Source organism: Bradyrhizobium ontarionense (assembly GCF_021088345.1).
In the GTDB taxonomy this organism is placed as follows: Bacteria; Pseudomonadota; Alphaproteobacteria; order Rhizobiales; family Xanthobacteraceae; genus Bradyrhizobium; species Bradyrhizobium ontarionense.
Genome location: NZ_CP088156.1, coordinates 4,167,440 through 4,225,110, shown reverse-complemented (window position 1 = coordinate 4,225,110; position 57,671 = coordinate 4,167,440). Strand labels below are relative to the sequence as shown.

General features: G+C 64.9%; 32 protein-coding genes, 1 tRNA gene and 1 pseudogene (2 of these 34 running past the window's edge). 20 read left to right on the top strand and 14 right to left on the bottom strand.

What is annotated here, in order from left to right:
• Positions 1-614, bottom strand: the 5' portion of a protein-coding gene (locus LQG66_RS18710; RefSeq protein WP_231317166.1) for an NAD(P)/FAD-dependent oxidoreductase. 490 nt of this gene lie to the left of the window's left edge; the window shows 614 of its 1,104 coding nt (coding positions 1-614); its start codon is at positions 612-614; its stop codon lies off the left edge, out of view.
• Positions 615-823: 209 nt separating this feature from the next.
• On the opposite strand from LQG66_RS18710, the gene LQG66_RS18705 reads away from it, so the two are divergent.
• The 5 genes from LQG66_RS18705 (at position 824) to LQG66_RS18685 (ending at position 8,172) form a co-directional block, all read left to right on the top strand.
• Positions 824-3,538: a sensor domain-containing protein gene (locus LQG66_RS18705; RefSeq protein ID WP_231317165.1), complete on the top strand. Its 2,715-nt coding sequence runs from the start codon at positions 824-826 to the stop codon at positions 3,536-3,538.
• A 126-nt stretch (positions 3,539-3,664) separates the two neighbouring features.
• Entirely contained in the window at positions 3,665-5,215 is a 1,551-nt protein-coding gene (locus LQG66_RS18700) for a glycerol-3-phosphate dehydrogenase (RefSeq protein WP_231317164.1), read from the top strand.
• Positions 5,216-5,264: 49 nt separating this feature from the next.
• On the top strand, positions 5,265-6,446 hold the full coding sequence (locus LQG66_RS18695) for an ABC transporter ATP-binding protein (RefSeq protein ID WP_231317163.1): 1,182 nt from the start codon (positions 5,265-5,267) through the stop codon (positions 6,444-6,446).
• A complete protein-coding gene (locus LQG66_RS18690) occupies positions 6,443-7,357 on the top strand; it encodes an ABC transporter permease (RefSeq protein ID WP_231327637.1) in 915 nt (304 codons plus the stop codon). The genes LQG66_RS18695 and LQG66_RS18690 overlap by 4 nt, the downstream gene beginning before the upstream one ends.
• Positions 7,357-8,172, top strand: a complete 816-nt coding sequence (locus LQG66_RS18685; RefSeq protein ID WP_231327636.1) for an ABC transporter permease — start codon at positions 7,357-7,359, stop codon at positions 8,170-8,172. The genes LQG66_RS18690 and LQG66_RS18685 overlap by 1 nt, the downstream gene beginning before the upstream one ends.
• Positions 8,173-8,272: 100 nt before the next feature.
• Here LQG66_RS18685 and LQG66_RS18680 read toward each other — a convergent pair whose 3' ends face one another.
• The 5 genes from LQG66_RS18680 to LQG66_RS18660 all read right to left on the bottom strand — a co-directional run bounded on the left by LQG66_RS18680 (position 8,273) and on the right by LQG66_RS18660 (position 14,622).
• Complete coding sequence (locus LQG66_RS18680) at positions 8,273-9,262, bottom strand: alpha/beta hydrolase family protein (RefSeq protein ID WP_231327635.1); 990 nt, start codon at positions 9,260-9,262, stop codon at positions 8,273-8,275.
• 7 nt (positions 9,263-9,269) lie between these two features.
• Positions 9,270-10,121 (bottom strand): carbohydrate ABC transporter permease, encoded by an 852-nt coding sequence (locus tag LQG66_RS18675; protein ID WP_231327634.1) that lies wholly within the window; start codon positions 10,119-10,121, stop codon positions 9,270-9,272.
• Positions 10,118-10,993: a carbohydrate ABC transporter permease gene (locus LQG66_RS18670; RefSeq protein WP_231327633.1), complete on the bottom strand. Its 876-nt coding sequence runs from the start codon at positions 10,991-10,993 to the stop codon at positions 10,118-10,120. The genes LQG66_RS18675 and LQG66_RS18670 overlap by 4 nt, the downstream gene beginning before the upstream one ends.
• Positions 10,994-11,147: 154 nt before the next feature.
• Positions 11,148-12,530, bottom strand: coding sequence for an ABC transporter substrate-binding protein (locus tag LQG66_RS18665; RefSeq protein ID WP_231327632.1), 1,383 nt, complete (start codon positions 12,528-12,530; stop codon positions 11,148-11,150).
• 148 nt (positions 12,531-12,678) lie between these two features.
• Positions 12,679-14,622 carry an AsmA family protein gene (locus LQG66_RS18660; RefSeq protein ID WP_231327847.1) on the bottom strand — a complete coding sequence of 648 codons (1,944 nt, stop codon included), beginning with the start codon at positions 14,620-14,622 and terminating at the stop codon, positions 12,679-12,681.
• Between the two features lie 310 nt (positions 14,623-14,932).
• Here LQG66_RS18660 and LQG66_RS18655 point away from each other — a divergent pair, with 310 nt between their 5' ends.
• Positions 14,933-15,661, top strand: coding sequence for a CoA transferase subunit A (locus LQG66_RS18655; protein ID WP_231327631.1), 729 nt, complete (start codon positions 14,933-14,935; stop codon positions 15,659-15,661).
• Positions 15,661-16,311: a 3-oxoacid CoA-transferase subunit B gene (locus LQG66_RS18650; RefSeq protein WP_231327630.1), complete on the top strand. Its 651-nt coding sequence runs from the start codon at positions 15,661-15,663 to the stop codon at positions 16,309-16,311. The genes LQG66_RS18655 and LQG66_RS18650 overlap by 1 nt, the downstream gene beginning before the upstream one ends.
• Before the next feature lie 159 nt (positions 16,312-16,470).
• Here LQG66_RS18650 and LQG66_RS18645 read toward each other — a convergent pair whose 3' ends face one another.
• The 4 genes from LQG66_RS18645 to LQG66_RS18630 form a co-directional block, all read right to left on the bottom strand.
• A complete protein-coding gene (locus LQG66_RS18645) occupies positions 16,471-18,198 on the bottom strand; it encodes a nucleoside phosphorylase-I family protein (protein ID WP_231327629.1) in 1,728 nt (575 codons plus the stop codon).
• A gap of 151 nt (positions 18,199-18,349) precedes the next feature.
• A complete protein-coding gene (locus LQG66_RS18640; RefSeq protein ID WP_231327628.1) occupies positions 18,350-19,234 on the bottom strand; it encodes an SUMF1/EgtB/PvdO family nonheme iron enzyme in 885 nt (294 codons plus the stop codon).
• A 51-nt stretch (positions 19,235-19,285) separates the two neighbouring features.
• Entirely contained in the window at positions 19,286-20,380 is a 1,095-nt protein-coding gene (nirK, locus tag LQG66_RS18635) for a copper-containing nitrite reductase (RefSeq protein ID WP_231327627.1), read from the bottom strand.
• A gap of 302 nt (positions 20,381-20,682) precedes the next feature.
• Positions 20,683-20,892, bottom strand: a complete 210-nt coding sequence (locus LQG66_RS18630) for a hypothetical protein (protein ID WP_231327626.1) — start codon at positions 20,890-20,892, stop codon at positions 20,683-20,685.
• Between the two features lie 212 nt (positions 20,893-21,104).
• Here LQG66_RS18630 and hemN point away from each other — a divergent pair, with 212 nt between their 5' ends.
• Complete coding sequence (hemN, locus tag LQG66_RS18625) at positions 21,105-22,457, top strand: oxygen-independent coproporphyrinogen III oxidase (RefSeq protein ID WP_231327625.1); 1,353 nt, start codon at positions 21,105-21,107, stop codon at positions 22,455-22,457.
• 80 nt (positions 22,458-22,537) lie between these two features.
• Positions 22,538-22,729 (top strand): DUF1858 domain-containing protein, encoded by a 192-nt coding sequence (locus LQG66_RS18620; protein WP_231327624.1) that lies wholly within the window; start codon positions 22,538-22,540, stop codon positions 22,727-22,729.
• Here LQG66_RS18620 and LQG66_RS18615 read toward each other — a convergent pair whose 3' ends face one another.
• Positions 22,730-23,449, bottom strand: coding sequence for a Crp/Fnr family transcriptional regulator (locus tag LQG66_RS18615; RefSeq protein ID WP_231327623.1), 720 nt, complete (start codon positions 23,447-23,449; stop codon positions 22,730-22,732).
• A gap of 165 nt (positions 23,450-23,614) precedes the next feature.
• Here LQG66_RS18615 and LQG66_RS18610 point away from each other — a divergent pair, with 165 nt between their 5' ends.
• Positions 23,615-24,826, top strand: coding sequence for an NnrS family protein (locus tag LQG66_RS18610; protein WP_231327846.1), 1,212 nt, complete (start codon positions 23,615-23,617; stop codon positions 24,824-24,826).
• On the opposite strand, the gene LQG66_RS18605 is transcribed toward LQG66_RS18610, so the two are convergent.
• The gene (locus LQG66_RS18605) at positions 24,811-28,239 is read right to left on the bottom strand and encodes a PAS domain-containing sensor histidine kinase (RefSeq protein WP_231327622.1); all 3,429 of its coding nucleotides are present in this window, start codon (positions 28,237-28,239) and stop codon (positions 24,811-24,813) included. The genes LQG66_RS18610 and LQG66_RS18605 overlap by 16 nt on opposite strands.
• 341 nt (positions 28,240-28,580) lie before the next feature.
• Here LQG66_RS18605 and LQG66_RS18600 point away from each other — a divergent pair.
• The 10 genes and pseudogenes from LQG66_RS18600 to LQG66_RS18555 form a co-directional block, all read left to right on the top strand.
• A pseudogene (locus LQG66_RS18600) lies at positions 28,581-28,955 on the top strand (phasin); the annotation flags it as partial.
• Positions 28,956-29,203: 248 nt separating this feature from the next.
• Complete coding sequence (locus LQG66_RS18595) at positions 29,204-29,638, top strand: phasin (protein ID WP_231327621.1); 435 nt, start codon at positions 29,204-29,206, stop codon at positions 29,636-29,638.
• A 245-nt stretch (positions 29,639-29,883) separates the two neighbouring features.
• A tRNA-His gene (locus LQG66_RS18590) sits at positions 29,884-29,960 on the top strand.
• 1,623 nt (positions 29,961-31,583) lie between these two features.
• A complete protein-coding gene (locus LQG66_RS18585) occupies positions 31,584-31,784 on the top strand; it encodes an MbtH family protein (protein WP_231327620.1) in 201 nt (66 codons plus the stop codon).
• Between the two features lie 118 nt (positions 31,785-31,902).
• Complete coding sequence (locus LQG66_RS18580) at positions 31,903-35,916, top strand: AMP-binding protein (RefSeq protein ID WP_231327619.1); 4,014 nt, start codon at positions 31,903-31,905, stop codon at positions 35,914-35,916.
• Positions 35,917-36,002: 86 nt separating this feature from the next.
• Positions 36,003-39,353 carry a non-ribosomal peptide synthetase gene (locus tag LQG66_RS18575; RefSeq protein WP_231327618.1) on the top strand — a complete coding sequence of 1,117 codons (3,351 nt, stop codon included), beginning with the start codon at positions 36,003-36,005 and terminating at the stop codon, positions 39,351-39,353.
• A gap of 27 nt (positions 39,354-39,380) precedes the next feature.
• Complete coding sequence (locus LQG66_RS18570) at positions 39,381-43,757, top strand: non-ribosomal peptide synthetase (RefSeq protein ID WP_231327617.1); 4,377 nt, start codon at positions 39,381-39,383, stop codon at positions 43,755-43,757.
• Positions 43,754-48,502: a type I polyketide synthase gene (locus LQG66_RS18565; protein ID WP_231327616.1), complete on the top strand. Its 4,749-nt coding sequence runs from the start codon at positions 43,754-43,756 to the stop codon at positions 48,500-48,502. Before LQG66_RS18570 ends, LQG66_RS18565 begins: the two co-directional genes overlap by 4 nt.
• Positions 48,495-52,691: a non-ribosomal peptide synthetase gene (locus LQG66_RS18560; RefSeq protein ID WP_231327615.1), complete on the top strand. Its 4,197-nt coding sequence runs from the start codon at positions 48,495-48,497 to the stop codon at positions 52,689-52,691. Before LQG66_RS18565 ends, LQG66_RS18560 begins: the two co-directional genes overlap by 8 nt.
• 93 nt (positions 52,692-52,784) lie before the next feature.
• Positions 52,785-54,908, top strand: a complete 2,124-nt coding sequence (locus LQG66_RS18555) for an alkaline phosphatase family protein (protein ID WP_231327614.1) — start codon at positions 52,785-52,787, stop codon at positions 54,906-54,908.
• A 311-nt stretch (positions 54,909-55,219) separates the two neighbouring features.
• Here LQG66_RS18555 and LQG66_RS18550 read toward each other — a convergent pair whose 3' ends face one another.
• Positions 55,220-55,855 carry a nucleoside/nucleotide kinase family protein gene (locus LQG66_RS18550; RefSeq protein WP_231327613.1) on the bottom strand — a complete coding sequence of 212 codons (636 nt, stop codon included), beginning with the start codon at positions 55,853-55,855 and terminating at the stop codon, positions 55,220-55,222.
• Positions 55,856-55,913: 58 nt separating this feature from the next.
• Positions 55,914-57,671 carry the 3' portion of an asparagine synthase (glutamine-hydrolyzing) gene (gene asnB, locus LQG66_RS18545; RefSeq protein ID WP_231327612.1) on the bottom strand. Its footprint extends 108 nt past the window's final position, so 1,758 of the gene's 1,866 nt are visible here — the last part of the coding sequence; the start codon falls outside the window, past its right edge; it ends in the stop codon at positions 55,914-55,916.

Genomic DNA, 57,671 nt, shown 5'->3' with positions numbered 1-57,671 from the left:
AGGCCGGCTGCGTTGACCAGCAGCCGGCAGGCCAGCGTCATCGGTTGCTCGCCGCCGACCTCCAATTCGAACAGGCCAGCCTGCGCCTTGGCGCGCACCAGCGGCGTATGAAACGCGAAGGCGCCGCCGGCGTCCTCGATTTCGCCCCGTAGCGACAGCATGTAGGCATGGCTGTCGAGGATACCGGTGGACGCGGAGAGCAGGGCGGCCTCGCAGGCGAGCTCCGGTTCCATCAGCCGCGCCTCAGGACCGGACAACAGCTGCATGCCCTCGACGCCGTTCGCCTCGGCGTGGGCGCGGATGCCCTGCAGCTTCTCGGTCTCCGCCGGGTTTGTCGCGACGATCAGCTTGCCGCAGTTGCGGTAGGGGACGCCATGCTCGTCGCAGTAGCGGTACAAAAGGCGCTTGCCGGCTACGCAAAGCCGGGCCATCAGGCTGCCGGCCTTGTAATAGATGCCGGCGTGGATCACTTCGCTATTGCGAGATGAGGTGACGGTGCCGATGTCCTCGGCCGCCTCGAGAACGATGACCTCGCGACCCGCTTTGGCCAGACGCCGGGCGACGGCAAGACCGACCACACCGGCGCCGACGACGACGCAATCGACCTTATCCATGGGGGGTCCTGAAACGATCCGGAGAAGTCATGGTTCGTTGCAATCCCTGATGGCGGAACTGACCCAAAGCACGGCGCCCGTTAGCAAATCGTTCATCATAGAAGGCCATTGACCGAATTTGCTTCGCTTTTTTCGAAGTTTGCGGAAACCGTTTACCCGATCCCAACACGTGAAGCCAGACAATGCCCTCCGAATACCGCGGGTGATTGATGGCTGGCAAGAATTGGCAGGCGAGCGGCAGAAACGCGTTTCCTGCGCGTGTCGTTGCGGCCTCGATGGCCGTGCTGGCGGCTGCCTTGTCGACGTCTGCCTGGTCGACGCCCGCCTGGGCCGTTCCGTCCGATTTCTCAACCTCGAGCTATGTCGGGAGCGTCGAGCCTGACGTGCTCTGGATGGTGGTGATCGGCGGAATCGTGGTCTGCGCCTTCCTCGCCTCGGTCGTCATCTGGATCCATTCGGCATTGCGGCGAACCAAGGGCGCGCAGCTCCGCCGCAACGCCTTCATCAGCTCCGCCCTGAACAACCTCAGCCAGGGTCTGATGCTGACCGACGCCGCCAACCGCGTCGTGTTTTATAACCGCCGCTTTCTCGAGATCTACGGCATGACGCGGGCCGACATTCCGCCCGGCTGTACCGGGCGCGATCTGCTCGAACTGAGGCGTCAGCGCGGCCTGCTCGACCTGACGGTCGAAGACTATGCGCGCCAGGCGCGCGAGCCGGAAGGCAGCCTGACCGAGCTGCCCGGCGGGCGCGCGGTGCGCGCCAAGATCTTTCGTCTCCCGAACGGGGGATCGATCGGCATCCATGAGGACTGCACGGTGCAGCGCCGGCTCGAGGACGAGCTCGCCTCGACCAAGCAGTTCCTGGAATCGGTGGTCGATCAGGTTCCGGTCTGCGTCGCCGCCAAGAACATCGACGACGGTCGCTATATCTTCGCCAATCGGGCGTTCGAGCAGTTCTCGCGGGTGCCACGCGATCAGATCATCGGAATGCGCCCAAGCGACCTGTTCGGCGAGGAGACCGCCGCCGACATCGCGATCGCCGACCGCGAAGCAATGCTGGCGCCCGGCACCACCTACCGCAGCGAACTGGTGGTCCAGCGCGGCGACGAGAAGCGCATCCTGGAAGCTCACCGCGTTGTCGCACGCAACGACAAGAACGAACCGCAGTTTCTCATCGCGCTGTTCGACGACGCTACAGAGCGGCGGTCGCTGAGCCGCGAGCTGGAGAACACCAAGAAGTTCCTGGAGCTCGTCGTCGACAACATCCCGGTCTCGCTGATCGTCGAGAGCGTCGGCGACGGCCGCTATCTGCTCGCGAACCGCAGCGCCGAGATCATCCTCAACCGCAAGCGTGAGGACGCGACCGGCCTGACCGCCGCCGACATTTTCAATCCGCGCGAGGCTCGGCTGATCATCGCGCGCGACGAAGCCGCGATCAAGAAACGCAGCCTGCTGACCGAGGAGCACCCGATCTCGACCAAGGACGGCCTGCGCCTGTTCCTGACCCGGCGGGTGACGGTGCTCGGCGAGCAAGGCGAGCCGCAATATCTGATCAAGACCTATGAGGACGTGACCGACAGACGCCAGACCGAATCGCGGATGGCGCATATGGCCTATCATGACGGCCTGACCGATCTGCCGAACCGCGCCGCCTTCCATCAGGCGTTGAGCCAGATGATCGAGGCTTGCCAGGACACCGACGAAGAGTTCGCTGTCCTGAACGTCGACCTCAAGGGCCTGAAGGACGTCAATGACGTCTTTGGCCACGCGATCGGCGACAAGCTGTTGATCGAGGTCGCGCGCCGCGTTCATGCCGTCGCACGGGGCGGGGTGGTCGCGCGTCTGTCGGGCGACGAGTTCGGGCTGATCATCGACGGCAAGCAGCCGGAAGCGGGCAGGGCACTGGCCGAACAGCTCGCGGCCGCGATTGCGGTGGACTTCCAGATCGACGGCAAGTCGATCCGCACCGCGCTGACGACGGGCATCTCGGTATTCCCGCAGAACGGCTCGGACCCGGCTTCGCTGCTCGCCAACGCTGGCGCCGCCCTGTTTCGCGCCAAGGCCAAGTCCCGCGGCAGCATCACCTTCTACGAGCCCGAGATGGACCAGCAGATCCGCGATCGCCGCGTGCTGCATCAGGAGCTCTCGGTCGCGATCAAGCATGGCGAGTTGTCGCTGTACTTCCAGCCGCAGGCGAACTCGGGCCGCACCGTCGATGCCAGCGAGATCACCGGCTTCGAGGCGCTGGCGCGCTGGCAGCACCCCGTCCGCGGTTTCGTGCCGCCGAGCGACTTCATTCCGCTGGCGGAGGAGAGCGGGCTGATCGTCGAGATGGGCGAGTGGATCCTGCGCGAGGCGTGCCGCGAGGCGGCATCGTGGCCGAAGCCGCTGCAGGTCGCAGTCAATCTGTCTCCGGCCCAGTTCGTCCATGGCGACCTGGTCGGCCTGGTCCATTCGATCCTGCTCGAGACCGGGCTCTCGCCCGGGCGGCTCGAGCTCGAGATCACGGAAGGCGTACTGATCGAGGATTTCGATCGCGGTGTTGCGCTGCTGCGCCGGCTCAAGGCGCTCGGCGTTCGTGTCTCGATGGACGATTTCGGCAGTGGCTATTCATCGCTGAGCTATCTCCAGGCGTTCCCGTTCGACAAGATCAAGATCGACCGCGCCTTCGTCATGAATCTCGGTCGCAACCCGCAATCGGCGGCGATCATTCGTGCGGTCATCGGTCTCGGTCATGGCATGAACATGTCGATCGTGGCGGAAGGCGTCGAAACCCAGGAGCAGCTCGGCTTCCTCGCCGAGCAGGGCTGCGATTCGGTCCAGGGCTACCTGCTCGGCAAGCCGCTGCCGATCGCCAAATATGACGGCGTTGTCGGCCGTGCCCACGATGACGTCGTGGATACCGTGCGCAAGACGGGCTGATCGGATCATCGCGAGGCTGTCGCGCAACAGCACGACTTTATCCGCTGATCTCCAAGCCAAGCCGCTACGAGAATCATCGATGCAGGTCTACGATCGAGCGTCCTGACACGCTCGAAGACCTTGCGCATGGCGGACTACGATCTTGCGATCATCGGTGGAGGTCTGAACGGCGTCAGTCTGGCGCGGGATGCGGCTGGCCGTGGCCTGCGTGTGATCCTGATCGAGCAGGGCGATCTCGGCGGTGCCGCTTCGTCGGCCACGTCCCGACTGGTGCACGGTGATCTCGCGGCGCTGGAGCGTCGGAGTTTTCTGCGGGTGCGCGCGGCCCTCGCCGAGCGCGATGTCTGGCTCGGCATCGCGCCGCATCTGGTGCGTCCGATTCGTTTTGCGATTCCGGCCCATGCCAATGAGCGTCCGCCCTGGCTGCTGCGCGCCGGGCTTTGGCTCTACGACCGGCTGGCCGCGCACAATCGGCTGCCCGCGGCGACGACGCTCGACGTCACGCATCATCCGCTGGGGGCCGCCTTGAAGCGTCCGATCGGGACGGCGGTCGAATATTCCGACTGCGTGGTCGACGATTCCCGCCTGGTCGTGCTGACGGCGCTGGATGCGGCCGAGCGCGGCGCTGCGATCCGCACCGGTGCTCGCTGCGTGCGTGCGGATCGCGACCGCATCTGGCGACTGGCCATGATCGATCGCGGCCATCGCCGCATCGTCACGTCCCGCGCGCTCGCCAACGCGACGGGAGCATGGACCCTGTCGACCGCCGAGACCGTGCTGCGGCAGCCGCCGCCGCGCGTGTCGGCCAGGCAGATCAGCCAGATCGTCGTGCCGCGGCTGTTCGATGTCGACGCGGTCTATGTGTTTCAGAATCCGGATGGACGGCTGATCTTCGCCCAGCCCTATGAACGTGACTTCACCCTGATCGGTACGGTTGCCCATGGCTTCAAGGGCGATCCAGCCGCGGTCGCGATGCCGGCGGCCGACGTGGCCTATCTCTGCAAGGCGGCCAACCGCTACTTCCGCGCTGACCTCCAGCCGGCCGACGTGGTCCGGACCGTCTCCGGCGCCAACATGATGGTGCTGCGGGGCGCCGAAGGTGCGCGGATGGAAGCGGTCGTCAGCTGTCATGCGAGCCGTACGAAGGCGCCGCTTCTGACGATGTGCGGCGGCGACGTCACGACCGCCCGGCGCCGCGCCGAGCAGGCTGTCTCCCGGCTCACGCCGTTCTATCCGATGTCGGCGCGCTGGACTGCAGGAGCGCCGCTGCCCGGCGGTGACTTCGCCTGGGACCGTTTCGAGGACGTGATCGATGAGGTGCTAGAACGCTGGCGCTTCCTGACCGAAGCCGAGGCGCGACGCCTGGTCGGCGCCTACGGCACGCGCCTGGCCGAGATTCTGGGCGATGCCAAGAGCCGGGCCGACCTCGGCGAGGCTTTCGGGCCGCAGCTCACCGAGGCGGAAGTCCGCTATCTCATGGCCAGGGAATGGGCCCGGTTTCCCGAGGACGTGCTGTGGCGCCGGACCAAACTCGGCCTGACCCTCACGCAAGGCGAGCGCGATGCGCTGGCCACTTTCATGGCCACGGCGGCCGGCGGTCGGAGCACGTCCCGAGCGGCTGAAGGGAGCGGGGATAGTCCCGCCCGTGCGGTTGAGCTGCAATCGATCGGCGGCTAGCTTGGCCTCCGCCGCGCATTTTGAGCCGGCAGGGTGATTTGATCGGATCATGGCTGACGACATCGCGAATACAGAGCCTGCTGCCGAGCCGGCGCCATCGCCACCGTCGGACCCGAGACCCGATCCTCAGCCGCCGCTTCTGCGGATCGAGAACGTCGTCAAGACCTTCGGCAGCTTCCGGGCCGTCGATGGCGTCTCGCTCGACATTCGCACCGGCGAATTCCTCGCGCTGCTCGGTCCCAGCGGCTGCGGCAAGACCACGCTCTTGCGTATGCTGGCCGGGTTCGAGGCGCCGGACGAAGGCCGCATCCTGCTGTCCGGCGAGGACATCGCGCAGATGCTGCCGCATGAGCGCCCCGTCAACATGATGTTCCAGAACTACGCGCTGTTCCCGCATCTGAACGTGCGCGACAACATCGCCTTCGGGCTGAGACGCGCCGGCATGCCGCGAGCGGAGATCGCGACCCGGGTGGCCGAGATGGTCGCGCTGGTCCGACTCGAGGGCTTGGAGAAGCGCAAGCCCGATCAGCTGTCCGGCGGCCAGAAGCAGCGGGTGGCGCTGGCACGCTCGCTGGCGCGCCGGCCACAGGTGCTGCTGCTCGACGAGCCCATGGCCGCGCTCGACAAGAAGCTGCGCGAGGGCACGCAGTTCGAGCTGATGGAGCTGCAGCGCAAGCTCGGCATGACCTTCATCATCGTGACCCATGATCAGGAAGAGGCCATGACGGTGGCGAGCCGGATCGGCGTGATGAACGCCGGACGGCTCGAACAGGTCGCGGGGCCGCGCCGTCTGTATGAAGAGCCGGCGTCGCGCTGGGTGGCGCAGTTCGTCGGCGACATCAATTTGTTCGAGGGCGAGGTCATCGCGAGGGAGCCGTACCGGCTCAGGGTGACGACCTCCAGCGCCGGCGAGCTGATTGCGGCGCAGCCCGTGGCTCCGACCAGCGAGACCAAGGTCGCCGTGGCGATCCGGCCCGAGAAGATCCGCCTGGCGCGCCGCGGGCCCGCAGCCGATGCGGCGGCTGCGGCCGCGATCAATCGCGTCGAGGGCACCATCACCGACACGAGCTATCTCGGCGGCAAGACCGTGTACAAGATCAAGCTCGATGGCGGCGCTCTCATTCATGCCTCGCAGGCCAACACCGCGCGGCTCGACGCCGACGGCTATGGGCTGAACCAGCGGGTCGTGGCCTGGTTCACGCCCGACGATTGCGTGGTGCTGGAGCGATGAGCGCACGTCGCATCTTCTCGCGCCCGGCCCGCTTCGCCGCGATCGCGCCCTATGTCTGGATGGCGCTGTTCTTCCTGGTGCCGTTCGCCTTCGTCGCCAAGATCAGCCTGTCGCAGACCGCGATCGCGCAGCCGCCCTACACGCCGCTATTCTCCCCATCGGAAGGCCTATCGTCGCTCCGCGATGCCTTTGCGGCGCTGTCGCTGGACAATTTCCGCCTGCTGCTGTCGGACGATTTGTATCTCGCGTCCTATCTGCGCAGCGTCGTCGTTGCGGCAACGTCGACCGCGATCCTGCTCTTGATCGGCTATCCCATTGCCTATGGCATGGCGCGGCTGCCCAGGCATTGGCAGGGCATCGCGATGATGCTGGTCATCGTGCCGTTCTGGACCTCGTTCCTGATCCGCATCTATGCCTGGGTCAACATCCTGCAGCATGACGGCCTCTTGAACCAGATCCTGCTGGCGCTGCATCTGGTGTCCACGCCGGTGGTGTGGCTGTCGACCGACAGCGCGATGTATGTCGGCATCGTTTATTCCTATCTGCCGTTCATGATCCTGCCGCTGTTTGCGACGCTGACGAAGTTGGAGCCCGCGCTGGAGGAGGCCGCCGCCGATCTCGGCGCCTCGCCGCGCGAGATCTTCTGGCTGGTGACCTTTCCGCTGTCGCTGCCGGGCGTCGGCGCCGGTTGCCTGTTGTGCTTCATCCCGATTGTCGGGGAGTTCGTCATTCCCGATCTGCTCGCCGGGTCGAGATCGCTGATGATCGGCCAGACGCTATGGCTCGAATTCTTCACCAACAAGGACTGGCCGGTGGCCTCGAGCCTCGCTGTGGTGCTGCTGGTGGTGCTGCTGCTTCCGCTCCTGCTCTATGACCGGCTGCAGCGCCGGCAGTTGGAGGAGGGCAGGTGATGGCTGTGAAACGCTCCCGCCTGTCGCGGTTCAACGTCGCCTCGCTGGCGCTCGGGTTCGCGTTCCTCTATCTGCCGATCCTGATCCTGGTGATCTACTCGTTCAACGCCTCGCGCCTGGTGACGGTGTGGGGCGGCTGGTCGCTGCGCTGGTATCACGAGTTCTTCAATGACCGTGCGATGATCGATGCGGCCTGGATGAGCCTGCGCGTCGGCGTTACCTCGGCGACGGTCGCGACCTTGCTCGGCACGCTTGCCGCCGTGGCGCTGTCGCGTGGGCAGGGCTTTCGCGGCCGTGCGCTGTTCTCCGGCATGCTGTACGCGCCGTTGGTGATGCCCGAAGTGATCACGGGCCTGTCGCTGCTGTTGCTGTTCGTGGCACTCGATGCCGAGCGCGGCTTCTGGACCGTGACGATCGCGCATACCACGCTGACCATGTGCTTCGTCGCCGTGGTCGTGCAGTCGCGGCTGGTCTCGCTCGACCGGAGCCTGGAGGAGGCCGCGATGGATCTCGGCTGCGATCCGTTGCGCGCGTTCGCGCTGGTCACCCTGCCGCTGATCGCGCCCGCGGTGATCGCAGGCTGGATGCTAGCTTTCATCCTGTCGCTGGACGATCTCGTGATCGCGAGCTTCACCACGGGACCCGGCTCGGCGACCTTGCCGATCCGGATCTATTCCGAGGTGCGGCTCGGGGTGAAGCCGGAGATCAATGCGATCTGCACGCTGGTCATCGGCGTGATCGCCATCGTGATCGTGGTCGCGTCGCTGGCCTCGAAACTGTCGAGCGATCGCGGCGAGAGCGCCGCTCCGCTATAGCGGGTCGTCATTGCGAGCGAAGCGAAGCAATCCAGAGTCCCGTCGTTGCCCTGGATTGCTTCGCTTCGCTCGCAATGACGGTGGAGCGCGGGGGTGACGATCAACGCGAGAACAACTCTGCAGCTACGGCGATGACCTTGCGATGGATCGCGCCGCGATCGACTGTCGGTGGATCGACACAGCAGGCCGGATCACTTCGCCGGCCGAGCTCGGTGCTCTCGGGCAAGAAGACGTAGTGACCGGCTTCGTCAGCGACGAGCTCGAGCGTGCTCTGTGGCAATTGTTCATGCAGCCAGCGCGCGGCGGGCAGCAGCGCATCCGCGCCGCCGACCATGATGCGCGTGGGGACGTTGATCGAGGCGACGCTATCCTCTGAAAACCCCTGCACGGAGCGTCCCGGCGCCAGCAGCAGCGCCGCCTTGATGCGCGGGTCGTGATACGACGCCGACATTCGCGCCCAGGAGTCGCGGAAGATCGGGCTCTCCGCCATGAGGCGCGGCAGGTGATCGACGAGGTCGGGAAACTCGCGCGGGCCGCGGCCGAGATTGGCGCCGGGCTCGAACGGCGAGCGCACCATGATGGCGCCGAGCAGCGCGGTGGCGGTGACGCCGCCCAGCGAATAGCCGACGGCAAAGATTCGTTCGCCATCGATCCGGCCGGCAAACATGTCGATCGTCTCGATCCTGTCGATCAGGAACGACAGGTCGCGTGCCCGCTCCCAGGAGCAGAGGAAGCCCTCGGCGCGGTACGGCTCGGCATTGGTGTTGCCGTGGTGGTTCACGGCGACGGCGATGAAGCCGCGGCTGGCCAGATCGCGCGCGAGCCATTCGAACTGTCGGCCGTGGCCTCCGGTGCCGTGCGAGAACACGACGAGAGGATAGAGGGGGCGGGCCATGTCGAGCGGCGCGTCCGGAGCGGCAGACCCCGCCTTGAACCAACCCTGCGGCCAGGGCGTGACCGCGAGTGCGTCTCCGACGGCACCATCAGCGGCGGGATACCAGGCGGCCCAGCTCAGTGGGCGCGGCCTATCGCCATCCCAGTTTGGGCGCGACGCATCCTCGAAGCGACCCTGCTGAAATCCGACGCTCATCGATCCATCACGACTTCACCGCGCCTGCGGTAAGTCCGCCCACCATGTAGCGCTTGAAGGCATAATACACCGCGGCCGGCGGCAGCGCATAGATGAAGCCGGTGGTCATCAGCAATTCCCATGGCGAATCGTCGGCGGCCAGGAAGTTGCCGAGCGCCACGGGCAGCGTGATCTCCTTGTCGTTCGACAGCAGCAGGAAGGCGTAGAGATATTCGTTCCAGGCCAGCAACACCGCGTAGGTGCCGATGGCGACCAGGGAGGGCATCATCAACGGTACGTAGACGAGCCGGAAGATCTGCAACGGGCTCGCGCCATCCATGACGGCGGCTTCATCCAGCTCGACCGGCAGCTTGTCGGACGCCTGCTTCAGCACCCAGATCGCGTAAGGCGAGGCGATCGTCACCATCGCCAGGATCAGCGCCCAGTGATTGTTGAGGAGGCCGTATTTGCCCATGGTGCGGTACATCGGCACGGCCAGGAACGCCGCCGGAATGAAATAGGTGAACAGCGCGAGGTTCATCACCACCCGGCTGCCGGGCACGCGCAGGCGCGAGATCGCATAGGCCGCGCAGGTCGCGATCACCAGGGTCAGCGCGCCGACCGCCACCGCGATCACGACGGAATTGCCGAACTGCAGCCAGAAGTCGCGCAGGAAGTAATGCTGCTGGTGAAACACGATCGAGAAATTGTGCAAGGTCGGATGGTCCGGCCACAGCTTACCCGAGAACGCGTCCTCCTTCGGCGAGATCGCGAACAGGAACATGTGATAGATCGGGATCATCGTCCAGATGAAGACGGGAATGCCGATCAGCAGCAGGCGGGCCTCGATGCCGACTTCGCGCAGGGTTGGGAGCTTCATCGCGACAACCGCTTCATCATGAAATAGACCAGGGGGAGCACGAGCGGCATCGCGCAGACGATCGAAGCCATTGCGAGACTGAGCTGATCGAGCCTGAGATAGCGGATGCCGAGCGTGGACAGCACATGGGTGAGATCGGCCGGCCCGCCGCCGGTCAACAGGTAGACGCTGTTGAAGTCGCCGAGCGTCCAGATCATCGAGAGCAGCGTGCAGGTGATGTAGAGCGTCTGCATCGACGGCCAGGTGATGTAGCGGAACTTCTGCCACCAGGTGGCGCCGTCGACCTCGGCCGCCTCGAACAAATCGTGCGAGATCGCAAGGCGTCCGGTCATCAGGATCAGGGTCCAGAACGGCAGCGACTTCCAGATGTGCATGCCGATCGCCATCGACAGCGCGATGGTCGGGTCGTTGAGCCAGTTCGGGCCGTCATCGCCGGTGAGGTTGAAGATCAGGTGGTTGACCATGCCCCATTCGGGATTGAGCATGAAGCGCACCGACAGGATGGTCGGGATCGACGGCACCGCCCAGGGCAGGATGAAGATGACCGACAGCCATTTGATCCAGCCGCGCTGCTGCACGAAGAAGCCGGACAGGAACAGCGCGATCAGCATCTTCAGATTGATGCCAACCAGGAGGAAGATCAGCGTGTTCACGGCAGCGCGCGCGAAGATCGGATCGTGATACAGCGCGACATAGCTGGCCGGCTCGCGCGCCAGCCAGAGGCCGTAACCGACGGGGTAGACGACGAAGGCGAGGAAGACGAGCAGATAGGGCGCGAGCATGACGATGCCCCACACCTGGGACGGTGTCAGCAGGACCGGCCGCGGCGCCTCTGCGAGCGCGGAATCGGAAGCTGAGAGCGTGATCGCCATGGTCGTCTCTTCCCGCCTATAGCCAAACCGGCCGCATCCCCTGCGGCCGGCACTCGATCATGATCGCAAGAACTGTAGACCAGTACGATGGCTTTGACATTCGCTTGTGTACCGCCGCGGCGAATACCCGCAGACGAATGTCAGCGCCGCAACACTAGCCGGCGACCTCCTTCAGCCGCGCGATCAGCTCGTCGACGGCCTTTTCGACCGGCACCTTTTCGCTGACCACGCGGTTCATCGCCTTGGCCCAGACGTTCTCATTGTTGAGAATCGTGAACTTGTAGTTCTTGGTGAAGTCGAACGGCGTGGTGCCGCCGGTGAACTGGGTGTAGACGGCCTTGCGATGACGGTCGGCCTGCCAGAATGGGCTCTTCTGGCCGGCTGATGTCACCGGGAACCAGCGGCCCAGCGCGCCCTCGACGTAGGGGCCGAGGTTCTCCTCCTGCATCAGGAACTTGATGAACTCCTTGGCCTGCGCCTTGTGCGGCGCATTGGCGAAGATCAGGCCGGTCTTGACGTCGGATCGATACTTGATCGGCGTGCCGTCGGGCTTGTTGGGGAAGGAGGCGGTGATGATGTCCTCCTCATAGGCCTTCTTGCCGGCTGCGCGCTGCTCGGGCGTCAGCGCGGGGTTGGTGGAGTCCTCGAACCACTTGGCGGCGATCGAGATCGTGAAGTTGTGGGTCATCACGATCGTCTTGTTGTGGAAGGCGACGTTGTTGTCCGGGTCCTTCCAGGTCGTGGAAGAGGGCGGCGTGCAGCCCTTGATGTAGGTGTCGGTATAGTCCTTCAGCGCGTGGATCAGGCCGTCACGCACCTTGGGGTCGTCAACCAGCAGCTTGCCGTCGTCATCGACCAGCTTGACGTTGTAGGCGTCCATGAAGGTGTAGAAGGACTGGAATGAGTCGGTCGACTCGACGCCCATCGGCTGGCCCACGCCGTACATGCGCTGGCCGGTGGCCTTGCGGATCCCCGGCTGCACCTTGTCGCACCAGAACGTCCAGTAGTCCTCCCACTTGGTGGGGATGTCGCTGGCCTTGAAGCCGGCCTTGTCCAGCAGGTCGCCCCAGATCTGGACGTGCATGCTCTGCTGCTTCAGCGGGAAGCCGTAATAGGCCTTTTTCTTGGTGACGTTGTTATAGAGATTGGCGGTCTCGATCGTGTTCGGAGCAAACGCCGATTTCATCGGCTCCAGGATGTCCGTCAGATCCTCGAGCTTGCCCTCGAACGCCCACTTTCCCTGGGCCTGGACGTCGTAGGTGTCGGCATAGGCGACGTCCGGCACCGTGCCGGAATCCAGCGCTGCGACCGTCTTCGGAATCATGTCCTGGATCGCATATTGCGACAGCTCGACCTTGATGCCGGTCTTGGCCTCGAATTTCTTGACGACGTTGAGCAGCGCATCGTCCTCGGACTTGTAGAAGCCCTTGCTCCACCAGATCGTGATGGTGTCCTGAGCGATGGCTGGTGCTGCAGCGCAAAAAAGCCCGGCGGCTGCGACTGCGATTGAAAGCGCACCCATTCCCCTGGATTTCACGTGTCTCTCCCTGATCCGCCGATCTTGTTTGATCGGTTGACGTGGACACTAACCCAGCGGCCCGATGCGATCCAGAAGTAATATATCAGACATAGGTCGTGCCCGCGGCACGACGTCGCGAGCGAGCTCAGGAGCCCTGGCCGGTGCGTTATTTCGGATTGCTGCTCGCAGCAGAATCTGCCTGCGGCGGAGCCTCGTCCTGCTGGGCTGGGCGCAGTCCGCCGCCGGTGAAGCGTTCGAGCACCGAGCGCACCGCATCGCGCGTCTTGCGATCCTTGACCGCATCGAGCAGCGGCGCGGCTGCTGGCGCGCGGCGGATCAGGCTTTCCGGATCCGGGAAGATCAGCGGATCCTCCCAGGGGCCCTGTACGACGAAGGGCAGCTCGAAGCCGTTGCCTGCGCTGCCGCCCGACAGCAGGCTCGCAACGCCCTTGAAGTCGTACTCCCGGGTCGGCACCGATGCGGTGCCGGTCATGGTGATGCGCGCCGTCGGGCTTTCGACGCGGATATCCTCGGCGGTCGCGACCCCCTCGGCGAATTTCACCGCGATGGTCAGCGTGTCATAGGGCGTCGCGCCGGAGCGGAAATTGCCGCCGCGCGACAGCGGGCTGCGTTCCAGCCGCTTCAAGAGCTGCTCGACGTTGAAGCCCGAGATCGACCCTTCGCGGCCCTGCAGGGTGGCGTTGCCATCGAGCGACTGGGCGAGCCCGAACGGGCTCGAGCCGGACGCCGTCAGCGATACGTTCAGATTGCCGCGTCCCGACAGCGACGACACGCCGAACAGCTCGTTGGCGCAGGCCTGCAGATCGACGTCGGCGAATTGCAGCTCGGCCTTCACGTCGGCCACGGTGTCGGCACGGGCGATGCCGAACGAGCCGCGCACGATGCCGCCATACATCTGCGCCTCGCCCACGGACAGGGCCAGGACTCCGTTGCGCAGGTTCGCACCGAACGCGGTGCGCCCGAGCTTCGAGGAGCCGACCGTGACCTTGGCGGCCGACAGCCGCATGTCGAGATCGGTGGTGGACAACGCCTTAAGGTCGAAGAGCTGCCGGTTCCAGTCGCGCGCGCCGTTGGCGAGCAGCCGGAAGGTCGAAATGTACGGCGTGAAGTCGAGGGCGTCGGCGGCGAGCGTCGCCTGCAAGGTCTGCCGACCGTTATTGGCGTAGGTCATCACGCCTTCGGCGGTGTTGCCGTCGAGCTCGACGTTGACGTTGGTGAGCGCGATCGACGCGCCGACCACGTTGGCGCGCGCCCGCAGCGCGAAGCGGCCGAAACCGCCGGCGCCGAGCGGCGTCTGTCCAGTCCAGCGCAGGGCCTCGCGCAGCGATGGGCTGTCGACGGTCAGCGTGCCTTCCATCAGCGCGCTGGTGCGGTTGGCAACCGTGCCGTCGAAGGCCAGTTTCAACGGCGGGCTGGCCAGCCGCATCTTCAGGCCGGACCGGTCGCCCGACAGCGCGGCCAGGAAATCGCTGACGCTGATCGAACCTTCGATGCGCTGGCCGCGCCAATCGAACTGCCCGGTCGCCGCGAAGGAGCGCGAGATCGAGGGCCAGGCCAGCGACAGGTCGATGTCGTCGAGCCGCTCCGAGCTATGATGGCCGTTGTCATCGTAGACCAGGATGCCGTCCTGGATGCGGATCTCGGAGAACGACATCTGGCTGTCGGGACCCGGTCGCATCGTATGCGCGATGGTCTCGATGAAAGGCGTCCAGTTGCTGTTACCGTCGGCTTCGCGCACCACGTTGATCTGCGGCCGCAGCATCATCACGTCGGCGATCTCGAAACGTTGCAAGAGCAATGGCAGCAGCTGCAGATTGGCGGTCAGCACGTCGACGCGCAGCGCGGGGTCTTCCGTGCCGCCGCCCTTCAGGCCGACGTCGTGGAAGGAGACGTAGCTGCCGGGAAACAGGGAGACGTCGATATGTCCCTTGACGACCAGCTCCAGTCCCGTCACGGCGCGGATCTGCGCCTCGACCGCCCGTCGCAAGGCGTCGCGATTGACCAGCCAGGAGCTGACGAGCAGCCCGATAAACGCGACGCCGAGCAGCACCGCAATCGGCGTGCCGAGGCGCCTCATTCCTTGGGCCATGGTCACTGACATGTCCTGGGGTCGTCGGATCGCTGTTTACGGGGGATGGGCAGGGCGCGCCGAAAACCCTTGCCAACATCAACAACTTGATGCGTTTTCTTGACGCTTTCAAGGCCGCGCCGCGAGTGTGACCGGATTACGGCGGGGCCCGTGAATCCCGGACCCCGGAGTGTTCCGGGGGCGCAAGCCGGTTCGACAGCTAAAGCAGGACGGGCGCGTTGGGAAGGCGTCATTGACGCATTGCGAAGATTTCGCCTAATAATCCGGTCGATATCCGCGCGGTTGGCGCTTTCCATCAGGTCATTTCCGTATGAACAAGGTCTATCCGGACGCCAAATCCGCCCTTGCGGGCCTTCTCAAGGACGGCATGACCATCATGTCCGGTGGATTCGGCCTCTGCGGCATTGCAGAAACGCTGTCGGATGCCATCCGTGAGTCCGGTGTGAAGGACCTCACCGTCATCTCCAACAATGCCGGCGTCGACGGCATCGGCCTCAGCCGACTGCTGGAGACGCGGCAGATCAGGAAGATGATCTCGTCCTATGTCGGCGAGAATAAGCTGTTCGCACAGCAATATCTGGCCGGCGAGCTGGAGCTCGAATTCTGCCCGCAGGGCACGCTCGCCGAGCGGATCCGTGCCGGCGGCGCCGGCATCCCGGCCTTCTTCACCAAGACCGGCGTTGGAACGCTGGTCGCCGAAGGCAAGGAAGTGCGCGAGTTCGACGGCGAGAAATATCTGATGGAGCGTGGCCTGTTCGCCGATCTCGCGATCGTGCACGCCTGGAAGGGCGATACGGCAGGAAACCTCGTCTACCGGAAGACTGCGCGCAACTTCAACCCGATGATGGCCACGGCCGCGAAAATGACGGTTGCGGAGGTCGAGCATCTGCTGCCGGCCGGCCAGATCGATCCCGACCACATCCACACGCCGGGCATCTTCGTCAAGCGCGTCATCCAGGTCGGAACTGAGCTCAAGCGCATCGAGCAACGCACCGTGCGCAAACGTGAAGCCGCCGCTGCAGCCGGGGAGGAAGTCTGATGGCCTGGACGCGAGAGCAGATGGCGGCGCGTGCCGCCAAGGAGCTGCGTGACGGCTACTACGTCAATCTCGGCATCGGCATTCCGACGCTGGTCTCCAACTACATTCCGCCGGGCGTCGACGTGGCGCTGCAGAGCGAGAACGGCATGCTCGGCATGGGTCCCTTCCCGTATGAGGGCGAAGAGGATCCCGACCTGATCAACGCCGGCAAGCAGACCGTCACCGAGCTGCCGATCACGAGCTATTTCTCCTCGGCGGATTCGTTTGCGATGGTCCGCGGCGGCCACATCGACCTGTCGATCCTCGGCGCCATGCAGGTGGCGCAGAACGGCGATCTCGCCAACTGGATGATTCCAGGCAAGATGGTGAAGGGCATGGGCGGCGCGATGGATCTCGTCGCCGGCGTCAAGCGCGTGGTCGTTGTCATGGAGCACAGCGCCAAGGACGGTGCGAAGCTGCTCAAGGCCTGCACCCTGCCGCTGACCGGCGAGCGAGTGGTGGACATGGTCGTGACCGATCTCGCGGTGTTCACGATCGACAAGCACGGCAATGACGGCATGGCTCTGATCGAGCTCGCCGACGGCGTGACGCTCGACGAGGTCAAGGCGAAGACCGAAGCCGAATTCCGGGTCGCCCTGACGAATAGTTGAGGCGCGGAACAGTCGAGGGATGGCCAGGGAGCGGAGACGCGATGGCGCGTCCGCTCTCCATGCATCTGCTGGTCGCTTCCGGCTCGTTGCTTCGGCGCCGCTCTCGCTGGACGGTGGTGCCGGCGGCATGATGCCGCACGTTGAGCCCGCGCATGACCGCTACCAGCGCCGGCACAACGTCTCTGCGACGTTGACGGCGAGCCGGCACGCCGCATCGTACGTCGTGCCCGCGGAGGTGGGAGAACCGGCGTCGTTCCCGAGGCTCTGGATCGCGAGACACGGCACGCCTCGGCTGAGGCATATCAACGCCATCACGTAGGCCGCTCCGTCCGCGGCCAGAGCGCCTGGAAACGCCGCGACAATGTCGGCGTCCTTGCCGTCGCGATCGCGCGTGACCGTCATTCCTTCAAAAAAATGCCCGATCTTCTCATTGAGCCTGCCTTCTGCGGATTCATGCGCGAGGCGGCACAGCTCGGGATCGGACGGAATGATCATTCCCCTGCCACCGGGAAACGGCGGCTCGGCAATGCTCAGCGCATCCCGCACCTTGGTCTGGATCCGGAACGGCGCCACCGAGGTCGCGATCAGGAGATCGCCAGCGCCGGCACCAACGAAATGCGGGCCGCCCATGGTGTGCGGCATGGACGAGCCCAAGGCATGGGCGCGCCCCGGCATGATCAACCACCGCGCCCCGTGCTCCTCGATTGCCGTCGCGGTCGCGCTTGCCACCTCCGCCATCGAGCGCCCCTGGCAGACGACTGCATGGAAGCAGGAGTGCCTGATGATGGCGCGTCCGGCATTACGCTGTTCGATCAGCGTGCCCGAGCCCATCGCCCGGATGAGGCATTCGATGTCTTCAGGCGTTTCAACCACGAAGCCGATCGTATTGGCTTTCGCGTACAGGAATCGAAGTGCATCGAGCATCGCGTTCACGCTCGCCTTCTCGCGATCGTCGAACTGCGGCCAAAGCGCCTCGAGCACGTCCAGGGAGGCTTCCACACTGGCGCCGATCACACCCTGACCGAGAGGCCGGGCTGGCGTTTCGCACCGGTAGAGCTCTTCGAGCGCCTGCAGAACGGTCCGGCGATCCTTGACCGCGTAGGCGCCCTGCAGGATGCGCGCGAGAACGAGCGCACGCTTGCTCGGTTCGAGCGGCACGGCGAGCCAGGAAAAGTCGGCGAGCTCAGCGGCCTGTTCGCTCGCAGCCCGCTGGAATTCTCCGACCACCTGGCCGTAGTGCCAGCTGACCTGCCAGGGCGTCACCTGCCGGCCGCGGTATCTGCCGCGCTCGATGTGGTCGAGCGCCTGTGCCTGCAACTCGCTGCGCAGATCCGGGTCGAAACCCACCGAGCGCGCGTCGAGCAGTCGATAGGCTCGCGTCGCGATCGCCGGTCCAAACCATTCGTGTTCGGGGTCGCCGACCGAAAGCCCGCTCGGCATGCGGGTGTGAACCGTCCTGCGGAGCTGGTCCAGCTCGCGTCTTGCGACCTCTGCCGCGGTCACCGAGACCTTCTGCACCTCGCACAAGGCATCGACGACGCTGGCCCAGTCCCAGAAATCGTCGCCATAGAACGGGACGCGATGTTGGCGGCTTGCAACGATGCTGGCACAGATTTCTTCGATCGCGGGCGTGACGCGATCGAGGATGTCGAGGCGGGCCAGCGGGGCATCTGTGAGACATTGGTGGACGATACGCGCGGCGTTGGCATTCACCACGTGCCAGTCCTTGGCGGCGAACTTCGTGGCCGTGCGCAGATATTCCAGCGCATCGATGAGGCAGCGCCCGGCGAGCGCACGCGGCGAATCGTCGTCGAACCAGCCGGTGTTGCCGATGCCGTGCCTATGCAGGTCGGACATGAAGAAGACCAGCGGATGTCGAGAAACCACGCTCGCCTCCTGGTCCGCTCAACGCGTCTTTCAACCCTGATTCACTAACGGTTTCATCTTCCGCGTCGCAACCAAAAGTTGTTTTTTGGCGACTGTCATTTGTGCCAGTACCGGGCACCGAGGCGAGATCGCGCTCGAATGGTCGTCGCCGTCAGGAGTGAATGGTTCTGAGCATCAGGCCAAGCCGTTGCCTGACGATGCGGCTCCACGAAAGCTCCTCGCGGACCAGGCGGAAGCCCAGATTGGTCGGTGGCGCACCAGACGCGCAGCCGCCGGCCCGGGCATCGCGGATGAAATCCGTCACATAGGCCCGGTGCGCGCCTTCGGCGACACGGACTCCGCAATTGCTTCCGGTCCTGATGACACGTCCAGAGCCATCCTGCATCTTGCGGGTGAAGCAGGTCAACGTCCATTCCCAGACATTGCCCGCGAGATCGGCGATGCCGTGTTCGTTGACGCCGAAGCTGCCGAAGGTGCGGGCCCGGGCATCCTCCGGCTGACTGGATTCCCGCTCGTAGCGCGCGATCCAGCGGCGCGACGGATCGGTTGCGTCGACCGCAACGCCGTCGTCCCGAAAGCGGCTGCCAGCCGCGTGGGCCCATTCGGCGTCCGTCGGCAGGCGGTAGCTGTCACCCGTTGTCTGCGACATCCAGGCGGCGTAGGCCACGGCGTCGTGCCAGCTGACCTGCACAGCCGGCAGATCGGGAGCGACGGCGACGTCACGGTCGAGAGCGCGGCACGCATGGGCCGCAGCGCAGGCGTGATAGTCGGCGGCACTGACCTGGTGCGTCATGATCGTGAGCGGTCGATCGAAGCGGATCGTGGCGAGTGGTGCCTCGGCCTGGCGGTCGTTGCGAACGTGGTCGCCGGCGTCGCGATAGCTGAGCGCTCCTGGCGGGATCTCGGTCAGGGCAGGACCATCGAGGCCGGTGCTCTCGGTCCAATTGAGCCCGGTCAAGACCGGAGCCATGACGGTCGGTCCGGCCACACCGATGACGCAGGCGAGAGCGAGTTTGATCTTGAAGGCAAGCAGCATGGCAGCACGCGCGAGAGAGCGGGGGCCGGCGCACCGGCCCCCTTGAGCTGATCAGTTCGTGGAGCCGGTGGGAATGTCCGCCGGGGCCTTCACCTGCGTCATCAGGTCGTCGTTCCATTTGCCTTCGACCTTGAAATGCGCGGTCGCGCCCAGGTTGGCCGCCTCGATCAGATTGTGGGTGACGTAGGCGTAGATTCCGGGCTGCAGGAACTTGTAGAGCGCGGCGCCGGCGGAGCCGCCACGAATGAACCAAGTCTCAAGTCCGGTCTCGGGTGCGTTGGAGAACTTGCCGGTCTCCCAGACATAGTCGCCATGACCGCCGATCAGATGCGGGCGGCTGTCGCGGTTGGCTTGTGAGTGCACGATCAGGACGTTCTCACCGACATTGGCCGTCAGCGCATCCTTTCCCGTGAGCGCGCCGACCTTGCCGTTGAACACGACATGCGTCGGAATCAGCTTGCGCATGACCTCCTCGGTGTCGGTATAGGCCTCGCCGGGCGAGTCGTAGGACTTGAAGTTGCCCTTGTCGTCGCGTGGGACATAGAGATCCTGCTCACCGACGTAGTAGACGCGGTCGTAGCGCAGCGCATGGCCGTGGCCATCATTGAGACCGTCGCGCGGCAGCACCATCACGGCGCCATTCATGCCTGATACGACGTGCCAGGGGATCATCGGTCCGCCGGGGGCGCAATGATACACGAATACGCCGGTGCGCGTTGCCTTCCAACGCAGGACGACCTGCTCACCCGGATTGATCAAGGTCAATGCGCCGCCGCCGAGCGCGCCGGTCGCGGAGTGAAAATCGATGTTGTGCGGCATCGTGTTGGTGGCTGGATTGACCAGGGTCACCTCGACGTAGTCGCCCTCGTGGACAACCATCAGCGGGCCTGGCATCGAGCCGTTGAACGTCATCGCCTGGAAGGTGGTGCCCTTCTCGTCGATCACCACCTTCTTCTCCTGCACCACCAGCTTGAATTCCATGATCTTCGGACCCTGCCTGGTGGCCTGCTCGTGCACATGCACGAAAGGCGGTGGCACCAGATCAATCTTCTGGCGCGGCAGCTTGAGGTCCTCGGCCAGCGCGGGAGCCGCGAGCATCATGGCGGCAATGGCTGCGCTGAACATTGCGGTGCGGCGGGTCAACATGGATCGCTCCTTCGTTGGATCTGTTGTGGTGCCGCAATCACCATGCGCTCGGCGGGGCCAAGCTTGTTTGTGCCGCAACAATCTTCTTGAGCATTTGCGAAATCAGCCCACAGCGGCACACCGTGCCGTCGCACGCGGCCGATGCGCGAATGAGTTGCACGGGCAGGCTGACTCGAGGCGGTGAGGGATCGCCGGCTCGGCCGTACCGAATTGGGATACGCTCGCGCGCGGTCGATCCGCGGAGCGCTGAATCAGGTCGGCTGGAGAGTGAGCGATACGATCAATCGCGGTTGGCGAGCCCGTCAGCTGAGCAAGCGGACGGCCAGCAGCACGACGAAGGCCACCGCGGCCGCAATGCAAAATACCGTGGTCATGAACATGGCGATGTTGCCGAGCAAGCCGCTCGGTGCCGAGTCATCGCCAAAGGATTCGAATCCGTCGGATCGGGGAATATGGCCGCGGACATTGGCAAGGACAGCGAAGAAACGGATCATCAGGTCCAGAGCTTCCATGGCAGGTCCCTCGAATCATCCACCAGTTCATCATGAGGCGAATTAGACCGGCAACTTTGAGGAAGCGCAAAGTCTATGACGAAAGCCTGCGATTTAATGGTGGTCTAATAGGGGCATCTACCAGCAGCCCCTTGAGGAGGCTCAAGGCGGCCTATGACATTTGATGCCAAGGACGTCCAAACCCAGGTGGACAGGCAAGACACAGGCAGGACATGAGACCAGATCTCGCGGCATGCTACGGACAGGAGCGCCTCCCGCGCTATACCAGCTATCCCACGGCACCTCATTTTTCCACCGACGTTGGACCCTCGACCTATGCGGAGTGGCTTCGGGGCATTCCGTCGAATGCGACGGCATCGCTTTACCTGCATGTGCCGTTTTGTCGGTCGATGTGCTGGTATTGCGGCTGCAACACCATGGTCGCCAAGCGCGATGAGCCGATCGCGGTGTATGAATCGGCGCTACGTTGCGAGGTCGACATGGTCTCGCGCCAGATCGGCCGGCGGCTTCAGGTCGGGCACATTCATTTCGGCGGCGGCACGCCCACCATCATGGCGCCGGAGTCCTTCGTCGACCTGGTCGGATCACTGCGTCATTCCTTCTTCGTGCTGCCGTCGGCCGAGATCGCCATCGAGATCGATCCACGCACGCTGACGCCTGCGATGATCGAGGCGCTGGCGCTGAGCGGCGTCAACCGTGCAAGCCTCGGCGTGCAGAGCTTCGATTCCCGCGTCCAGTTGGCCATCAACCGGGTGCAGAGCTTCGAGCAGACCGCGGCGGCCACCACGGGGCTGCGCGAGGTCGGCATTGCCGGGATCAATTTCGATCTAATCTACGGGCTGCCACATCAGAGCGTCGCCTCCTGTCTCGAGACCGTTCGCCGTTGCGTCGAGCTGCGTCCCGACCGGCTTTCCGTGTTCGGCTATGCCCATGTCCCTTCCTTCAAGACGCACCAGCGCAAGATCCAGGATTCCTGGCTGCCGGACAGTCTGCAGCGCTATGATCAGGCGTGCGCGATCGCCAATGCGCTGAAGGAGGCAGGCTACGTCCAGATCGGGCTCGATCATTTTGCTTTGCCGACCGATCCGATGACCATCGCTTTCAGGGAAGGCCGGCTTCAGCGCAATTTCCAGGGCTATACGACTGATAGCAACGACCTGCTGATCGGCTTCGGTGCATCGGCGATCGGACATCTGCCGCAAGGCTACGTTCAAAACGCGGCCCAGGTTCGCGCCTACGAGGACAAGATTGCGTCCGGCAGCCTTGCCACCGTGAAGGGCTATGGTCTGACCGACGACGACCGCCTGCGGGCCGACATCATCGAGCGGATCATGTGCGACTATGGCGTCGATCTCGACGTCATCTGCGCCCGGCACGGCATGGAAACCGATGAGATGCTGAGATCCGCGCCGCGGCTGCAATCGTTGATTTCCGACGGGGTGGTCGAGCTCAACGGCAACGCGCTCGCCGTGACCGAGCATTCCCGGTTTCTGGTGCGCAGCGTGGCCGCCGCCTTCGATGCGCATCTCGATGCCTCGAAGCAGCTGCACAGCCGTGCCGTTTGATCGCATGCCGTGTTGCTTGTGCTGCGACAAAGACGGCTGACCTCGTGCTCGCTACCATTCGCTTCAGGATGGAGGCGCGCATGGCAATCTCATTCGATGAACTGGTCGACGACGTCATGACGCGAAGGCCGGAGACGATCCATGTCTTCCTGGCGTTCCATATGCGCTGCGTCGGCTGTCCGATCGCCTGCTTTCACAATGTCGCGGACGCCTGCCGCGAGCATGGCGTCGATCCCGACGCGTTCCTCTCGGCCCTGTCCGCCTGCACGTGATCAGGATCGAGATGGCATCGTGTCGCCCGAGCTCTGCTCTGCCAGCAACACGATCTTGTGCGGCTCGCGCAGCACGATCTTCTGGCGACCGCTTTCGACCAGGCCGAGCTGCTCCCAGGCGGAAAGGATGCGGCTCACGGTGTGCAGCGTGGTGCCGGTCATCTGCGCGATGTCCTGACGGCTGATCGGGAAGTCGATCTGGACTCCATGATCGAGCTTGCGGCCGGCCTGATTGGCGAGCCGCAGCAGCGCGTGCGCGATGCGCTGCTCGACCTGCTGGGTCGACATCTCGATCACGCGCGCATGAGTTTCCTGCAGCCGCTGGCCGACGGTCTGCAAAGTATTCGCGGCCAACGAGGGGAACTTCGCGACGAGACGCGGCCATGCGGCCGAAGGCCAGGCCAGCACGATGCTATCGTCGACGGCCGTGGCCGTCGCCGGATAGTGCTGGAGGCCGATGGCGGGCGCGACACCGAAGGTGTCGCCCGGCACCACATAGCGCACCACGATCTGGTCGCCGGTCGGCGTCGTCTTGCTGGCGCGGACGTGGCCATGCAGCAGCAGGAAGAAGGATGTGGCATCGCCGCCCTGCTCGAACACCGATCCGTTGCGGGGAACGCGAATGGAGCGGGCTTCGCGGAGCACGTCTGTCAGATCCTCGGCGGAGAGCCCGGCAAACAGTGACAGATGCGCGACCAGCGAGCGGTCGATGGAAGCCATGATGTTCTCCGCGGCAGGCGCTCCAATCGGGGAACTCAATAGCACATCTCCGCCATCGATCGGAAGTTTGTGCTGGCGCAATCCTTTGCCGCCCGTGCCCAGCTAGACGATGAGCTGGGCGTCATGATCGGCGCCGTTCCCGTCGTCAACAGGGCGAGCACGCACATGGCCATTCCGCGCGACTATCAAGGCCGGACCATTCTCGCCAACGGGTTCCGGCCGCTTTTTCTGCTCGGCGCGATTCAGGCCGCGCTGTCGATCCTGGTCTGGCTGCCGGTCTTTTACGGTGAGCTGAAGCTGAGCTCGGCCTTTGCGCCCCGCGACTGGCACGTGCACGAAATGCTCTACGGCTACCTGCCGGCCATCGTCACCGGCTTCCTGTTCACGGCCATTCCGAACTGGACCGGACGCCTGCCGATCCGCGGCCTGCCGCTGCTGACCCTCGTGGTCGTTTGGCTCGCTGGACGTATGGCCGTGACGCTGTCCGCGCTGGGCCCGTGGTGGGTCGCGCTCCTGATCGATGCGAGCTTTCTGCTGCTGGTCGTTCTGGCCGCCGCGCGCGAGATCGTTGCGGGACGGAATTGGCGCAATCTGCCCGTGGTCATGATCGTCGGCGTGTTGTGCGCCGGCAACGTCGCGTTTCATGTCGAGGCTCATCTGCGCGGGTCGGCCGATTATGCGATCCGCATAGGAGTTGCGTTGATCGTGCTGCTGTTGGCGTTGATCGGCGGCCGCATCATTCCGAGCTTCACGCGCAACTGGCTGGTGAAGCACAATCCCGGCCGGCTACCGGCGCCGTTCGGCCGCTTCGATATGGCCGTCGTGCTGTTCAGTGCGCTCTGCCTGCTCGGCTGGATCGTTGCGCCGGAAAGTGCGGCAACCGGGCTCGGGCTGGCGGCGGCAGGCGTGATGCATGCGGCGCGACTTGCGCGCTGGGCCGGCGATCGCACCGTGCGCGAACGTCTGCTGGTCATCCTGCATGTCGGCTACGCCTTCTTGCCGCTGGGTTTCCTCATCAATGCGGCGGCGAGCTTCGGATGGGTCGTGCCGAGCGCCGGGCTGCATGCCTGGATGGCCGGTGCTGCCGGCATCACGACACTCGCCGTGATGACGCGCGCCACGCTCGGCCATACCGGCCAGCCGCTGACCGCCTCGCCGGCTACCCAAGCGATCTATCTGGCGATCGTGGTTGCCGCGGTTACGCGGGTCTGCGCGGTGCTGGTGCCGGCGCATGCCGAGGCGCTGCTGCACGTCGCCGCATTCGCCTGGATCATAGCGTTCTCAGGCTTCGCGCTGGCCTTCGGTCCGTTGCTGCTCGGTCTCAAGCTTCGCGCGCTCGCGGTTCGCTCCGCCGGATCGGTTCAGCCGGTGCTCTGATTGCGCGCCACCGCCCGCGAGAAGACCACCTCGATCAACGTGCCGGACTTGGGTGCTGCCTTGATGTGGAACTGCGCACGGTTGGCTTCGACGAGGGCTTTCGTGAGCGACAGGCTGAGACCCGATCCGTCCGATATGTGCTCGGCAGCGGCTGGCGTGCGGAACGGTTCGAGCGCTGCGGCCACCTCCTGGTCGTTCAGCCCATGGCCGGTATCGCGCACGCGCAGCACGACCTCACCGAAGTCCGACATCGCGGTCGAAACGATGACCTGCCCGCCGGGATTGGCGAGCGAGATCGAGGCCGACATCAAGTTCATGGCGATCTGGCGCAGCGCACGGGCGTCGGCCACGACCGGCGGCAGCGTCTGTGACAGCGAGGTGCGGATGATGATGCGGGCGCGGTTGGCCTGCGGCTGCATGACGGCGACGCAATTCTCGACCAGCTCGTTGAGATTCTGGCTGGTGAAGGCGAGCTCGAGTTTTCCCGTCTCGATGCGCGACAGTTCGAGCAGATCGTCGATCAGGGACACCACGCGTTCGCCGGAAGTACGAATGTCGTTCATGTATTCGGCGTAGCGCGTATTGCCGAGCGTGCCGAAACGTTCGCCGATCATGACCTCGGCGAAGCCGATGATTGCGTTGAGCGGCGCGCGTACCTCGTGGCTGATCCGCGCCAGCATGTCGGCCTTGGCGTTGGCTGCCCGATCGGCGACGCGCCGCGCCTGCAGCAATTCGCTTTCGCCGCGGTGGAGCTGTGAGAGGTCGCGGAAGACGGCAAAGAAGTTCGGACCGTCGGTCCTGGTCCGGCCGATCGTCATCGACACCGGGATGACGCCGCCCTGGGCGACCTTGCCGAGCACCTCGTGACCCTGATCCAGCACGCTGGATGCGCCGGCCTGCTGCACACTGTCCAGGTAGTCCAGCACGAGGCGGGCGCTCTCCGGCGCAAACAGCTCGATCAGATTCCGACGCACCAGCGCCGCGCCATCAAAGCCGAACAGCGCCTCAGCGCTGCGATTGCAGGCGTGGATGTTGCCGCCGGCATCGAACATCAGGATGCCCTCGGCGGTGACGTCGAGGATCGCGGCGAGGTCTTCGGCGTCGGCATGACCGGCGGCAGGTGGGGCAACGACGAGCGGCGGGGGTATGGCTGGTGCCGCGGCAGCCGGCGTCGGTGTGGTTTCCGCGGCCGTGGGGATCGCCACGGCCGGGCCGGGCGCGGGCGCAAAGATCAGCGCATGTGCGGTGTCACCGTCCCAGGTAATCGTGAACAGGCGCGCTTCGGCCTTGACCTCCTCGCTGGAGGAGCCGTCGGCCGCCGAGATCGTCACGGGCGTGCCGCCCTCGGACTTGCTCGACGACGACACGCCGGGCTCGACATAGAGCGCATCGAGGCCACCGGCCTGCTCCAGCGCCGCGAGGTCGGTATAGCCCAGCTGCTTGAAGAAGGCCGGATTGCCATAGAGCAGCCGGTCGAGCCGGTAGATCAGCATGCCCGTCGGCAGCAGGTCGAGCAGGATGCGATCGCGGTGGCTGTCGCCCTGCGCGGGTGCTTCTTCAGGCCCGAGCCATTCGGTCTGCAGGCTGCCCGCGTGCTCAAAGGTCGCGTCCATGGCCTGCCGGTCTTGTTGTTGTGAGGGCGAGGGCTCGTTGAAGCGCGAACCCGGTTCGGGCGTTGCGCCGGAGGCGTCCGCCGGCGAACTGCGCATTTCGCCTTCGAGCCGGGCCGACAGCTGCCGCGCGAGTTCGTGGAACGCATTGTTCTCCACGGGCGTGAGCGCCGGATGTTTGGCTTCGCCCGGCGGCCTGAACGGCACGACGTTCCCAGCGGCCTCGACGCCGCTGCCGTCGGTCTGCGGCGCAACCGCCGCATCGGCAGCGTCGAGCGCAAACTCGGCGACGTTGTCCTGGTTGTCCTGCCGGGACGGCGCAGCTGCGTCCGGGGCATCGCCGGATTCGGCACGATGATCACTCTGTCCGCCGGCAATCGAACGATCAGTCGCGCCTGTATCGGCGGACTCGGCGCCGGGCAATCTCTCCAGCCGCTCGAGCGCCTCGAGGTCGCGGCAGACGCCGAACCCGCGATAGCCCGTATAGGTCTCGTCTTCGGCGAACACCGGCAGGCCCGACAGCTCGACGGCAAGCTGCTCGCAGCCATCGGTAGGCCAGTTGACGATGAGGCCGCTCCAGGTCTCCCGGGTCTCGATGGCCGCGCCGACCTGTCCGTTCGGATCAAGGCCCAGCGATGCCGCAAGCTCGTGCCACGGCCGGCCCTGATGCGCTGCCGTCCGCTTGCCGATCAGCCGGATGAACTCGTCGGAGCCAAGCGAGAAGCGCCCCATGACGTCCATGGTCCATGTGAACCGAAGCGGGTGGCGGCGGTCGCCGGCTGACTGCACCGCGTCCGTGACATCGGCGCTGTCCTGGGGCTCCGCGTGGCCGTGCGAGGTCTGCGCCGGAGGTTGGTCTGAGGCATTCACGTACGTCATCGTCGGCGACTCCGGCGCGAGCGGTTCGAACAGGTCGGCTTCGGCCACGTCGTCGATCAGCAGGAATTCGGCCGGCGCTTCGTTCGAGAGCGCGGGTGCTTCGTAGTTGGTGTGGCGTTCAGTCATTGCATCCATCGAAGGGGGAGGCGGAGTCTCGGTCGCGTCCTCGGGGGCAATATCCGTGGGGGCTGGTGCCGGGGCGGCATTGGCCGCGGCATCTGCGTCAGGCGTCAGCACTGAGCTCGCCGCCTCTATCTCTTCTATCTCTTCGGGCGGCGCGGGCAGCAGGACCGCGACCAGCCCGATCTGGTTGGCGGTGCCGATACGGTAAAGCGTTGCGCGCTCGGCGCCGAACTGGACCTCTGCAACACCATCGGCGAGCGCCGCGTTGCGGGCATCCGCGAACAACGGTTTGCTGAGGTCGCGCATGCCGAACAGACGACGGCCGGCCGCGCTGACGCCGGCGAATTGGCCGTCCTGCGTGAATGCGATCAGTGCGGTCGTACTATTGTCTGCCAGCCGCTTCAGACGTTCCGTCAGAGGAAAGCTGCGTCCCCCGGTGTCGGTGCTGGTGATCAGAACGGCGCGCGTGCCGTCAGGCAGATCCATCGTGGCGCAGCCGCAGGTCGCGAGCGTGCCGAGCGGCGCGCCGAAGCCGCGCAGGCGTTCGAGCCGGATGGTGCCGTTCTCGGGGAGCCGTCGCGCCAGTTGAGCAATCTGGCGGCGATGTTGATCGGCGGGGCCGAACGTCTTTTCGATCAGCGCCGAAGCACTGGCTGCACCGAACGCACGTGCACCGATCGCATTGGTCCACAGCACGCGAGTGCCATCGGCCGACCATAGCCAAGCCGACAGGCTTCCCGCGGCGTGGACGGCCAGCCGCGGGTCGCTCAGGGCCTGCAATTCGAGATCGGCGTGGTTCATGGGCGGCGACGGTGAACGGCTTTCGGTGACGTTGATCGGTGGCCGGACTGGCTGCGTTAAGAATTCGTTACTATCGCGCGTTTTGAGGGCAGAGGTCCACGGCCGGTCAGCGCGCTAGTCCTGCTAAAGCTTGGATAACCTTAATGTGTTCCCCGTGCACCCTTTGGACGCAAAATCAGGGGCGCCAAGCCGGGGTGTTGCACGTTGCAATTCCGGCGCCTGCGGTCACGATGGCAACCGCGGGCCGTCGAACGGCCCTGCGGCATGGACGGTGGCGGCATGGCCGAACCGGGGCATTTGGCAGCGACCGTGGCCGATCCGAACATCGGAAGGATGGAACCATGACTGACGACGGGCGCCGTTTCGAGATTCCGAAGGACATGCGAGCCGCGGCCGAGGCCGGCTTCGACCAGGCCCGCCAAGCCTTCGAGAAGTTCCTGGCCGGAGCGGAGGCCACGGCCGGGTCGCTCGATGAGCGCGGCGCGACCGTGCGGGCCGGGGCCAAGGATATCGGCGCGAAGGTCCTCTCCTATGCCGAGAAGAACGTGCAGTCGTCCCTGGTCTACGCCCAGTCACTGGTCCACGCCAAGGACCTGCCGGACGTGCTCCGGCTGCACAGCGAATTCGTCCAGGGGCAAATGCGATCGCTGGCCGAACAGGCGAGCGAAATGGGCCAAGCCATCAGCAAGGCGGCCGTTGAGGCGGCCAAACCGAAGGTCCTGCGCTCATGGCGAAGCGGAGAACGGGTGTGTCGAACTGTGGTTGTGCATGTCTGCGGCTGAAGCGACCGTGCGACAAAAGAGTTCCTGATTTCGGGATTTTCGTTGCATTGCACAAAATTGACACGATATAGCTCTACGTGAGGTTGTTGTTACCTCCCAGGGGCGGTTCCTCTGCGTGATCCGAAGTGAATGGTCCCGTTGCCGGGACGGTCCAATTTCAGTCTTTTAGAAGGATGCATGCCATGACCAATGCCACCGATCCGTTCTCTGCTTCCGTCATTCCGTTCGAGGTTCCCGAGCAGGTGCGCGCGTTCGCCGAGAAGGGCGTGTCGCAGGCCCGTGAGAACTATGCGAAGTTCAAGGATGCTGCGGAGACCCACAATTCGGCCGTCGAGGCCTTCTTCGCCAACGCCAGCAAGGGCACTGGCGCGTACTCGTCCAAGGTCATGGAGTTCATGAAGGCCAATACGACGGCCTCGCTGGACTTCGCCCAGGAGTTGTTCGGCATCAAGTCGCCATCCGAGGCGATGGAGCTGTGGACCGGCTTTACCCGCAAGCAGTTCGAGACGTTCACGGCTCAGGCCAAGGAGCTCAGCGAGCTCGGTCAGAAGGTGGCGGCCGAGACGGTCGAGCCGATCAAGGAGAGCGCCTCCAAGCTGTTCAAGCCGGCGGCCTGACGTTCGGCAATTCGCCGGGCGCCCGGCACGACCGGGCGCCGGCCATAGGCCAGATCTTCGTTCCGGGCCCGGGCGCGTTGCGTCCGGGCCCGGTGATTTTGGCGTGGCGCCAAAACTGAATCGACGCCAAAAAACGGCGGCATGGGGGGAGACTTTATCCGTTCTCGGCCTTGCCAAAGCCGCGCGTTGCACCTAGTTTCCGGCCCGTTCGGTTGCCCCTCCGCGGGCGCGACCCGATGGCGAATGCAGTTGTAGCTCAGTTGGTTAGAGCGCCTGTCTGTGGAACAGGAGGTCGGTGGTTCGAGCCCACCCAACTGTACCACAGCAGTGGAAAACTCCCGCCTCTCCAGTAACTTGCTGATAGACCTGACGTATTTGCGCGCCCTAAAATTCAAAAAGGGGTACAAATGGCGTTGCGGATGGTCGGACTAATTACCGCGAAGAATGGTGATCGGGTAGCTCGTAGGGGCATTCCGGAGGACGTGCGGGACGAGTACGCGGGCTGTACGGCGTTCGTTGGGAAGCGCAGCTCCGCATCTCGGCCGGGACACCCAAGGCGGTCGCCCAGACTAAGCACGGCGAAGGGTTGGCCGAGGTTGAAACTCGTAGAAGCGCGCTCACGGTCCGTGAAATCTGGCTCTCGGCATCGAGGCGTGTGTTTGAGTGGGCCAAAGAGCACAAGCGCCTCCGTCAGAACCCATTCGCCGAGATCAAGGCGGACGTGCCCCGGAAGGTCGAGACACGAGAGGAGGGAAGGTCGTTCACGGATGCCGAAGTGCGGATGGTCCTGAATGCCAGCCTGGCTACGCTAAGCCGACCACCCCGACCCATAGGGCGCGCCGGTGGGTGGCTTGGCTATGTGCCTACTCGGGGTGCGCGGCCAAGTGAGATTACGCAGCTCGGGGCCAGCGACATAGAAGCCCGAGACGGCTTGTATGTGATGCGGCTTACGCCTGAGGCGGGCACGGTGAAGACACGAAAGGCGCGCGTCGTGCCTCTTCACGAGCACCTCATCGCCCAAGACTTGCTTGCTGTGGTGAAGCAAGTTGGCGCCGGGGCGCTTTTCTACAATGACACGCCGCCGCAGGCTGCAAGTGCTGGTCCTTTCAAGCCGGCGCGTTCGGATGGGCGTGGCCCAATGGGCAGCTGGCGCCCAGGCGCGGCTAAGCATTCGAAATGGATTGGCAATTACATTCGCGGGCGCGGACACTCTCTCCGCCACGCGAATTTCCAGGCTGGCCCGCGCTTGAAAGAGTCCCTGGAGCCTGTGGGTTTAGAGTCCAAGCGCGCCGTCCTCCACCTGCCAATTCCCCAGCTCCCACCGCGTCGGATCAGCCGGCTTGTCCCACGCCGCGTGGAGCAGTGTCGTGCCGACCGGCGTCCGGCTTCGCCGCAGGCGAGGCATTCGAGCTCAGCTGTCGCAGCCGTTTAAATGTCTGATCGGTCGCGCGAGCGGCCAGCCACGGCGCCTTTCGGTGCGGGCGTCTGCCATCGAGGCTTGCCTTCGGTTGCCGCTGATCTCGCTGTCGATCGGTGTAACGACGTTTGACGCCGTCGTGCGTCGGTGCTGGGCGATCTCGGCTCTGTCTGATGAAGGCCGTCGCCGCAGCCCATGCGTGCGTCGGCCGGCGCGAACTCACCGATAGATCTTTGCATCTGTCTCGAACAATAACACGCCGATCGATCGGCAAACGAAAACCCGATCGGAGGTTTGTTGAATCCGGCGCGCTGTGTCCCGCAACGCAATGCGCCACGCGCGTCCCGGAAATGAGGAAGCATGCGGCCCCGATACGGACGGGAGGTACGCTGGCGGATCTCTGTCACTCCGGCGGACAAGACTTCAATGCGTCGGCAAAAATTACATCTTAAAGTTGACTTGATTCAAGTTTCGATAGAGACTTTAAATTATTCTCGGGGAGCGCGAATTCCGGGCGGACAAGTTGAAATGGCCAAAGCACAGTCGGATTGGCAGGACGGGCTCTTGAAAGTCGTTGTGAATGAGGAAGAGCAATACTCGATCTGGCCCGTCGAGCAGAAACCTCCGACAGGTTGGCGTGAGGCCGGCAAGTCGGGTTACCGGGACGATTGCCTTAACTACATTGCCGAAGTCTGGCGCGACATGCGTCCCCTAAGCATTGGCAGGTGACTCCGCCGCAGGGTCGCGGTCACTTTGCATCGGTGAAAGAACGCATTTCCAGCGATCGCCACGGTGGAGAAATCCGCCACGAATTTCATTGCGCCGATGGCGCGGGGGGTGTCCTCACTTGCGTGACGGGATCACCATAGTCTCGATGCTCCGGGCGGCGGCCGCCGCCAACCCGGAACGGAACGTCTGCACGTTCATCGGTGGTGGCCGTGGTGACAGACATGTTTCCTACGAGCGCCTTGACCGCGAGGCCTGCGCGATCGCCGTCCAACTGCAGCAGGCCGGAGCCGACGAAGAAATCATTGCCGATGAAGCGCATCGGCCTCGGCGGACCGCGCTCGTCGTATTTCCGGCAGGACCCGAATTTCTCGCCGGCTTTTTCGGTTGCCTCTATGCGGGCGTCGTCGCGATACCGACCCGCTATCCCAGCGCCAGGCAATCGATCGAATATCTGAAGAACATCGTCGTCGATTCCGGCGCCGCGATCGGGCTGACGACGGCCGAGCTGCAACCGCTTCTCGCGCGTGAACTCAATGCGGTGCGATGGCTGATCGCAGCGGATATCGATCTCGCGTGCGCAGACGACTGGAAAGATCCCGCCAGCGGCAGCGACGATGTCGCATACCTGCAATACACGTCGGGCTCGACGGCTGCCCCGAAAGGCGTGGTCATCTGCCACCGGCACATCATGGCGAACTCGGCCGATTTTCGTGGCCACTTCGCGGTCGAGCCGGACAGCCGGATCCTGTCATGGCTGCCGCATTTTCACGATCTCGGCCTGATCTTCGGCTGCATCCAACCGATCTACGCCGGCTGCACGGCATTCGCGATGCCGCCGGCCATGTTCGCGCAGCGGCCACTGCTTTGGCTGCAGGCGATTTCGCGGCATCGGATCACCCACAGCGCGGCGCCCAATTTCGGCTATCAGAACTGCCTGGCGATTCCGCCGGATCAGCTCGAAGGGCTGGATCTGACAAGCTGGCGGGTCGCGATCAATGGCGCCGAGCCCGTGCGAGCCGATACGATCGAGGCGTTCATTCGCCGCTTCGAGCCCTATGGCTTCTCGGCCGATGCGATGTGTCCGGGCTACGGGCTGGCCGAGGCGACGCTGGTGGCGACGGCTTGCGGTCCCGGTCGTCCCCCCGAGATTCGCGCGATCAGGACGGACCGTCTCGCGGAAGGTCTGTTCGAGGTGGCGGGCGGAGAGCAGCGCAGCAGGCTGTTCGTCGGCTCCGGTCGCGCGAATTCCAGAACGCAAATCGTGATCGCCGATCCGGCCTCGCGCGTTCGTTGCGGTCCGGGCCAGATCGGGGAGATCTGGCTTGCCGGACCGGGCGTGGCGTCGGGTTATTGGCAACGCCCCGAGGCGTCCGCGCAGAAATTCGCCGCGACCCTGGCGGGCACGCATGACGGCCCCTTCCTGCGCACCGGCGATCTCGGTGCGATGGACGACGGCGAGCTTTTCGTGCTCGGCAGGATGGATGACCTGATCGTCGTTCGCGGCGCCAACCACAGCGCAGAGGACATCGAAGCTACGATTGAGGCCAGCGATCCGGCGCTGCAGCCGGGCGGCGGCGCCGCCGTCGCGATCGACATCGGCGGCGAGACGCGGCTGGTGATCGTGCACGAAATCCAGCGGCAGGCGATGCGCGAACTCGAAAGCGATCGCGTGGTGCGGTCGATCCTGCGGGCGGTGTTCGAGGGCTATGGGATCGAAGTCGCGGCGGTGCTGCTGCTGCGGCCGCGCGGGCTGCCAAGGACGCATAGCGGCAAGAAAAAACGCAGCGCCTGCCGGCAGGCATTTCTCGATGGAACGCTGCCGAACCTGACCAAATGGACAACGACGAAGCTGCGGGAAGCCCTGACGGCTTCCGGCACGGCCGATGCCGTCACGCTCGCGGTGAACTCCATCGAGGCCTTTACGGATTCGTCTCATCAGGGGGAGCCAATGCTTGTCGTCAAAGACCGCGGCCTCCTTAAATCTGATTCCAGCGTTCGCGACGATCTCGGCCATGGGGATCGCGGCACCGACCAGGTCAGGGAATTGACCAACTGGCTGCGCAACTATGCTGACGAGCGGATCAATTCCCGTCTCATGGATGAACGCCGTTCCATCGCGCCACATGTCGTGCTGGACCTTGGCAATCACGGCGTGCTCGGCCTGCAGGTCCCCAAACGCTATGGCGGGCTGGCGCTGAACAATCGTCAGTTCGCGCTGATACTCGAGCAGCTGGCCGCGATCGATCTCACGCTTGCTTCATTCGTCGCCGTCAACAACTGCCTGGGTATCCGGCCGATCCAGCGTTACGGTAATGCCAGGCAGCGCGAAGAGCTGCTGCCCGGTCTCGCCACCGGCCGGCAGCTTGCGGCTTTCGCGATGACCGAGCCGGAGGCCGGATCGAACGTGCGCGGCATCCGCGCGCAGGGTCGGCCTGACGGCCAGGACGGCTGGCATCTCTGGGGCACCAAGATCTGGAGTGGTTCGGCCGCATGGTCCGGCGTCATCAACACCTTCGTCAGGGTCGAGGGCGGCGAGCCAGGTCGAGGCCAGGGCATCACCGGCTTCATGGTCCGGCAGGGTAGCGCCGGCCTGCGCATGGGACCCGAGGCCTTGACCATGGGCCTGCGCGGCATGGTCCAGAATGAAGTCAGGCTGGAAGGCGTGCGGGTCTCGGCCGACGACATGCTTGGCGGACTCGGCGACGGCATGATTTGCGCCATGGACACCATGGAATTCGGCAGGTTCAGCGTCGCGGCCATGAGCGTCGGCGTCATCAAGCGCTGTCTGCAGCTGATGGTACGGCACGCTGGCCGCCGCTCCATCGTCACCGGCAAGCTGAGCGCGAATCCGGTGACGATGACGCGGATCAGCGACCTGACTGCAGCCGCAACCGCGCTCGACGCGCTGATCGGCCTTGTCGCCAACAGGCTCGACGACAATCTGCCGGTGCCGGCCGAGCTGTTCTGTGCCTGCAAGGTCGCGGGACCTGAATATGCATGGCGTGCCGCCGATCATCTCGTCCAGCAGCTTGCCGGCCGCGGTTACATCGAGACCAATCTGGCGCCGCAGATCCTGCGCGATACGCGAATACTTCGGATCTTCGAGGGGCCGACCGAAGCGATGATCATGCATATCGGCTCTCGCCTGGTTCACAATCCCAGGGAGCTGCGCCAGCTGATCGGGGACGAGCTGCAGCAGCCGACGCTGGCCGCGGAGATCGAAGTCGCCGCCGGCCGGATTGTCGAGCGGTGCAAGGCACCGGGAAGCCGTTTTGCGGATCAGTCGGCGGCGATGAACTGGGCCTATCATCTGACGGGTGACGTCGGAACCCTCGGTATCCTGCTTGCCTGCGTCAGATCCCGCAGCAGGCTTGCGCCTGGTCCGCTGTTGCGTCGCGCCGAGGATTGGGCGCGTCTGCGCTTCGATCAGCGGCTTGCGCGCGCGCTCGGCACCAGTCCGGCCGAAGTGGCGCTGCTCGACGCCGCGGAGGCCGAGCGGCTGGTCGCTGGCTATGTCGAGACCATCGGCGACATCGAGCAGAGCATGCCGGGCGAGCAGTCCGACCGCGACGTCCTGATCGGGCGGCACGCCGCGCAGACGGCAGCTCACCGCATCGAGTCCGACGCATCGCGCGACGCGCCAACATCGCCTGGCCGGCGGCATGATGCAGGTGCGGATCCGCAGCCGCAGGCCGCGCACGGCATCGCTGCGGAGGGCGGCGCCAACGCCGACAGGATTCGCGAGATCAACGCATGGCTGGCCAATTGGATGGCTCAGGCCTTTGAAATTCCAGCCGCGGGGATCGCGCCCGCGGATCGCTTCGGCGATTTCGGGATGGATTCGGTCAGGGCCGTCATGCTGATCAATGCATTGGAAGAATGGCTCGGCCTGGAATTGCCGCCCACGCTGATATGGGACACCCCGAGGCTTGGCGAGATGGCGAATCATCTCGCTGGCCTGCTGTCCCGCAACGGTGATGCGCGCCCGCACATTCGCTTCGGTGATTCCCCTGCGTTGAAGATTGACGGGCGCGCGCCGATCGAGAGCGACATCGCCCTTCTGGCCCAGGTCGATCAGCTTAGCCCCGACGAACTGACTTCGCTGCTGGCCCAGTTTCCCAAAGCCGATTGACGGGCATGACCGAAATGACCTCCGAGCAAGCTGACGTTGCGCCCGAGGATGACCGAGCCCGGTTGCGACGCTTGCTGCGCGAGCGAATGGGACGCACCGGTGCCTGGCATCCGCTATCGCACGGCCAGGAGGCGCTCTGGTTCCTGTGGGAGCTCGCGCCCGAAAGCCCTGCCTACAACATCGTGTTTCCGGCCGGCATTCGCGGCGAGCTCGATGTTGAGGCGTTGCACCGTGCCCTGCAGATGTTGTCGGACCGGCATCCCTGTTTGCGGATCGAATTCAGCAATGAGGATGGCAAGCTGCAACAGCGGGCGCACGAGCATCACGCGGTCCGGTTCGAATTGCACGATGCATCGGCATGGAGCCGGTCCCGGCTGGATCAGGCGATAGGCGACCACGCACGATTGCCCTTCGATCTGAAATCCGATGCCGCGCTGCGCGTCACACTGTTCCGCCGCAGTCCGCATGACCATGTCCTGCTGCTGAGCATTCCGCACATCGTCAGCGACCTGTGGTCGCTGATCGTGCTGATGGATGAGTTGAGGGACAGCTACGCCGCCGAGACGTCCGGGCGGCGAGCCGAGCTTCCGCCGCAGCCATTGTCCTATGAGGACTACGTCCGGTGGCAGCGGGCGATGCTCGAGGGCGCCGCCGGTGACGCGCATTGGCGCTATTGGCAGGCGGAGTTGGCGGGCGACCTTCCGGTGCTCGACCTGCCCGCCGATCACGCCCGGCCGGCCATGCAGTCTTTTCGCGGCGGCACGATCAATCTGCAGATTGCCTCCGATCTCACGCAACGGCTGCAGGCACTGGCCCGCGCTGAGAACGTCACGCTCTTCATGGCGCTTCTGGCCGCGTTTCAGGCTCTGCTGCACCGATACAGCGGACAGGACGACATTGTCGTGGGCGCGCCGACATCGGGGCGGAATCGCGCGGAGTTCGCCGGCGTGGTCGGCGATTTCGTCAACATGGTGCCGCTTCGCGCTGACTTCGCCGATGCTCCGAGTTTCCGACAGACGCTGGCGCAGTCGTCCCGCAAGGTGGTTGGCGCCATCAAGCATCAGGATTTTCCGTTCTCGCTGCTCGTCGATCGCCTTCAGCCGGCACGCGATCTCAGCCGCCCGCCGATCTTCCAGGCCTCCTTCGTCCTGCAGACGTTCCATCGCTTCAAGGAATTGTCGCGGGCACTGCTGCCGGGACCGGATGAGCCGCATATTCCGTTCGGTGCGCTGGAGCTCGAACCCTGGCCGCTGGCGCAGCAGGAGGGCCAGTTCGATATCAGCCTGGAAATGAAGGAGGACGAAAGCGGCCGGTTGATGGGCTCCTGGCGTTACGCCGCAGATCTATTCCGCCCCGAGACGATCGTCTGTATCGCGCATAATTTCGAAACCTTGTTGCGCGAGGCCATCGCGGATCCCGATCGCCCGATCAACAAGCTGCGGCTGTTGACGGCGGAGGAAAGCCGAAGTGCGATGGCCTCCGCGCGTGGTCCCGCGGCCGGGCTTCCCGCGGCGACGTCCATCTGCGAACTGTTCGCCGCGCAAGCCGCAAGGCGCGGCGCGGCCATTGCGGTGAGTTGCGGTGATATCTCGGTCAGCTACGCCGGGCTCGACCGCCGGGTGGAAGACATCGCTGGCCAGCTGGCTGCGCTTGGTGTCGGCGCTGACGTGATCGTCGCCATCATGCTGCCCCGCGGGATCGATTTCGTGACGGCGCTGCTGGCCACCTCGCGGGCGGGGGGCGCCTTCCTGCCGCTCGATCCCCGCCATCCGCTATCCCGCGCCAGCCAGATCTTCCGGGACAGCCGCGCACAACTGGTGCTCACCACGGCGGCCATGAGATCGGACATCATCGCTGCGATCGGGGCGCTGCCGCAGGCCGATCGGCCGCGCGTGATCGCCGTCGAGGAGATGGATGGCAACGGCGCGCGAGCCGAGCCAGACGCGGTGCGCGGCGGCGATCTCGCTTATGTCATGTACACGTCCGGATCGACCGGCAATCCCAAGGGCGTGATGGTCGAGCATCGCGGCATGATCAACCATGTGCTGGGCAAATTGTCGGATCTCGGTTTCGGCGAAGACGACGCGCTCGCCCAGAACGCACCGCAATCCTTCGACGTCGTCGTCTGGCAAAGCCTCGCCCCGCTGATTTCAGGCGGGCGCACCGTCGTGATTCCGGACGAGGTCGCCGAGGATATGAGCGCGCTCGTCGAGACCGTCGAGCGACAAGGCGTGACTGTCCTTCAGCTGGTGCCGGCGATGATGCGCGCGCTGATCGACCATGTGTCGGCCTGCGAGTCGGGAAGGCTTGCTCTGGCTGCGCTGCGATGGATGGTACCGACAGGCGAAGCGCTGCCGGTCGTGCTGGTGCGCCGCTGGCTGGAACTCTATCCGCATATTCCGGTGCTGAACACCTATGGCTCCACCGAATGCTCGGATGACCAGTGCCACTACACGCTCGATGGCCTCGACGCGGCCGACCTGGCCGTTCCCATTGCATCGATCGGTTCGCCGATCCAGAACATGGCCGCCTATGTGCTGGACCGCAATCTCGCGGCAGTGCCGGCCGGTGTGGTCGGTGAGCTCTATATCGGCGGCATCGGCGTCGGGCGTGGCTATGTCAATGAGCAGAAGCGGACCGCGTCGGCCTTCGTGCCCGATCCGTTCAGTGAAAGCCCGGGTGCCCGTCTCTACCGGACCCGCGATCTGGCGCGCCGCCGCAGCGACGGCAAGATCGATTTTCTCGGCCGCGTCGACGAGATGATCAAGCTGCACGGCTTTCGGATCGAGCCACGGGAGATCGAGGTGGCGCTGCTGCATCATCCGGCGATCTCCAAGGCGGCGGTGATTGCGCGCGAGCATCCTTCTGGCAAAAGGCAGCTCGTCGCCTACGTCGTGCCTTCGCTCGCGTCAGGGAATGGCCGGTCGGCCGGGCCGGCCGAACTCGAAGACATCCGCAGGCATCTTGGCGAACATCTGCCGTTGTTCATGATACCCGCTGCCTTCTGCGTCGTGGACGCGCTGCCCTTGACCGCCAATGGCAAGCTGGACCAGCGCCGGCTGCCGGCGCCCCATTGGGAGGTCGGTCCGGCGGATCATTTCATCGCCGCGCGCGACCCGACCGAGGCGACGATCGCTGCGATCTGGGCCGGTGTACTGGGTCATCCGCGGGTGAGCGTGACCGCCGATTTCTTTGCCATCGGCGGCGATTCGATCCTGAGTGTTCAGATCGTTTCGCGATGCCGGCGGGCCGGGCTGCCGATCGAGCCGAAGGACGTCTTTCTGCATCGTACGATTGCCGCGCTGGCGGAGGCGCTGGGACGCCGCGCCGTGCCGGTGGAGAGCCATGCCGCGGTGGCGGCCGGCTCCGGCCTTCCCCCGATCAGTCCCGAGCAATTCAAAGCCGCCATCGGACAGGTCGCGTTTGACGAAAGATGAAGCCCTTCAGGTTGCCGGAGAGCGTAGATGAGCGATCCCGCCGCATTGCATGCCTACCCGCTCTCGCCGATGCAGCAGGGGATGCTGTTCCACAGCGTGACGGCGCCAGGTTCGGACGTCTATGTCGAGCAACTCTCCTGCCGGCTGCGCGGCCCACTCGATGGGGCGGCGTTTCAATCCGCCTGGGAGGAGATGCTGTTGCGCCACGCTGCGTTACGCTTGGCCTTTGCCTGGCGAGGATTGACCGAGCCGCTTCAGGTGGTCGGGCCCCCGCTGCGGCTGCCGCTCGAGGTGCTGGATTGGCGCGAGCTTGCGGCCGAAAATCAGCGGTCGGAGTTGCGCCGGTTATGCGCAGCGGAACGGCGCCTGGCTTTCGATCTGGGGCGTGCGCCGCTGATGCGGCTGAAGCTCGTCAAATTGTCGGAGGGTGATCACCATTTGGTCTGGACCTGGCATCACATCATCCTGGATGCCTGGTCGGTCCCCATCGTCCTCGAGGAGTTCTTCGCCGTCTATGCCGCTTATCGAGAGAATCGTCCGGCGGAGCTGGGGCCGGCGCGCTCCTATCAGGACTTCATCGCGTGGCATCGTCGTCGCCCTGTGGCTGACGACGAGCCGTTCTGGCGCAACTATCTCGACGGCTTCGATGAGCCGACGCCGCTCGGCGTCGATGGCATGGTGGCCGCGCGCGAACCCGATGCGGCGGCGGTGGACAATGGCGATGCCTATGGGCTTCAGTTCATCGATGTCCCGCGCCGCGACGTCGATGCGTTGCGCGAGGCGGCGCGACGGCTGGGACTGACCCTCAACACCTTTCTGCAGGGCGCGTGGGCGCTGCTGCTCAGCCGCTATAGTGCGGGCGAAGACGTGGTGTTCGGGACGGCCGTGGCGGGACGTCCGCCGGAGCTTGCCGGCGTCGAAACCATGGTCGGACTGACCATCAACACCATTGCCGTCCGCGTCGCGACCGCGGGCGGGCAGCGCGTCGGCGAGTGGCTCACCGCGCTGCAGAAACACCAGGCCGAGACCCGGCTGCATGAGCACACGCCGCTGACGGACGTGCAGCGCTGGTCGTCCCTCGCGCGCGGTACGCCGTTGTTTGAAAGCCTGCTGGTGTTCGAGAACTTCCCGATGTCCCTGCAACGCCTGCGGGGCGGCGGCATTGCTATCGTCGATTTCGATTTCGTCGAGCGCGCGAATTTCCCGCTGACGATCATGATGGCGGTCCGCGACGAGAGCAGGCTCGGCGTGGGATACGATCGCGGTCGTTTCGACGACGCGACGATGGGTCGGATGCTGTCGCATCTGCGCACGCTGCTCGTCGACATGACCGGGCCTCCCGAGCGCAAATTGGCCGACTTGAACTTCGTGACCGCGGAAGAGAACCGTCAGCTGATCACCGAGTGGAGCCGGCGCGCGGCAGCGACCGTCGGCAGCAGCGCCGAGCCGGAGCTTTCATGCATCAGGCGGTTCGAAGCGTTGGCGCGGCGTTCTCCCGATGCGATCGCCGCCATCTTCGCGGCGCCTCACGGCGACGTTGAACTCACTTATGACGGTCTCAACGCGCAGGCCAATCGGCTTGCCCGGCGATTGCGCGCGCTCGGCGTACGGATCGAGCATCGCGTCGTGATCTGCATGGAGGCCTCGCTGACGCGGCTGGTTGCGATCCTCGCTGTGATGAAGGCCGGCGCGGCCTATGTTCCTCTCGAGCCGTCGTCGCCGCAATCGCTGTTGCAAAGCCTGATCGCGGACTGCGGCGCCGAGATCGTGCTGACGGAATCCGCTTTGGCGGACAAGCTCCGCGATTGCACGGCCCGGATCGTCATGCTCGACGACGACCACGCGACGGCAGCGGATGTGAGCGAGGACGACCACCGCAATCTGAACGACGGAGCCGACCCGGACAATGCGGCCTACCTGATCTATACGTCGGGGTCGACCGGGCGGCCCAAGGGCGTCGTCGCGACACACGGGTCGCTGTGTCACCTCGTCGACGCGCAGATCGCGGCATTCCGTATCGACGGGCAGAGCCGGGTGCTGCAATTCGCATCGTTGAGCTTCGATGCCTCGGTCTCGGAGATCTTCACGGCGCTGGTGGCGGGCGCACGCCTCTATATGGCGCCGCGTGAGCTGCTGATTCCGTCCAGCGAGCTGTCGCGCTTGATGCGGCGCTGGGGTGTGACGACCGTGACGATGCCGCCATCGGTTCTGGCGCGCATGCCCGGGCAGGAGCTTGTCGCGCTGCAGACGCTGGTGTCGGCGGGCGAGCCTTGCGCCGCGGATCTGGCCAGGCGATGGGGCCGCAATCGGCGCTTTCTCAACGCCTATGGGCCGACCGAGATCACGGTATGCGCGACGGTCGCCGAGATTGCGCCCGACGGCAGCAAGCCCGGCATCGGCCGGCCGATCGGAGAGGCACGGGTCTATATTCTGGATTCCCATCTGCGTCCGGTCCCCGCCGGCGTCGCCGGCCATCTCCATGTCGGCGGCCCCGGCGTCACGCGCGGCTACTGGAATCGCCCCGATCTGACTGCGGCCAGTTATTGTCCCGACCCGTTCTCCGACGTGCCCGGCGCGCGCCTCTATCGCACCGGTGATCTGGCGCGGTTCCTGCCTGCAGGTGACATCGAATTCCTCGGGCGGCTGGACGACCAGCTCAAGCTCCGCGGCTTCCGGATCGAGCCCGGCGAGATCGAGGCGGTGCTGCGCGAACAGCCCGGGGTGCGCGAAGCGGCGGTCATCGCGGTCGGCACTGGTGGCGACGACATGCGGCTGGCCGCCTTCGTGGTCGCTGATCGCGCCGCGCGTTCGTCGCGTTATGAATGGTGGCCATCGATCGCCGAGTTCTTCGTCTATGACGACATCGCCTATCACGCGATGACCTTCGATGAGCGCCGCAACGCCAGCTACCGTGCGGCGATCGCGGACGTCGTGAAGGATCGCATCGTCCTCGAAGTTGGCACCGGTCCGGAGGCGTTGCTGGCGCGCTTCTGTGCCGAGGCCGGCGCCCGCAAGGTCTATGCGGTCGAACTGCTCGAAGACAGCTGGACCAAGGCGCGCACGCGGGTCGCCGAGCTCGGCCTCGAAGACCGCATCGATGTGCTGCATGGCGATGCCACCAGGATCGAACTGCCGGAAGCCGCGGATGTGTGCGTGTCCGAGATCGTCGGTTCGATCGGCGGGAGCGAAGGGGCGGCGGTGATCATCAACAGCGTCAGGCGCTTGCTCGCCCGTGAATCGAGGATGATCCCCCGGCGCAGCACCACGCTCTATGCGCCGGTGGAGCTTCCGGAATCGCTGCTTCAGCAGCCGGCATTCGGCGCGCTTGCGGCGCGCTATGTCGACTGGATCTTCGACGATATCGGATATCCCTTCGATCTGCGCCTGTGCGTCAAGGGCCTCGACCGCTCGCATCTTCTGGCCGAGCCCCGCATCTTCGAGGACTTCGAATTCGACGCCGCGCTCGCGCCCGAGTTCGTCCGGCCGGGCAGCTTCAGCATCCGCCGCGACGGCAAGCTCGCCGGCTTTCTGGTCTGGCTCACGCTCGACACCGGGGCCGGCGAACCGGTCGACATTCTGGACCACGAGCATTGCTGGCTGCCGATTTTCTTTCCGCTGTTTCATCCTGCGCTGCCGGTTCGTGCCGGCGACCGGATCGACGCCGTCGCAAGTGCCAGATTGTGCGAAAACGGCTGCAATCCCGATTATTTTGTCGAAGGCGAGCTGCATCGACGCGATCACGCGCCGGCGTCATTCCGTCATGAATCACTGCACCATGCGGAGGTGTTCCGCGCGTCGCCGATCCATCGCGAATTGTTTCGCGACGGCGCCCCGCGATCGCCCGAGCGTTCATTGCCGGCGGATGGTGGTTTCGATGCCGCCGATCTGAAGCAACGCCTGCAGCAGCGCCTGCCCAGGCACATGGTGCCCGCGAGCATCACGGCGCTCGACGCTTTGCCGCTGATGGCTAGCGGCAAGCTCGACCGTCGCGCCCTGTCGACGATGGCGACAATGAACTCGGCTGCGGCCGTCAATGTGACGGCGCCGCCGCGCGGCCGCATCGAGATCGGGATCACGACGATCTGGCGAGACGTTCTCAAGCTGGCAGCGATCGGCCGGAAGACCAATTTCTTCGACCAGGGCGGACACTCGCTGTTGCTGCTGCAGGTTCAGGACCGGATCATGCAGGATCTCGGCATGGACATCGCCGTCACCGAGCTCTTCAAATATCCGACGGTGGAGACGCTGGCCCAGCGTCTCAGCCTGCAGTCTGGTCAAATCAGGCCGCCGCAGGCCGCGGCCGGGCCGGCCGGCCCCGCGCGTGCCGCGGCACGTCAGAATGCGATGCGCCGCATCGGCGATCACCGCCATCCGCAAGCCGTGACCACGAAGGATCTGCAATGAGCGTCGAGAGCGCATCGCCCGCTGGCGCCATCGCGGTCGTCGGATTGGCTTGCCGGCTCCCCGGCGCGAACAATGCCGACGAATTCTGGAGCAATCTGAGCCAGGGCGTCGAGTCCATCACCTTCTTCACGCCCGAACAGCTCGAAGCGGCGGGGATCGATCGGAAGGTCTCGGAAAAGCCGGGCTATGTCGCCGCCAAGGGAGTTCTCGACGAGGCCGATTGTTTCGATGCGGGCTTCTTCGGCATCAGTCCGCGCGAGGCGGAGCTGATGGATCCGCAGCAGCGGGTGTTTCTCGAATGCGCATGGACCGCACTCGAGGATGCCGGCTGCGATCCGCAACGATATCCAGGCGCGATCGGCGTCGTCGCCGGCACCATTCTGAGCACCTATCTGCTTCTCAACGTCTGGCCCAACCGCAAGGCGGTCGAAACCGCAGGCGTGTTCCAGACCGCGCTGGGGAACGATCCGACGTTCCTGGCGACCCGTGCATCCTATCTGTTCGATCTTCGCGGGCCGAGCATCAGCGTTGGCACCGCGTGCTCGACCTCGTTGATGGCGGTGCATCTGGCCTGCCAGAGCCTGCTCGCGCATGAAAGCGACATGGCGCTGGCCGGCGGCGTGTCGATTCACCTGCCGCTCGTCGGAGGCTACCAATATGAGCAGGGCGGCATCCTGTCGCCGGACGGGCACTGCAGGCCGTTCGACGCCGCCGCCCGCGGCACGGTCTCCAGCGACGGCGTCGGCGTCGTGGTCCTGAAGCGGCTCGATGACGCGATGAGCGACGGCGATATTATTCGCGCCGTGATCCGCGGCTCCGCCACCAACAATGACGGCAATCTCAAGGTTGGATATACCGCGCCAAGCGAAGCGGCTCAGGCCCGCGTCATCAGCGAGGCGATGGCGATGGCGGGGATCGAGCCGGATACGGTGTCGATGATCGAAGCACATGCGGCGGGGACGCTGCTGGGCGATCCGATCGAGGTCGCTGCGCTGACCGAGGCCTTTGCGGGCTATGGAGACGGCCGGCAATTCTGCGCGATCGGTTCGGTCAAGAGCAATATCGGGCATGTCGATGCGGCGGCCGGCATTGCCGGCCTGATCAAGACGGTGTTGGCACTGCAGCATCGGCAGATTCCCCCAAGCCTGCATTTTCGCCAGGCCAACCCGAAGGCTGACCTGAGCGGCGGGCCGTTCTACGTCAACAGCGAATTGAGGTCGGTCGCTCCCGGCGCGGTGCCGATGCGGGCCGGCGTCAGTTCGTTCGGCATCGGCGGCAGCAACGTGCATGTCGTGCTCGAAGAAGCGCCTCGACGCGACACGATCGCCAATCCTGAACAACCTGCCAGACCGTTCGAGCTCCTCGTTCTGTCGGCGTCCTCGCCCGCCGCGCTGGAGACCATGTCCGGGCGCCTGGCCGAGCATCTGGAGACACGGCCCGATGGCGGGCTGGCGGATGTCGCTCACAGCCTGCGGCGCAACCGCAGAGCCTTCGCGCATCGGCGGTTTCTGGTCTGCCGCGATCGCACGGAGGCCATCGCAGCCTTACGGGCATGCGATCCGCAGCAACTGACCACCGGCTCGTCTTTGGAGGGACGGCCGCAGGTCACCTTCATGTTTTCCGGGCTCGGCGACCATTATCCCGGAATGGGATGGGAGCTCTATTGCACCGAGCTCCCCTTTCGCCGCGCGGTCGATCGTTGCGCCGCGCTGTTGCACCCGCACATGGATCGAGACATCAGGGATCATCTCTATCCGGATCGCGACTGGTCCAATCCGGTGCTCGCGGCCGACGCTGTGGTGGCCAGCACATCCGGCCTCGACCTGCGCGCCATGCTGGCCTGCGCGCGCCAGGCTGACGAGGGCGATGCGGCTCAGGATCTGCCCGCCGCAACCCAGCCCATGATCTTCGTCACCGAGTACGCCCTGGCCGAGCTGCTCCGCAGCTGGGGGGTCGAGCCCGATGCAATGATCGGCTACAGCATCGGCGAGTTTGTCGCTGCCTGTCTGAGCGGTGTGTTGTCGCTGCCGGATGCGTTGGAGCTGGTGGCCATCAGGGGGCAGCTGATCCAGACATGCGTGAAGCGTGGCGCGATGCTGGCCGTGCCGCTGGGCGAAACGGATATGCGCGCCTTGCTGCCCGGCAGCGTCTCGCTCGCGGCGGTGAACGGCCCCGCGCTCTCGGTCGCCTCGGGCGACGAGGCCGGAATCGCGGAACTGGAGCGCCGGCTCGTTGCGGGCGGCATCAGCTCGAGACGGCTGCGTAGCACCCATGCCTACCACTCGGAAATGCTCCAGGAGATCGTCGCACCGCTGCTTGCCACGCTGGCGCGGCTCGCATTGAATCCGCCGAAGATCCCTTATGTCTCGTGCCTCACCGGGACATGGATCACGGACGAGCAGGCGACGACACCGCGCTATTGGGCGGAGCATTTGTGCTGCACCATGCGGTTTCATCAGGGCCTTTGCGAGCTGCTCGCCGATTCCGGTCGCGTCCTGCTCGAAATCGGTCCCGGTCAGTCGCTTGCGTCTCATGCGATCACGGAGCGGGCGCGGGTCGCATCGCGGACGAATCCGGTGATTCCGACAATGCGCTGGTCGTATGGCCGTCAGGCCGAGCTCGCTGTCCTGATGCGCGGCGTCGGCCTGCTGTGGCTCGCGGGCGTGCCGGTCGACACCGCGCCTTTCGCGGCCGGTCGGCATCCGCGTCTGGTTCCGCTGCCGACCTATCCGTTCGAGCGTCAACGCTACTGGATCGATCCGCCTGCCGGTGGACGGGGCATCGCGGTCGCAACCAAGAAGCCTGATATCGAGGACTGGTTCTATCTGCCGTGCTGGAAGCCCTCGCTTGCGGCCCCCGCAGGCGCGAGCGCGACACCCGCCCACACCTGGCTGTTGTTCCTGGATCATGGCGGCGTCGGCCGTGATCTCGCCGATCAACTCGGCCGAGGCGGCGCTGCTGTCGTGACCGTCGCGGCCGGCAACGCATTTCGTCGCGACGGCGAGAATTATGTCATCGATCCGCGCCGTGCCGAGGACTACCGCGCCCTGCTGCGCGAGCTGGGCAAGCGCGGGCTGGCACCTCGGCGCATCGTGCATCTGTGGCAGCTCACCCATCGGGATCAGGCCGGCGTGCCGTCGCGATCGCGTTTCGATGCCGCTCAGGATGCCGGCTATCACAGTCTCATACGCTTGGTGCAGGCGATTTGCGGTGAGCGGCTGGAAAGCGAGACCCGGATCGACATCGTCGCCAACCGGCTCTGCAATGTCAGCGGCGACGAGCCGCTGGCGCCGGAGAAAGCCACCATGGTTGGACCGGCGCTGGTGGCGCCACAGGAGCATCCGGGCCTGATCTGCCGTTGCCTGGACTTCGATATCCCTCCCGAGGATATCGACCGCCGCGAGCCACTCGTGAGCCAGCTGATGCGCGAGATCTGCGGCGAACGGACCGAACCTATTGTGGCCTACCGTCATGGACGGCGCTGGGTCCAGGGATATGAAGCTGTCAGGATGCAGCCCGTCGCGGCTGCCGGCTCGCCATTCCGCGAGCGCGGCGTCTATCTGCTGACCGGTGGTCTTGGCGGAATCGGCCTGGTCATGGCGAACCATCTTGCGCAGGCCGTTCGGGCACGGCTGGTGCTCGTCGGCCGCTCGGCATTTCCGGAGCGCGCGCAATGGGACGGCTGGCTTGCCGAACATGACATCGCGGACCGAACCAGCGTGAAGATCCGGCAGTTGATGGCGCTCGAGCAGCTCGGATCCGAAGTGCTCGTTATCTGCGCTGACGTGTCCTCGCGCGAGGCCATGCAACGCGTGCTTGCGACCATCGACGCCCGCTTTGGCGAATTGCACGGGGTCATTCATAGCGCCGGGGCTGTCGGCGTCGAGGCCTTCCGCGAGATCAACCAGGCCGGCATCGCCGATGCGGAGGACCAGTTCGCGGCCAAGGTTCATGGCGTCATGACGCTCGATCACGTTCTCGCCGATCGGCCGCTGGATTTCTGCGTGCTGATGTCATCGCTCTCGGCCGTGCTCGGCGGGCTGGGCTTCGCCGCCTACAGCGCCGGCAATCTGTTTCTCGATGCGTTCGCGAACTGGAAGAACCGCGCCGGCACGACGCCGTGGATCAGCATCGACTGGGAAAGCTGGCGCCTTGCGGACATCCAGTCGGTGATCGCCGGCCTTGGCGCGACCGTCAATGAATTTGCCATGCAGCCGCAGGAGGGAGCCGCCGCTTGCGAGCGCATCCTGGCCTATCGCGCCGAAGGCCAGATCGTCGTGTCATCGGGGGATCTGCACGCCCGGCTCCATCAATGGGTCGATCGTCGTCCGGGCCTCGTGCCGCATCCGGCGACAGCCCATCGGCGGCCCGATCTGCGCGCGAGCTATGTGGCGCCGCGCGGGCATCTCGAGGCCGCATTGGCCGATATCTGGCGCGATCTCTTCAACGTCGATCGGATCGGGATCCATGACGACTTCTTCGAACTCGGCGGCCATTCCCTGCTGGCCACCCAGCTCAATGCCCGGCTGTCCTCGGAGTTGCAGGTCGAGATGTCGCTGGCCACCCTGCTTCAGGTGCGCACCATCGCCGAGCTGGCTTTGACCATCGTCGATGCGCAGGCCCGGAAGGTCGATCCCGATATGCTCGAACGGATGCTGGCCGAGGTCGGAGAATTGTCGGAGACGCGCATCCAGGCGCTCCTCGTTGCGGAAAGCCATGCTCAGATGACGGCGGGTCATGAATAATTCCTTCGCTCGTATCAAGGAGCTCTCTCCAGAACAGCGCGATTTGCTGTTGCGCCGTCTCGCCCGGGTCGATCCGAAGGGCGGGGAGGGCGTGGCAAAACTGGTGCGCCGGTCCCGTGACAGCGATGAGGAAGCGCCGCTGTCCTTTGCCCAGGAGCGGCAATGGTTTCTGGATCGGCTCGCGCCCGGCGATCCCGCCTACATCATCACCGGCGCGTTGCGGCTGATCGGCACCTTGTCATTGCCTGCCTTGCACGTGGCCTTCGACGAGATCATCCGCCGTCACGAGATGCTGCGGGCGAACTTCTTCGTGCGGGATGGTCACCCGGCGCAGCGGATCAATCCGCCCTCGCCGTTCCCAATCGACATCGTCGACCTTACGGGTCTTGATACGGCGCAACGCGAGGCCGAGTGCCGGCGCCGATACGGTGAAGAGGCCAGCATCGGCTTCGACCTTGCGCGCGATCGCCTGTTGCGCGCGCGATTGATCCGTCTTGCGGATCATGAGCACTTCCTCATTTTCAGCAAGCATCACATCGTATCCGACGGCTGGTCGATCGGCGTGCTGCTGGAGGAGATCGGGCGCCTCTACACCGCCTTCGTCCGGTCGGGTGAGGCTGATCTTCCCGATCTGCCGATCAGCTATGGGGATTTTGCCCGCTGGCAACGTCAACGCGTCCAGGGCAACACGCTCGAAGAAGGCCTGTCCTATTGGCGCAGGAAGCTGGAAAATCCGCCGCCCGTGCTGGAGCTTCCGCCGGACCGGATCTTGCACTCGGCGTCTTCGGCGGAACGCGATCTGGTGGGAGCGACCTGCGACCGGCTGGTCGGGCCAGGCCTCAAGCTGCAACTCGACCGGCTGAGCCGGCAGGAAGACACGACGGCGTTCGTGACGCTGCTGGCCGGCTTCATGACATTGCTGATGCGCTGTACCGGACGGGAAGACATTCTGATCGGCTCTCCCGTGAACGGGCGCATTCGTCTCGAGACCGAAAACCTCGTCGGGCTGTTCCTGAACACGCTGGCGCTGCGCGCGCGGCTGTCTCCCGAGCTCTCCTTCCGCCAGGCGATCGCCCTCGTGCGCAATTGCGTGCTCGACGGACTGGCGCATCACGAAGTGCCGTTCGAGAGGGTCGTACGTGACATCGATCCCGACCGTAGCGCGAAGAGCCATCCGCTGTTCGAGATGTTCTTCAATTTCACGCCAAGCCCGCCGCGCTTGCTCGAATTGCCTGGCCTGCGTGCGAGCTTCGAAGCCCCGGTGGCGGTGCGCTCCGAATTCGCGATGACGCTCTACGTGACCGAATGGGAAGGCTCGCTCGAGCTCAAGCTACTGTATCAGCGCGATCGGTATTCCGAGGCGCGCATGTCCATGTTCCTTGAACAGTTCGAGGCGATTCTTCGCGAAGCGGTCATTGATCCCGACCGGTTGCTGGGAAGCTTCGACCTGGCCGCGCCGCAGCGCGGGATCGTGTTGCCGGATCCTGCAGTGGAATTGGAGCAGCCCGAACAATTGTCGGTCCCGTCGGCGATTGCCGCATGGGCGAGGCGCACGCCCGACGCGCCCGCGATCGTGCAGGGTGACGCGGCGCTGAGCTACCGGCAACTCTATGCACGCATGGTCGAACTGGCCGGGCATCTGCGGCAGAAGGGTCTTGCCGCGGGGGGCGTTGTGGCGGTGCGTGGGCCGCGCTGCCCGGGTCTGATCGTCGGCATGGCCGGCGTCCTTCTCGCCGGCGGTACGCTGCTGACGATCAGCCCCGATCTTCCCGAACGGCGGCAACGCCTGATGCTCCGGGAGGCGGGTGCATGCGTCCTGCTGCAGCCGGACACGCAGCCGGTCGAACATGACTGGCGCGACGACATGCCGGATCTCGCTCTCCTGACGATCGACGCGCGCAGTGGCGCAATTGATGGCATTGCCGCCGACATCGACGGATCGCCGTCCTCGGCCGACGCGGCGCGGCCTGCGCCCCACACGCCGGCCTATATTTTCTTCACGTCCGGCACCACGGGGACACCGAAAGCGATTCTGGGATCTCACGCCGGTCTCGCGCACTTCCTTGCATGGCAACGGCAGGAATTCGCGATCGGACCGGCCGATCGCTGCGGCCAGCTCACCGGAATCTCCTTCGATGTGGTTTTGCGTGACATCTTCCTGCCGCTGACATCGGGCGCCAGGCTGGTGTTGCCACCGCAAGCCGTCGCCATGTCCAGCGCCGACCTCCTCCGCTGGCTGCAGGACCAGCACATCTCGATGCTGCATACCGTGCCGTCGCTCGCCGAGGCATGGCTGATGAACCCGACCGACGGGATTTCGCTGGACGCATTACGACATGTCTTCTTTGCCGGTGAACCGCTGACCGCGGCACTGGTGGAGCGCTGGCGAAGCGCCTTTCCGTCGCCTGCAGAGATCATCAATCTCTACGGACCCACCGAGACGACGCTCGCCAAATGCTTTTACCGGGTACCAGCGCAGCCGCGCGCCGGCGTCCAGTCGCTTGGCCGTCCCTTGCCCCAAACGCAAATGCTCGTCCTGACCCCTGCGCGGACCATGTGCGGCGTCGGCGAACCCGGTGAAATCGCCGTCCGGACGCCGTTCCGCAGCTTCGGTTATCTCAACGCGCCCGACAACAACGCGCGCAGCTTCGCGGCCAATCCCTTTGGCGGCACTGCCGAAGACCGCATCTATCTGACCGGTGATCGCGGAGTCTATCGAGCGGATGGTACGCTCGAATTCCTCGGCCGCTTCGACGACCAGCTGAAGGTGCGTGGCGTCCGCGTCGAGCCGATGGAGGTCGCCGCCACGCTGCAATCTTGTGCCGATGTCAGTACCTGCGCGGTCCTGGTACGCCACGACGACCGGGGAGAACCCGCGCTGATCGCCTATGTGGTGCCGAAACCCGGCGTGAGCCCCAACGTCAAGCGGCTGCGCGAATTCCTGCATCAGCGTCTGCCGCCGCAGATGCTTCCGTCGCATTTCGTCTTCCTCAATGAGCTGCCGCTGACTGCGAACCAGAAGCTCGATCGCGAACGATTGCCGCCGCCGGGGGAGAAATGCGATGATCCGGAGCGACGCTACGTGGCGCCGCGCGATGCGATCGAACTGCGGCTGACGCAGATCTGGGAAGAGCTGCTGCACGCGCGTGTCGGCGTCACCGACAATTTCTTTGAGCTCGGCGGCCACTCGCTGCTTGCGCTGCGCCTGCTGGTGAATATCGAGCAAAACCTGGGCAAGAAGGTGCCGGTCGCTGCCCTGTTCGAAAATCCGACCATCGAAGGCCTCGCCGCACATCTCGGACGGCAGCCGGCTGAATCGCAGCAGATCGTCAAGATGTGGTCGGCGGAGCATCGGCTTAAATTTTTCCTGGTTCATACCGGCGGTGGTACGGTTCTCAATTATGTACCGCTGGTGCGAAGCCTCGCGGCCAACGTATCGGTGTTCGGGATTCAGGCCCGGGCGCTCGATGGCGATGGTGATCCGCACCGCGACATCGCCGAAATGGCCGCGGACTATGTCGAGAAGCTGCGACAGCTGCAGCCGGCCGGACCTTATCTTCTCGGCGGACATTCGCTTGGCGGCGTGATCGTCTATGAAATGGCGCGCCAGCTCAGCGAGGCCGGTCATCAGGTCGCCCTGCAGGCGATGTTCGATTCGACGCTCGCGCGTCCGTCCGATCACGCGCTCGCGGGGGATCTCTCGCGCGACACCGATACGCGCGATCTGGCGGCGGCGGCCAAGACGATCGCCCGCTTCATGGGCAAGCAGCTCGCGCTCTCGCTGCAGGACATCCGGGATCTCCCGCTCGACAACCAGATCACGCATGTCCTGACACATCTGGAGCGCGCCGACGCGCTGCCGTTCGGCGACGCCTACAAGATGATGTGCAATCTGCTGAATGTCAGCAGGGCCCATGTCGAGGCGCGGCGCAGCTACCATCCGGCTCCGTCCGCGGTGCCGGTGACGTTGTTCCGGGTGCACGATGCCGGCCCGGCGGACGATTCCTCAGCAGATGGTGACGCAATCTTTCGGGACAGCCTGGGCTGGAGCGCCGTGTCATCCCGGCCGGTGCGGGTATTCCGGGTGCCCGGCGATCACGTGACGATGATGAACGAACCGCATGTCGGCGTTCTCGCGGAAAGTCTGCGTTCATGTCTGTCCGAGGCGATTGCGGCATCGGGCGACTGATTGCCGGGCCGGTCATCCGGCCCGGACCATGATGGCGACATCGATGCGATGGACCGATTGTATTCCGGCATGGAAACGGCGAGGGGTGAAAACATGACCGCTTCGCACAAACGTATTTTTGATCACGTCCTGATCATCGTGCTGGAGAACGAATATCGCAGCAACGTGCTGAAGAACTCCTACATGTCGGAGCTCGCCGCGCAGGGCGTCGAGCTGCTCAATCACTTTGGAGTCATGCATCCATCGCAGTGCAACTACGTCTCGATGATCGCCGGCGAGCTTTGCAACATCGCCTATGACTGGCCGCCTTACCCGCCGGTTTTGCAGCAGCGTACCATCGTCGACCAGATCGAGGAGTCACCGCTCGGCCTGCGCTGGAAGGCGTACATGCAGGGCAATGTCAAGATGTTGTGGAAGCCGGACCTGCAGCCGTCGGATTTCCCTGTGCCGTTTCCGGTGCCGGACCAATTATGGGCGACCTGCCCGCCGCCGTTCAATCAGGTGCCGCAGCCGCTTTATCCCTATGCCTATTTCCATAATCCGTTCTGTCTGTTCGAGAATGTCCTGCGCAATCCGGAACGATGGAAGAAGCTCGAGGACGAGGCGGCGTTCTGGCGGGACCTGCTGGTCGGGGACTTCCCCGAATTCGCTTTCTTCTCGCCGAACCTTTGGGACGACGGTCACTATCTCTACGGCACCTGCACCGAGCCTGGGCAGCGCGCGCCGTTGGTCGATCAGCAGGCGCAATGGCTGAAGTCGTTCTTCGAAAGCTTGCGGTTTCCCGGGCCGAAGTCGCGGCTGCCCCCCCGCACCCTGGTGGTCGTGACCTATGACGAGGCCGACTTCGACGAGGATTACGACGCACACGAGAAGAGCACCTATGACGGGCCGAACCAGATCTACACGGTGCTGCTTGGCGACATGATCCACCCGGAGAAGCGGATGGAGACCTCCAATCATTACAGCCTGCTCAGGACGGTGCAGAAGAATTTCGGGCTGGGCACGCTTGGGAAGAACGACCGTGACGCAAACTGGTGGCAGTTCCTGTGGGGCAGGGAGTTTGCCTGGCATCTGCCGGAGGAAACGCCCGTCGTTGCCGAGGGCGGGGCGGCGGCCGCAGGACTGGGGTCCGTGCTCTACATCGTTCATGTCGGCGCCGGCAGCGCGCTGAATTTCAATGTCTTCGACGGCAAAAAATGGTCCGACGGGCAGCCGGTCGGGCCATCGGGATCTGCTGTCGCGCTGGCCGCCCACGCTGACGGCCTCATCCTGGTCTACAAGGATGAGAGCGGCCTTGCAGCCGTTGAATATTCGCCCAGCACCGGTTGGTCCAGCTCGACGCTCACGATCGTCTCAGGTCCCGTCGGCGCCTTCAGCCTGGCATCTCTCGAGTTCAATCGAAGTGTGATGCTGGCCTACGCAGCGTCGGACGGCCGCATCTCCTCGATGCTGTTCATCGACGGCCAGTGGGGGCCGGCCGTGGACGTCGGCCGTTCGACCGACGGAAGCCTGATTCTGGCAGCGCTGGGTCCCTCGCTGTTCCTGATCCACAAGGCTGTCCGGACCGACAGAATGCAGGTCGTGTCGTACAACACAGCTGATTTCAACGTGGTGTCAGTGCCTGCGGAGAATGGCGGACCGGCGGACGACACTGTCAAGGATGCGTGGTCGCCGAGCGAATATCCGGTCGCCTATTTCTGGCGCGGTCCTGCGCCCAGCACGCCGAACGAGCTCGAGCCGCTGCGTGTGCCTTACCGTGCCGGCCGGGAATTGGCGGCGGCGACGCTCGACGGCGTGATCCATCTCGCTCATCCGCATCCGGACAATGCCCAGGTGATGACCGAGAGATTCGGGCAGAGCGGTGTGCTGACCCCGGCCAATCCGGTCTCCTGGACCTCGACGGCGCTGACGGCCGCACGCTCCGTGCACAGCGACCGCGTGCCGCGCTCGCGCTATTCGATCTGGTCCCGCTTCGTGGATGCAGCCGCGGCCGGCGCAGCTGATCAAAATAGGGCATCCGATCAAAAGCGGACGACCAGCAACGGCTTCGGCACGCTTGCCGAGGCCGGCTGGTCGCTTCAGGAGCCGATTCTCGGTGTCCGGACTGCAGGCGCCCTGACCATGGCGCGGTTCGGCGACCGGCTGGCGTTGCTCTCGCAACCGAAGCCGGGCGGCAAGTGCCATCTGAGCATCGGCGAGCATGTCACGCGCCGGTAGTCGGGCTGGGAGCCGGATCTGGGCTCTGATGCGTTCGCGCGCGCGGGCCAGCGGGAGGCGTCGAGACCCTTCTGGGATAGCAAGTCATCCAGCCATCGTATCGCGGCCTCATCGGTCGAGCAGAATGGTGATCGCGGCAGCTCCGGCGACCTTCGTGCGTAGAACTCCGGTGCCGGTTCCAGCCCCGGCGTCGCATCATGTCCGTTCGACATCGGTTCTCCCGTCATGTCGAAATGTCCCGGCCTCCGCTGGATGATCAATACTGAATGAGTTGTTTTGCAACGCAATACGTCTTGTGCTGGGGGCGACGTTCAGCTGCGGCGGCGAACCTCTTCGACGATGCTGGCGGCGAGTTCGTCGACCGGCAGCATGCCGTCGAGCAGAAGGTCGGCGGAGTCCCGGGCGGCGCGCGCGGCGGCCAGATAGGCGTCGCGGCCGATTGCAAGAAATGCCAGCAGCTGGCCTTCGATCTCTCCGACCAGCTGGGCGGCCTGCTTCTGCGGCGATGCGATTTCGCGGACGATCCTGCGGGCGAGGGCGACTTCGGGAGGGACGTCGATATAGACAGTGAGATCGATCAGGCCGGCGAGTTCTTGCCGGGCGCGTCCGAACGGCTCCTCGATCATGATGTAGTTGGCCGGATGGACGATGCTGCCGCCATTCGGCGGCTGCACCGGCTTGCCGGAAATCAGGTTGCGCAGATCGACCGCCATCACGGGTGTCTTGATCTCGTCGGGATCGGCCCCCGCATCGATCCACGCCCGTATCTGCGCAATGTCGTTGCCGAGCGTCACATAGTCGTCGAAATGCAGCCGCGCAGCGCCCATCAGCATCTCGGCCGTGGTCGCAATGACGCTCGACTTCCCGGCACCCGAGGTGCCGCTGACGGCAATGACCAGGCTCGGATCATCTTGCTTTGCCACCGCGGCCGCCTGTCGCTTGTCCATTCATATCTCCGGTCGTCGCTCGGCTGGTGAGCGAGGAGTTATTCTTGAGCCGAATGTTTCATGAGCCGAGATCGGGCATGTCGAAGGCCTCGAGAAACAGTCCGAAGGTCAATACGGTCATGAGCACATCGTCCTCGGTCGGCACGTTGAGCTGAAAGTCGGGCTGGGCGTAGCGCTGCTTCAGTTCGGCGATCGCACCCGGGTCGAAATAGCCCTGCCGCCGGATCGTCTCGGGCGACAGCAATTGCTCGACCCATTCGACGCCACTGCGCAGCAGGAACGGCGTCCCAGGCGCGTTGAAGCCGTATTTTTCGCGTTCGACGATCACTTGCGGCACGTATTTCCGCGCCACCTCCTTCAGGATGTATTTCTCCTGATAGCTTTGCAATTTCAGGTCCGGCGGGATCCGGCAGGCCAGTTCGGCGACTTCGATGTCGAGAAACGGAAACCGGCCCTCGACCCCGTTCGCCATCAGCATGCGATCGCCGTGATCGCCGACCAGATGGTCGCCGAGCCGGAGTTTCATGTCCAGATAGGAGCGCTGGTGCAGCGGGTGGATGTCCTTGATCCGGCTGGTGTCGATCACATCGGACCTGGTGAAGTCGAACTCCGGAAACAGCGCTCCGAGCGCAGGCGAATACAGCGCCAGTTTTGCAGCCTCGATATCCGTCAGGTTCTTCTCGTAGAAGATGGTGGCATCGCCGAATACGCGGCATCGCAGCTCGGCCTCCTTCGCCGCAGTCGGCCTCTGGACGCCGCGCGCGCGGCGAAAGGCGTCGAAGCGATAGCCGAGATAGCCGGCAAACAGCTCGTCGGCCCCCTCGCCGCTGAGCACGACCGGCACGCCATGCGCCCGCGCCGCGGCAGACAACACCAGCGACGCGGTATTGTAGGTTTCCTTCAACGGACATTCGGCGTGCCAGATCGCGGTGCGCAGCCGGCTTTCGATTGCGGTAACGTCGAGTTCGACCTCGTGATGCCGGCAGCCGAACTCGCGGGCGGCGATGCGCTGATACTGCCGCTCGTCGATCAACTGCTGCTCGAAGGCGATCGAGAAGGTCCGTACCGGGTCGGGGACATTGGCCTGCATGATGCTGGTGACCAGCGAGGAGTCCAGCCCGCCGCTCAGATAGGCGCCGACCGGGACATCCGCCTGGAGGCGCCGGCGGACGGATTTGACCAGGCAATGCTCGATCTCCTCTCGGTAGGACGCCTCTGTCCGCTGTTCGTGGCCCTCGCTTTCGCGCGGGAAACGCAGGTCCCAGAACGGGGCGGTGCTGACCCCGTGCTGGTTTACGGTGATGCAATGGCCCGGCGGCAGGCTGCTCACGCCCGCGAACATGGTTCGTGGACTGACCAGGCCGGGCAGCGAGAGCACCTGGTCGAGGCCGGTGAGATCCACCCGGCGTTCGATCCCCGGATGAGCCAGGATGGCCTTGATCTCGGAGCCGAACACGAAGTCGCGCCCGATCGTCGCATAGAACAGCGGCGCGACTCCGAACTGGTCGCGTGCGCCGAACAGCCGGTTGCGGACGCTGTCGAACAGCATGAAGGCGAACTGCCCGTTGAGCCGGCCGAGAAAATCGTCGCCCAGCTCCTCATAGAGATGGATCAGCACTTCGACATCGGTCTGGGAGCGGAAGCGGTGTCCCCTCGCGATCATCTCCTCGCGAAGCTGGCGGTGATTGAAAATCTCGCCATTGCATACGAGGAAAATGGTCTGATCCTCGTTGGCCAGCGGCTGGTTGCCGGTGAACAGGTCGATGATGCTCAGCCGGCGAAAGCCCAGCCCGACGCCGTCCCTGACGAAATGCCC

What these genes read in the sequence shown, in the direction of transcription:
- LQG66_RS18565 (WP_231327616.1), top strand. Translation starts at nt 43,754, where the DNA reads ATGAGCGTCGAGAGCGCATCGCCCGCTGGCGCCATCGCGGTCGTCGGA.
- hemN (WP_231327625.1), top strand. Translation starts at nt 21,105, where the DNA reads ATGAGACCAGATCTCGCGGCATGCTACGGACAGGAGCGCCTCCCGCGC.
- LQG66_RS18695 (WP_231317163.1), top strand. Translation starts at nt 5,265, where the DNA reads ATGGCTGACGACATCGCGAATACAGAGCCTGCTGCCGAGCCGGCGCCA.
- LQG66_RS18690 (WP_231327637.1), top strand. Translation starts at nt 6,443, where the DNA reads ATGAGCGCACGTCGCATCTTCTCGCGCCCGGCCCGCTTCGCCGCGATC.
- LQG66_RS18655 (WP_231327631.1), top strand. Translation starts at nt 14,933, where the DNA reads ATGAACAAGGTCTATCCGGACGCCAAATCCGCCCTTGCGGGCCTTCTC.
- LQG66_RS18670 (WP_231327633.1), bottom strand. Translation starts at nt 10,993, where the DNA reads ATGGCGATCACGCTCTCAGCTTCCGATTCCGCGCTCGCAGAGGCGCCG.
- nirK (WP_231327627.1), bottom strand. Translation starts at nt 20,380, where the DNA reads ATGTTGACCCGCCGCACCGCAATGTTCAGCGCAGCCATTGCCGCCATG.
- LQG66_RS18660 (WP_231327847.1), bottom strand. Translation starts at nt 14,622, where the DNA reads ATGGCCCAAGGAATGAGGCGCCTCGGCACGCCGATTGCGGTGCTGCTC.
- LQG66_RS18675 (WP_231327634.1), bottom strand. Translation starts at nt 10,121, where the DNA reads ATGAAGCTCCCAACCCTGCGCGAAGTCGGCATCGAGGCCCGCCTGCTG.
- LQG66_RS18685 (WP_231327636.1), top strand. Translation starts at nt 7,357, where the DNA reads ATGGCTGTGAAACGCTCCCGCCTGTCGCGGTTCAACGTCGCCTCGCTG.
- LQG66_RS18615 (WP_231327623.1), bottom strand. Translation starts at nt 23,449, where the DNA reads ATGGCTTCCATCGACCGCTCGCTGGTCGCGCATCTGTCACTGTTTGCC.
- LQG66_RS18605 (WP_231327622.1), bottom strand. Translation starts at nt 28,239, where the DNA reads ATGAACCACGCCGATCTCGAATTGCAGGCCCTGAGCGACCCGCGGCTG.
- LQG66_RS18705 (WP_231317165.1), top strand. Translation starts at nt 824, where the DNA reads ATGGCTGGCAAGAATTGGCAGGCGAGCGGCAGAAACGCGTTTCCTGCG.
- LQG66_RS18620 (WP_231327624.1), top strand. Translation starts at nt 22,538, where the DNA reads ATGGCAATCTCATTCGATGAACTGGTCGACGACGTCATGACGCGAAGG.
- LQG66_RS18680 (WP_231327635.1), bottom strand. Translation starts at nt 9,262, where the DNA reads ATGAGCGTCGGATTTCAGCAGGGTCGCTTCGAGGATGCGTCGCGCCCA.
- LQG66_RS18700 (WP_231317164.1), top strand. Translation starts at nt 3,665, where the DNA reads ATGGCGGACTACGATCTTGCGATCATCGGTGGAGGTCTGAACGGCGTC.
- LQG66_RS18575 (WP_231327618.1), top strand. Translation starts at nt 36,003, where the DNA reads ATGGGACGCACCGGTGCCTGGCATCCGCTATCGCACGGCCAGGAGGCG.
- LQG66_RS18585 (WP_231327620.1), top strand. Translation starts at nt 31,584, where the DNA reads ATGGCCAAAGCACAGTCGGATTGGCAGGACGGGCTCTTGAAAGTCGTT.
- LQG66_RS18630 (WP_231327626.1), bottom strand. Translation starts at nt 20,892, where the DNA reads ATGGAAGCTCTGGACCTGATGATCCGTTTCTTCGCTGTCCTTGCCAAT.
- LQG66_RS18560 (WP_231327615.1), top strand. Translation starts at nt 48,495, where the DNA reads ATGAATAATTCCTTCGCTCGTATCAAGGAGCTCTCTCCAGAACAGCGC.
- LQG66_RS18570 (WP_231327617.1), top strand. Translation starts at nt 39,381, where the DNA reads ATGAGCGATCCCGCCGCATTGCATGCCTACCCGCTCTCGCCGATGCAG.
- LQG66_RS18595 (WP_231327621.1), top strand. Translation starts at nt 29,204, where the DNA reads ATGACCAATGCCACCGATCCGTTCTCTGCTTCCGTCATTCCGTTCGAG.
- LQG66_RS18610 (WP_231327846.1), top strand. Translation starts at nt 23,615, where the DNA reads ATGGCCATTCCGCGCGACTATCAAGGCCGGACCATTCTCGCCAACGGG.
- LQG66_RS18650 (WP_231327630.1), top strand. Translation starts at nt 15,661, where the DNA reads ATGGCCTGGACGCGAGAGCAGATGGCGGCGCGTGCCGCCAAGGAGCTG.
- LQG66_RS18550 (WP_231327613.1), bottom strand. Translation starts at nt 55,855, where the DNA reads ATGGACAAGCGACAGGCGGCCGCGGTGGCAAAGCAAGATGATCCGAGC.
- LQG66_RS18555 (WP_231327614.1), top strand. Translation starts at nt 52,785, where the DNA reads ATGACCGCTTCGCACAAACGTATTTTTGATCACGTCCTGATCATCGTG.
- LQG66_RS18640 (WP_231327628.1), bottom strand. Translation starts at nt 19,234, where the DNA reads ATGCTGCTTGCCTTCAAGATCAAACTCGCTCTCGCCTGCGTCATCGGT.